This is a genomic window from Xenorhabdus vietnamensis, from assembly GCF_002127535.1.
Lineage (GTDB): Bacteria > Pseudomonadota > Gammaproteobacteria > Enterobacterales > Enterobacteriaceae > Xenorhabdus > Xenorhabdus vietnamensis.
This window is the reverse complement of sequence record NZ_MUBJ01000011.1, coordinates 56,879-99,023: the sequence shown is the minus strand read 5'-3', so window position 1 is coordinate 99,023 and position 42,145 is coordinate 56,879. Positions and strand designations below refer to the sequence as shown.

Here is a 42,145-nt window from a genome sequence, read left to right as displayed (position 1 = left end):
GGCAATAGCGCGGTGGTCCCACCTGACCCCATGCCGAACTCAGCAGTGAAACGCCGTAGCGCCGATGGTAGTGTGGGGTCTCCCCATGTGAGAGTAGGGCACTGCCAGACATTCAATGCGTCAGGAAAGCCTCCCGTCCCCGGGGGGCTTTTTTGCGTTGGAGAAATTGAAGCTAGGGATATAGAAAATATGAGGGCAAAAACAATATAAATTAATGTGCTTTCCCTTGCTCAATTCCAATCCCGGTCTGCGAACGAATAAATTGGCTGCGAAACATTACCCTCTCCTGAGCCCCTTGTTCCGATGTATCTGTAACCGAAAATAACCAAGCACCAATAAATGCGATAAACATAGAAAATAGTGCTGGATATTCATAAGGATAAATCGGCTTCTCATGACCAAGGATATTGACCCAAATTGTAGGACCTAAGATCATTAATACAACCGCCGTCAGTAATCCCAGCCATCCGCCAATCAACGCCCCACGTGTAGTCAGCCTGCTCCAGTACATTGACAATAAAATAATAGGGAAATTACAGCTTGCAGCAATGGAGAACGCCAACCCAACCATAAAAGCAATATTTTGCTTTTCGAACAATATCCCCAGACTAATCGCAACTAACCCCAGAATAACGACAGTAATTTTAGAGACTTTTAGTTCATCTCGTTCATTAGCATGTCCTTTTTTGATCACATTGGCATAGAGGTCGTGGGATACTGCTGAAGCGCCCGCTAAAGTTAATCCTGCTACTACAGCCAAAATAGTGGCAAAAGCAACTGCCGAGATAAAGCCAAGGAAAAAATCACCGCCAACAGCATTTGCTAGATGGACAGCTGCCATATTTGTACCACCAACTAACGCTCCAGTTGCATCTTTGAACGAAGGGTTAGCACTGACCAGTAAAATTGCACCAAATCCGATAATAAACGTCAGGATATAAAAATAGCCGATAAAACCAGTCGCATAGAAAACGCTTTTACGTGCTTCTTTAGCATCACTGACGGTAAAAAATCGCATAATAATATGTGGCAATCCCGCAGTACCAAACATTAACGCTAATCCTAAAGAGAGTGCAGAGATAGGGTCAGATACCAATCCTCCGGGACTCATGATGGCTGGCCCAAGAGAGTGAACTGCAATGGCTTCTTTAAACAGGATATGAAAGTTGAAATTAACGGCTTTCATGACCATCAGAGCCATGAACGTTGCTCCTGCCAACAACAGAATTGCTTTAATAATCTGAACCCATGTTGTTGCCAGCATTCCGCCAAATAATACATAAAGCACCATTAAAATACCGACCAAAACAACAGCGATGTAATAATTTAATCCGAATAGAAGCTCTATGAGTTTTCCTGCTCCAACCATCTGTGCTATTAAATATAACGCAACAACAACTAATGAACCCATTGCGGATAGAGTACGGATAGGGCGCTGTTTTAGTCGATAAGAAGCGACATCCGCAAAGGTGTAACGCCCTAAGTTTCTTAATCTCTCGGCAATGAGGAATAAAATAATTGGCCATCCTACGAGGAAGCCAATGGAATAAATCAATCCATCATAGCCAGAAGTATAAACTAATGCCGAAATTCCCAGAAAAGAGGCTGCGGACATATAGTCACCAGCTATCGCCATACCATTCTGAAATCCAGTGATACGTCCACCTGCAGTATAATAATCTGATCGTGAAATAGTCCGCTTTGAAGCCCAGTAAGTAATACCAAGAGTTAACCCGACGAATAACAGGAACATAACAATCGCCTGAATGTTCAAGGGCTGTTTTTCTACATTACCTGAAATGGCATCTGCTTGAGCTAGGATAGGAAAGAGGGAGGAAAATAGAGATATTGCTGACAATACGATTTTTTTCATTTTCTCACCTCGTTGAGAACAGTTGTTGTCAGACGATCAAATTCACCATTTGCCCTTACCACATAAATTCCTGTCAATATGAAAGAAATAAAGATGATCCCGACTCCTACGGGGATCCCACGCGTCATGCTGGTACTTTCATGAAGTTGTGTTCCAAGCCATTCAGGAGCAAAAGCAATAAGAAAAATAAAACCAACATAAAGCACCAACATAATGATAGATAACAACCAGGCAAAACGTCCTCGCTTTTTAACTAATTCCTTAAAGCGAGGATTATTTTCAATCTGTTGATAAATGTCGTCACTCATTAGAGTATCTCCTTGTTGATTTGAAACGGTACACCTTGAGCCACTTCGCGAGATACTGGATAGCTGTACCCGAGGGAATTCATGACTCTATTCGCCACGTCCCTGCATAGCTCTGCGCTTTTGGTGATGCGTTATGCAAGCCGCCTTGCGGCGGCCTATATGTTTTACGACATATTGATAGATTGTTTTTCTTCCAGCAGTTTCTCAACGACTCCAGGATCGGCCAAAGTAGAGGTATCTCCTAAATTACTGGTATCACCAGAAGCTATTTTGCGCAAAATACGCCGCATGATTTTTCCGGAACGTGTTTTGGGCAGAGAGTCTGTCCAGTGAAGGATATCGGGTGTTGCAATCGGCCCGATTTCTTTACGAACCCAATTTCTGACTTCGGTATACAGTTCAGGAGAAGGCTCTTCACCATGAATTAGCGTGACATAAGCGTAAATAGCTTGCCCTTTGATATGATGGGGAATTCCTACAACGGCAGCTTCAGCTATTTTGGGATACGCAACCAGAGCTGACTCAATTTCTGCTGTTCCTAAACGATGGCCTGAAATATTCAGAACATCATCAACACGGCCTGTTATCCAGTAATAACCATCTTCATCACGTCGAGCGCCATCACCACTAAAATACATTCCCTTGAATGTGGAGAAATAGGTTTGTTCAAAACGATCGTGATCGCCATACAGAGTTCGCGCCTGCGCTGGCCAGGAGTCCGTGATAACAAGATTGCCTTCACACTCTCCTTCTAAAATTTCTCCTGAATTATCAACTAATGCCGGGCTGATGCCAAAAAATGGCAGAGTAGCAGAGCCGGCTTTGAGATCGGTCGCTCCCGGTAGTGGCGTAATCATGAACCCACCAGTTTCGGTTTGCCACCATGTATCTACGATAGGGCATTTACTATTACCTATTTTTTGGTAATACCACTCCCATGCTTCTGGATTAATTGGTTCACCAACAGAACCCATAATGCGCAACGATGTACGTTTAGTACCTTCTATTGCTTTATCACCTTCGGCCATTAATGCCCTAATAGCGGTTGGTGCAGTATAAAGAATATTAACTTTATGCTTGTCGACTATCTGACAGAGGCGATTAACATCAGGGTAGTTGGGAACACCTTCAAACATCAAGGTCGTGGCACCACAGGATAAAGGCCCATATAACAGATAACTATGTCCGGTTACCCAACCTATATCGGCTGTACACCAATAAATTTCTCCGGGACGATAATCAAAAGTGTATTTGAAAGTTAAAGACGCGTAGACCAAATAACCACCCGTCGTATGCAGAACACCTTTAGGTTTGCCGGTAGAGCCTGAGGTATAAAGAATGAATAGTGGATCTTCGGCGTTCATCTCTTCAACGGGGCACTCAGCACTAACACTCTTTATCAGTTCATGCCACCACAAGTCACGGTCATTATTCCAGTTTTTGGTATTTCCGGTGCGTTTGAAAACAACCACATTCGTCACGCCAGAGACGCCCGGATTGCTCAGGGCTTCGTCGACATTTTTTTTCAATGGGATTGTTCGGCCTGCCCGTAAGCCTTCATCTGCGGTAATAACGAGCTTGGCATTGGAATCGATAACTCTGCCAGCGATGGCATCCGGGGAGAAGCCACCAAAGATCACGGAATGGATTGCCCCAATGCGGGCACAGGCCAGCATTGCAACAGCAGCTTCTGGCACCATTGGCATATAAATGGCAACAACATCACCTTTTTTGATCCCAAGTTTTTTCAACACATTGGCAAATTGGCTGATGTCATGATGTAATTCTCGATACGTAACATGTCGGGATTCTGCGGGATTATCCCCCTCCCATATAATGGCTGTTTGATCGCCCCGCTCTTGCAAATGGCGATCAAGACAGTTGGCACTTAAGTTCAGGGTGCCATCTTCAAACCAACAGATACTGATATGCCCAGGATCGAAAGAGGTATTTTTGACCTTGGTATAGGGCCTAATCCAATCAACTATTTTACCTTTCTCCCCCCAGAATCCTTCAGGGTCTTGTAATGACCACTGGTAGTCTTGTAAGTATTGTTGTTTGTTTATCAGGGCCGTATCTGCAATATCAACAGGAATAAGATGCTTGATTATTTGAGTCATATTTTTATCTCCTTGCAATTGTTAATACTATGTCAAAACAAGGTTAACTAAACTGTAAGAAGTATTTTTGTTTCTTTTTTGCGCGGAAGATCACGCAATTAAAGAAAATGAATTTCATGGCATGATCATTTAGCACAATGTGTTTGATTGAAATTAAATAATGCTATTGGTTTTTATCATGGATAAATATTTCATCAAATAGGCATTAATTGAATTTTAAGTTTAATGAGGTATGAAACGTAAGCGCATAAAGGAAACCATAGTGAATATATGGAATTGATAATCATTTTCATTATTGTTCAATTCACTATAATAATTGCGTCGTTCACAAGGTGTGATCCTTTATATATTCTAAACAACTGGAGATATGATATGAGCTATTCACTGCCTTCTCTACCTTACTCCTATGACGCGTTAGAGCCTCATTTTGACAAACAGACGATGGAAATTCATCATACTAAGCACCATCAGACGTATGTCACTAACTCGAATACTGCTCTGGAAGCTTTTCCCGAATTAAGCAAACTGGGTATTGATGATCTGGTTCAACAGCTTGATAAAATTCCAGCTGATAAACGCAATTTCATTCGCAATAATGCGGGTGGGCATTCAAACCACAGTATGTTTTGGAAAGGGCTAAAGCTGGATACAGTATTGGAAGGTACTTTGAAAGCGGCTATTGAGCGTGATTTTGGAAGTGTTGACAGTTTCAAGGAAAAATTTGAACAAGCCGCTGCAACTCGCTTTGGCTCTGGTTGGGCATGGTTGGTGCTGAAAGACGATGGCAAACTTGCTGTTGTTTCGACAGCCAATCAGGATAGCCCACTCATGGGTGAAGAAATAGCGGGTGCTTCTGGTTATCCTATTGTGGGTTTGGATGTGTGGGAACATGCCTATTATTTGAAATATCAGAATCGTCGTCCTGACTACATCAAAGCATTTTGGAGCGTCGTAAACTGGGACGAAGCGACAAGACGCTACGAAGAAAAAATTAAGTAATCCATTCTATTATTTTTCACAATAATGCTGGTCATGATCGTGATCGGCATTTTTATTGTGCATAATCTTGGCTATTATGCCTAGGTAATGCTTGTTCATTTTCACTATATCATTGGGAGGAAATAAAAATGTATTATCCACAAGTATATAGAGGAAAAATATTATCATCAGAAACACTTGGTTACAGTGCAATCAATAAACTGGTGGTGAATGGTCGGCTACAGCTAACCTCGCTTGGACTAGAAGGTGATGAACAAGCGGAAACTCGTTTTCATGGTGGACCTGATCGTGCTCTTTGTCATTATCCAAGAGAACATTACTTATTTTGGAAAAGACAATTCCCTGAATTGATGGAATTATTTGTATCCCCTTTGTTTGGTGAAAACATATCTACAGAAGGAATGACGGAAGATAATGTCTATATTGGTGATATTTTCCAATGGGGTACAGCTTTGATTCAGATAACTCAGCCACGTTCTCCATGTTATAAACTCAATTTTGTTACAAACATCGGTGATTTTGCTGCAATGATGCAAAATAATGGGCGTTGTGGCTGGTTATACCGTGTTATCTCTTCTGGTTTAGTAAGTGCTGGTGAGCCGATAAAACTGTTAAGCCGCAATAGTGATGTTTCTGTTAAGGAAGCCATTGCCATTGCTTTTCATTCTCCATTTGATGAAGAACAGTATCGTCGTTTAATGGGGGCTGCTGGGTTGTCTGCCAGTTGGAATCTGACGATGCAAAAACGTATATTGCATGGAAAAATTGAAGATTTTAATCGACGTTTATTGGGGAATTGATGTGATCATATTATTAATGTGATATCAGTGAGAAAGAAAAATTATTAAAAAATCAGGTTAGTTCACACTACGCACAAAATTCTGTTCATCCAACTAAGCAAATGAAGTTAATCTACTTGAGCCAGTAAATCAGATTAGTAGAAATAATCCTAACAACCAAATTGGTTGGCAAAATAGTCAAAAAAATACCCAGATGGCATAAAGGATATACGGGTTGATTCAAGAGACATTCCAGAGACTCGTTTTGATATAGCTTATCAAAATACCGGGCCTGAAATGTATGAGAAATATTTAAAGAACATTGATGAAGACAGACGACCTAACGCTGTGAGGCTTTTTGCGTCTAGTTTGAGTCTAACGCATCATGATAAGATGATGAAGTTTATTAAAAAATAATAATACAAAGTTACAACAAATTCATGATAAAAAATAATGCCAAAGGATGAATGAATACCCTTTGGCATTTATACCCTACTTATGGGTGAGCGATAAATCCGACCGCTTCATAGACTTTATCCAAGGTTGCCTGAGCACGAGCTTGTGCTTTAGCGGCTCCTTCTGCCATGATTTGGTTAAGTAACGCTTCATTATTACGGAAATGATGGTAACGTTCCTGTAATCCTGTCAGCATTTCACATACAGCATCTGCAACAGTCCCTTTCAAATGACCGTACATTTTGCCTTCAAACTCCGCTTCTAATTCAGGGATAGTTTTGCCTGTTACACCTGCAAGAATATCCAGCAAATTAGAAACACCCGGTTTGTTTTCCAAATCATAACGTACACGAGGTGGTTCTTCAGAATCGGTAACAGCACGTTTGATTTTCTTGGCGACAGACTTCGGATCTTCCAGCAGAGCAATCACGTTATTGCGATTATCATCGGACTTTGACATCTTCTTGTCCGGATCTTGCAATGACATCACGCGAGCGCCGCCTTTTGGAATAAATGGCTCAGGAACAGTGAATATATCGCCATATAAGGCGTTAAAACGCAATGCCAAATCACGGCTCAATTCAAGGTGCTGTTTTTGATCACTACCCACAGGGATCTGATTAGCTTGGTAAAGCAAAATATCAGCGGCCATCAGGACAGGGTAATCAAACAGCCCGGCATTGATATTTTCTGAGTGACGGGCTGATTTATCCTTAAACTGAGTCATGCGGCTGAGTTCGCCAAAATAGGCATAGCAGTTCAATACCCAGCTCAACTGAGAATGTTGTGGGACATGTGATTGGACAAAGATGGTACTTTTCTTTGGATCAATACCACAGGCAAGGTAAAGCGCCAGCGTATCCAGAGTGCGTTTTTTCAGTTCATTAGAATCTTGGCGCACAGTAATGGCATGCTGGTTAACGATACAGTAGATGCAATCATATTCATCCTGCATTTTAACCCACTGACGCAACGCCCCCATATAGTTACCGATGGTCAATTCACCGGAGGGTTGTGCGCCGCTGAATACAATAGGTTTTTGGGAGTTTGGTTTCATTACAGTGGGTTCATTCATTTTATTAAGCTTCCTGTCTTTTCAGAGTGGATAATAATGTCAAAGTGGGTAGTCCAATAATTGGGAGTAAATCCGGAAAATGGTCCAATATATAATTTGGGTGGCTTAATGCTATCGATTCTCCGTAGTTATACCCATAGGTTAAGCCAACACAAGGGCAACCAGCTGTTTGTGCAGCCAAAATATCATTACGGGAATCACCGACAAAAAGCAATTCTTCTTTATGCAGGCCAAGCATCCCCATTGTCAAATATAGAGGTGCGGGATGAGGCTTTTTCTCTTTAACATCATCACCACCCAGTACCAATGAAAAATATTCACTAATACCCAAGGATTCCAGCAATGGGGCGATAAAAGGAGTGGGTTTATTCGTGATAATCGCCATAGGCAAATTGTGTTTTGCAAGCTCTGCCAAAGTCTCTTTTACATGGGGAAACAATTGGCTGCCTGTGGTGACGCTAGCTTCATAAAACTTATCAAACAATTTGCGCATTTCGCTATGCAATGTGGGAGAAGGATCTGCCCCAGTCCACTTCAATGCGCGTTCAACCATGACATCGGCACCATTGCCAATCCAGATAGCGACTCGTTCTTTACCTGCGGCGGGTAGTCCTTTGGCAATCAAGGCTTGATCCAAAGCATCAGCCAGACCGCCTGCACTGTCCACCAGAGTGCCATCCAAATCAAATGCAATAGCGCGAATTCCTTTTACGACGTCATTTTTCATTATGCTACCTTCGATAATTCGCGGCGCATTTCATCAATAACCGCTTTATAATCTGGCTGACTAAAAATAGCAGAGCCAGCAACGAATATATCAGCGCCAGCCTGAGCCGCTTCTGCAATATTATTGGGCTTAATGCCGCCATCAATTTCGAGACGGATATCATATCCGCTTTCATCGATGATTCTGCGCACCTGACTCAGTTTTTTCAGTGTTTCTGGAATGAAAGACTGACCACCAAAACCTGGGTTGACGGACATCAACAGAATCACATCCAGTTTATCTAATACGTAATCAAGATAATTAAGGGGAGTTGCTGGATTGAAGACCAAGCCCGCTTTACAGCCATGTTCTTTGATAAGTTGCAGTGTGCGATCTATATGTTCACTCGCTTCAGGATGGAAAGTAATATAGGTTGCACCTGCCTTGGCAAAATCAGGGATAATGCGATCAACCGGTTTTACCATTAGGTGAACATCAATTGGTGCTGTAATGCCATAATCACGCAGTGCCTGACAGACCATTGGACCAATAGTCAGATTTGGCACATAATGATTATCCATGACATCAAAGTGTACAATATCAGCACCTGCTTCCAAAACTTTAGCGGTATCTTCACCTAATCGGGCAAAATCTGCGGATAGAATGGATGGGGCAATCAGAAAGTCTTTCTTCATTATTATCTTCTCCAATTCATTGTTTTATCCCCGTAATTTCAGGGACTGGAAACCTCAATCACTTCTGGCAGTATAACGCCAAAAGCTCATCAACTTTACTGCGGGCAAGAATATTTCTACTTATTGTCCGGCGGGCTTTAACAATGTAAAGAGAAGCTTGATGATACCATTCCCGTGTCATTGGTGTGTCATGATTGGATATGAGTACCGGAATGCCTTTTTGAGACGAGAGATGATATGCGATCTCCGCCAGATTTTCCTGATCAAGGAGGTTGAAACTATTTGTATGGTAGGCTGTAAAATTAGCCGTGGCAGAAAGTGGGGCATACGGGGGATCACAGTAAACCACCGAGCCTTTTGGAGCATTGTTCAATGCAATTTCATAATGTTGGCAGATGAAAGTTGCCTTCTGTGACTTTTCTGCAAACCAGTAAAGCTCATCTTCAGGAAAATAGGGCTTTTTATAGCGCCCGAAAGGAACGTTAAATTCACCTCGAGAATTATAGCGACAAAGGCCGTTATAGCAGTGGCGGTTCAGGTAAAGAAACAACATACTGCGACGAAAGGGATCTTTGCTTTTGTTGAACTCTTCTCTCAGGCGATAGAAGTATTCGGAAGTGTTGAACTCCGATGAAAATAATGGACGGGCATGATTAATAAATTCATCTGCACGAGATTTTACGGTGTCGTACAGGTTGATCAGATCGCTATTGATATCTGACAAAATGTATGAATCATAATCGGTATTCAGAAATACCGAGCCTGCGCCAACAAATGGCTCAATCAAGCAATCGCCCTCTGGCAGATGATGCTTAATATCATCCACCAAGGGGTATTTTCCACCGGCCCATTTTAAGAAAGCGCGTTTTTTTTTCATGCCGTCAAATTAGCTATTCAATAATTTCAGAGCCGCAGATTGTACTCTGTTTAGGACAGCATATCAGCGCCTAATCAAAATAGTTTTATTTTTTCAGATCTTGCTGAACCTGTTGTAATTTTCTGACCCAAGGTTTTTTGGCCTGAACTTCCGCAGGAAGTGAGGAAATGGCTTTCTTAGCATCAGAAACAGAACTGTAACTACCGTGGATCAAAATAAACCATGTCTTGCCATCGCGTTTGGTTTCATAAACCTTGTAATTTGAAAGGTTATTATGTTTTGCGAAAGCGGTTAAGGTATCAGAACGGCTAGCACTACTCAATTGGAGTGTGAATCGGCTTGCAGGTGCTTTCAGCAGATTACCGCCATTGGCCTGATGATTTATTGTCACATGTTTATTAGTCGCTTTGGCGTAATGATCTTCTCTGACCTTATGTTCTTTTTGGGGTTTTTCTTGATTCAGTGGTGTAATTTTCTCTGGTTTTTTCTGTTCAACAGATGGTGTTACCGTTGGTTTAGTTGGTTTAACCTGTGGTTGTGCCAGGTTGTTTTGCACTGAATTATTAATGTTACTTTGTTGTTGATTCAAAGCATCAGAAATATCACCGGGTAACTCTATGCGCTGGTTGTAGCCACCAGTTCCCGTTGCGGGAGTTGGAGTGTTATTACTTGAAGTACTATTAATTGAAGTGCTATTAATTGGTGGCGGGCTGATTTCACGTATCCCATTGGTTACTGGCTCTAATGGATTTTCTTGCTCGTTGCCAGAAGAATTAGAAGAAATTGAAGAAGAACCCGAAAGGTCAATACTCTTTTCTGTTGCATTTGAAGATTGCTGTTTTTCATGCTCAGTGGGGGATTTTAATGCAGAACTGATGGCAATAATCAGAAGTAAAAGTACCAGAATGCCAATACCGAGCATCATTTGTTGACGGGATATTGCGAGTTTAGGTTGATTAAATTGCTTTTTGGATCGCTGAGGGCTGCGATCAGAAGTATCTGGCTTTAATTCATTTTCTGTTTTTTGTTTGTTTTCTGATTTTAATTCGTCCATATACCCTCCCAACAGAGATAATACTGCCAATTGTTATTTAAAAGGTTTAGCAGCCTGACCTAACTAAAACCGATGATGTTTTATTTGATAATGTAGCTATTTTATAGCATAACAGCTAGAGAATAATTCATTATTCAGCTTTTATTCTCAGCACAAATTCTGCCATATTCAGACATTCTCTTCATCTTGGAATTGATTGGGGAGCATAATATATCTAGTGGGGAGGTGGCTGACATAGACGAATAGCGTCCAATATAACTTTTTTCTCAATATCAGAACGGAGTACAGCTTTCCCAATGGCTGTTGGTAGCACCAGATGCAGTTTCCCGGCAGAAACTTTTTTGTCACGCATCATATGGGGTAAATAAGCATCAGGGGACATTGCTTCAGGGCCATTGATAGGCAGTTTAGCTCGTTTTAACAAGCGGATGATACGTTGGGTATCTTGTTTCGAGAATGTGCCGACAAGTTCAGATGTTCTTGCTGCCATCACCATACCCGCAGCAACTGCTTGGCCATGCAGCCAGACCCCATAACCCATTTCAGCTTCAATAGCATGTCCAAAGGTATGACCGATGTTTAGCAATGCACGCATCCCACTGCGTTCTTGTTCATCAGCCGCAACAACCAATGCCTTGAGTTCGCAGCAGCGACGGATGCAGTAGGCCATTGCCTGGCTGTCGAGGGCCAGTAATTTCTCGATATTACCTTCAAGCCAGCTAAAAAATTCATTATCCAGAATGACACCGTATTTAATGACTTCAGCCAGACCCGAATACAACTCTTGAGCAGGCAATGTTTTTAGACAATTGAGATCGACAACAACGGAAATCGGTTGATAGAACGCGCCTATCATATTTTTGCCAAGGGGATGGTTGACCCCTGTTTTTCCACCAACAGAAGAGTCAACTTGAGAGAGTAGCGTGGTGGGTACTTGGATGAAACGAACGCCGCGTTGATAACTAGCTGCGGCAAACCCCGTCATATCACCAATTACACCACCACCAAGAGCGATAAGTATTGTGTCACGACCATGATTATTTTCCAGTAAGGCAGAAAAAATGTCATTGAGCACAAAAAGTGATTTGTACTGCTCACCGTCAGGCAAGATAACTTCATTTACCCGAAGATCCATTCTCTGCAATGTGGATTTCACCTGTTCAAGATACAGGGGTGCAAGCGTTTCATTGGTCACTATCATGACCTGTTGACCGGCTTGCAGGGGCTTGAATGCCTCATTGTCAGAAAATAGCCCTTCGGCTATGGTAATTGGGTAGCTTCTTTCACCTAACGTAACAGTCACTTGTTCCATATCAGCTTTCGTCTTATCGTTTGCCGCTGCGCGGACTCACTATAATCAGTTTTTTTCCAGTAACTCAATGATTTGATTAGCGACGACTTTGGCGCTTTGCTCATCTGTACGAATGGTCACATCAGCAATTTCCTCATAAAGAGGGTTGCGCTCATCAGCCAAATTTTCTAAAACTTCTCGTGCTGGTGCATCAACTTGAAGTAAAGGGCGTTTTTTATCGCGCTGAGTACGAGCTAACTGTTTTTCTATGGTTGTTTCTAAATAGACGACCACACCACGGGCAGACAGGCGATTACGGGTTTCTTTTGATTTAACTGAACCCCCTCCGGTAGCCAATACGATGCCTTGTTTTTCAGTCAGTTCGTTAATTATTTTTTCTTCGCGGTCGCGGAAGCCTTCTTCGCCTTCCACATCAAATACCCAGCCCACGTCAGCTCCGGTACGTCGCTCAATTTCTTGATCAGAGTCGTAAAACTCCATATTGAGTTGCTGAGCTAACTGACGACCAATAGTGCTTTTGCCGGCACCCATAGGCCCAACCAGAAAGATATTGCGTTTCTCTGCCATGTTTTTGGTATTACTAAGACTGTTTGTTAATGATAACCCGCCCCGCCAATCAGATTAGCCGCGGGACCTAAACTGAAACCTCATGAGTGAGAATGTGAGATCAGATAGGAAAATTATCTCAGCACATCAGCCTGTATTGCAACTATATAAATCTGGCACGGAACCTAAGTTAGGTCATTTGGTTCATGCTTTTGCTGGCTGATTGAGGGTTTCTACCTTCCATCTTCAAATTGCTGCTTTATTGGTTGCGTTAATTTATCCCTGTTACATAGTAATAAACGTAGAGTTATCTATCGCTTATGAGGATTTGCTCCCTGCTGCTATAATGCAATTCGAAATTTATTTGGTTAGACTCCTGCTTGTGATATTAAGCCTCTGCTCACTCAATTAGATAATCCTTGTATGCTAAATTAATCTCAACGTCAAATCCATAAACAGACCTAACCAAGAAAAATTGTGGGTTATTTGGTAGAAAAAACACAATAATCATCATTAATAGATTGATTTTTATGTGGTATTTTTGGTTTGTTTAAATATCGGTCAGTTGAGGTGTAATAAAAATTACGAGTTCCCTTCGGCTATGTTGTTCCCCTTTTTGGTTGAATAAAGATCCCAAGAGAGGAAGGTCTGAAAGGTAAGGAACTTTTTGCAAACTTGAGGTTTTTTTCTGTTGAAAGATCCCCCCAAGAATCAGCGTTTCCCCATTTCTAATCGTTACTTGGGTTATGATCTCTTGTTTATCGATGGCCAGATTTTCATTTCCACCCTGACTGATGGGAAAACCGGGTGCATTCTGACTGATTTTCAGTGCGAGCCGGATTTTCCCCTGCCTTAAAATATGGGGTGTCACTTCCATACCCAATACTGCCTCTTTAAACTGAACAGTCGTTTTGTCCTTGTCTTGAACAATATAAGGGATATCAGAACCTTGCTTGATACTGGCTGGCTGTTGATGTGAGGCTGTTAGGCGTGGGCTGGCAATGATCTCAAGTTGGTTTTCCTGCTCGAGTGCGCTGAGTTCCAGCTCTAGTAAGTTTGCATGAATGCGGGCTGTATTCAGTACCAGCCTGTGACGCTGGTTACCGGCAGGCTGATGTAGATTCAGGCGGTTCAGCCCCACTGATTGATTATGTGGATCGGCATTTACGCCCCAGTGGATGCCTAATTCATGCAGGGCTTCTTTGCTACTGGTAACAATATGAGCAGTAATTTGTACTTGTTGTTGTGGGGTATCGATTTCTTTTAGCCAATTTTTGATACGGGTAATAGCATCAAATTTATCTTCCAGAATCAGGCTGTTGGTTAAGGGGTCATGTTCAATTTTCCCCCATTTTGTCAGTAGTGCAGGCTGATTTCTCTGTAATTGCCCTGCTATTTGTTCAGCATCGGCATATTGCAGGGCAATCACCTGATATTCGATCTCTTGTTCTTGCCCATTTTGTTCTATTGAAGAAAAGCCCGTTTCGCTCTCTGCCGGATATATAGGGGGTTGGAATGGATCTCTTACTGGCATTTCGAAATCATGCTCTTCATCTGCACGGTTTTCTACCGCAATATTTTCTGTCGCAAAACCGAATATTGGTAGTAAGAGACAGGTTAGGAGGAGTAAAGGATGGCACTTCATGATTTCTCCCCATGAATAGGATCAGGGAATGTTGAATTGAGCAAAGCCATATCTGACAAAGCGAGATCTGAAAACACCATGCGAACTGTCAGGTTGCCGTCGGCTGGAGTAATCGAGAGGTGCTTAATCAGTAATGGTGGCTGCAATTTTTGAATTTCATTTAAGAAATGGAGAAATTGGTCATAATTTAGTGACAGCATGATATGCCAGAAAATTTGCTCGTTTTCTTTGTGGCTTTTCCACTCCATTAGCTGGCTGCCAGAGCGTATCAGCGGGATATGCAACCGTTTGAGTATGGTCGTATTTTGTTTCGGGGATATATGCCTTGGTGAAGGATAACTGTTTTGATCAAGATTTGCCGCCATTTGCTGAATTTGCTGTTGGGTTTCAGGCAGGGATGGTAGTTCAGCAAGCCGCCGTTGGGATAGTGTCGCATTGTGTTGCCGCTCCTTAATGTTGTCCTGTAGAGTGTGAATCTCATGCCGATTTTTCTGCCAGATCAAAAAGTAGAACCCCAACAGCAGTGAAATGATGAGTAATTGTTGCAAGGCAAGCTGTTGCCAGACAGGCCGATAAAGCCATTGTTGATAAAACCCTTCAAAGTGATTATTTCTCATTGGGTTCTCCCGCAGACCAATTTGCATCAATGGTGAAGTCTTTGAAATGATCTTCCGTTGTGATCATTTTTTTTAGCTGTACATTGATAAGCGAAGTGTCGTCAGTCAGGTTATCCAATAAATCGGAGATATCTGTATAGTTTTGGCTGTGGGCAGTAAAAATTAATTGCCCACTGTCATCACTAAATGCAGTCAGCCAACTGTTTTCTGGTAACAAATGGGGAAGTTGACGAAATAACTGTAAATATTGTTGATTCTGTTCCATGAATATTCGTTTTTTCCGTAATAGCTGTGACAATTGATGATGATGTTGCACTGCTTGGTCTGTTGTTTTGATTGATCGTTGTAATTCAGCCAATTGGTGGGTAATTTCCGTTAATTGCCCACGATATTGTCCTATTTGGTTTGTTTGCAGTGTAGAAATGATCACCAATCCGGTTGTCCAAAATACGAGTTGTAAACAAAGTAATGCTCCCCACATTTGGCCTTGTCGCTTCAGTTTTTTCTGCCGCCACGGTAAAAAATTGACTTGATGCATTACTGATCACCCGGCCTGAGCGCTAAACCTGCGGCAATGATGAACGCATCCATTTTTTCTGGGAATGGGGGATGGTAATGACGGAATGCCATCAAAAGTTGCCAAATATTAGTCGATTTTGTTGATATCGGTGTTGATATTGCTTCTTCTGACGTCATTTTTACTGATGCTGATTGCTCTTCATCACTGTAATAAACTGCATAACTTTCTGTTTCTTGCGTTATGGGGAGCTGATTGATGATCTGAATCAGATGGGAATTTGCTGGGGAAGCCACCAACCCATAGCCGAAAGGTTGGTTGGCAGGGGCAACCCATAGCCAGTCCGTCATGCGTTTGTGAATCAACCAACTGTCATCAGGCACTCCTGCAATTTTGGCTAGATAACGTAATGCGCAGGGCGCAATATCAATGGCATCAAGAGATAAATTGATTTCCGCGAACAGATTCAGCCAGAGACTGAGATCTTTTTGACGGGTTGCGCTGATGCAAATCTGCTGACCATGAACACGATAATCTAATACCAGATCACTGACAGGAAATTGTTTTTCGGCATTGGCATGCACAAACCAGCCGAGTTCCGGCTCCTGTAAGGCAGTATGGTTAGGCAAGGTTATCTGTCGCTGCAACGTTTGCTGAACAGGGAGGGCTAATCTTAGGCTAAGATTTTTAGGTAAAATTTTTCTCCATTGCATTAAAATGTGAAGTAATTTTTCAGGGTTTTGTAGCCGCCCTCCTGAAATGATTTCGCTGGATAGGTGATATTGCCAGCAATGTCGAAGTTGCCAGCCATCACGGCGTTTAATGGCGGCAAGGGCGCGGATGTAATGATCTTGGATATCCAGTCCGATATACCATTTAGGTGGATGCATGTAGAGATCTCCTTATCTACTATCAACGAACCTAAAGTTAACAAAAACCTAATGAAAAGCTGCTATTTATGAAAGTGGTATTGGTGAAAGGTCATATTCATAGCGTTGTATAGCCTTTATACTGATCCCTTTACACTAAGCCTTTTATACTACGTACTGATCGTTTATAAACTGCCCGATTAACATGGCGTGAGAAATCTCAGGTGAAGTTCATAAAGTATTTTTTGATCCTTATTGTTGTTTGCATTTTATTGGGAACCGCCTCGATTTTTGGTTTGTACAAATATATCGAGCCACAGCTTCCAGATGTTGCGACTTTAAAGGATGTCCGACTACAAACACCTATGCAGGTGTTCAGTGCCGATGGCGAATTAATAGCCCAATATGGTGAAAAGCGTCGTTTGCCCCTTGCCTTGGCAGAAATGCCCCCCTTAATGATGAAAGCTTTTATTGCCACAGAAGATAGCCGTTTTTATGAACACCATGGTGTTGATCCCATCGGGATTATCCGGGCTGCTTCGGTGGTGATGACTTCTGGTCATGCTTCTCAGGGGGCGAGTACCATTACTCAGCAGCTTGCGAGAAACTTTTTTCTCAGCCGAGAGAAAACGTTGATACGTAAAGCGAAAGAGGCATTTTTGGCGATTAAGATTGAGCAATTGCTCACTAAGGATGAAATCCTTGAGCTATATCTCAACAAGATCTATCTCGGTTATCGTGCTTATGGCGTTGGTGCTGCGGCGCATGTCTATTTTGGCAAGAGTGTCAATCAGTTGACATTGAGCGAAATGGCGATGATTGCCGGATTGCCGAAGGCCCCTTCAACTTTTAACCCGCTCTATTCCTATGATCGGGCGATTAGTCGCCGCAATGTGGTTCTGATGCGGATGCTGGAAGAGGGATATATCACTCGGCATCAGTATGATGAAGCCAGAGAAGAGAAATTGGTTGCTAGTTATCACGCTCCACAGATTGTTTTCTCTGCGCCTTATTTAACCGAAATGGCTCGTCAGGAGATGATTAACCGTTATGGTGAAAATGCCTATACAGATGGTTATAAGGTTTATACCACCATCACGCGCAAACCTCAGTTGGCGGCTGTTGATGCCGTTCGTGCCAATGTGATTGACTATGATGTTCGCCATGGTTATCGCGGTCCTCAGGAAGTGTTATGGAAAGCCAATCAGCCAACATGGAGCCAAACACAGATTATCGATAAGTTGAAAACCTTACCCAAATATGGTCCTCTGTTGCCGGCTGTTGTGATGAAAACCAATGCCAGTCAGGCGCAGGCTATGCTGGTGGATGGCAGTAAAGTTGATTTGACGATGGCGGGTGTTCGCTGGGCGCGTCCATTCAAAACTGACAGCCTGCAAGGGGCTGTGCCACGTAGTGTCAATGAAGTCATTCGGGCTGGTGAACAAATTTGGGTCAGAAAAGTCAATGACGCTTGGTGGTTGGCTCAACTCCCTGAAGTTAACGCGGCTCTGGTTTCCCTCAATCCGATGAACGGTGCGGTAGAAGCGTTGGTGGGGGGATTTGATTTTGAACTGAGTAAATTCAACCGTGTGACACAATCGTTGCGTCAGGTAGGCTCTAATATCAAGCCATTCCTGTATACCGCAGCAATGGACAAAGGGCTGACGTTGGCTTCATTGTTGAATGATGCGCCTATCAGCCGTTGGGATGCCGGAGCTGGGACGGATTGGCGTCCGAAAAACTCACCACCGACTTATGATGGACCAATTCGATTGCGTCAGGGATTGGGGCAATCCAAAAACGTGGTGATGGTTCGTGCCATGCGGGCTATGGGGGTTGATTACGCCGCAGATTACTTGAAGCGCTTTGGTTTTCCGGGGGAAAACGTTGTACGTACAGAGTCTTTGGCTCTGGGATCTCCTTCCTTTACGCCGATGCAATTAGTTCGTGGCTATGCAGTAATGGCGAACGGGGGTTATTTGGTTGACCCTTACTTCATCAGCAAAATTGAAAATGATGAAGGGAAAGTGCTGTTTGAAGCGAAACCTAAAATTGCTTGCCCGCAATGTGAAAATATTCCGGTAATTTATGGTGAAACAGCACGTTCCATTGAATTGTCTGAAGATTCCATTGAGAACGTGGCTCACTCTGACGTTCCGCAAAATTCAGCCTTGCCGCCTCAACCAGAGTTAGAAAGCGTATCGGGAATTGTTAAGGTGGATGATCAACAATATGCTCCACACGTTATCAGTACACCGTTGGCATTCCTTATCCATGATGCCTTGAATACCAATGTTTTTGGTGAGCCGGGTTGGATGGGGACAGGCTGGCGTGCAGCCCGTGATTTAAAACGCCGTGACATTGGTGGTAAAACAGGAACGACCAACAGTTCTAAAGATGCGTGGTTCTCTGGCTATGGCCCGAATATGGTGGCGACGGCCTGGATTGGTTTCGATGAACATAGCCGTAGTTTGGGACGGACTCCGGCCCTCAAAGGCGAAGGTGGCGCGAAGACGGCTCAGCCAATTTGGGATGATTTCATGAAAGCTGCGTTGGAAGGTGTACCGGAGAAGAAAATAGAACCTCCAGCTGGGATTGTCTCTGCCACGATTGATCGGGTCACGGGTAAGTTATCTGATGGTGGTGGCAATTCCCGCAAAGAGTATTTCATTGATGGCACACAGCCGATGGAATATGCCGTGCCTGATGTGGGGACGACAGTGACTGAGAATGGTGAAAGCCATGAGTTGTTCTGATTAATGTTTAAAAATCAAATGTAAAGTAACCAAAACTCAAAAGGCCCTGTCGTGAAATTGACGGAGCCTTTTTCTATAGTCTCAATAAATCAAGTTTCAATAAATCAATAGCAATAACTGTTTATTATCAGACTACTACTTATCCACTTTATCTTTTACAGCCTTGGCAAATTGTTTACCTCCATCCATAGCCGTATAGTGCACATGAATGTTGATGTCTTTTAACCGCCATAAGTACGGAGAATCTTTAAATATTTTATTGATCACCTGCTTATCAGGGAACTCCAGTGTCCATGTTGAAATGGTGCCAGTACCTTCAAATGGCAGGTAACGGTCATCATCAAACATCAGGGTGTACAGCCAGTTTTCTTTTGCTGCACTGCCATCATCTTCATTCAGGGAAGAAAGTGCGATTTGCTGTTGGGCACGCAGGTTGTTAACAATATTTTTACTGCTGCCTGCTTTCCTGTTGGGATCATAAAGCCAGTTCACCCCTTCAATATCTGCGCTGGTTAGTGTTGAACTGCCTGTTTGGGTCAGAACGGCACTGATTTCTGTTGATGGAATTAGAGTGACATTCCAGTTACTCAGCGTAATTGATACGGAAATCCGTTTGATTTGACGCAGGTAATGTCCGGGATAATTGGTATCAAACAGCTTGGAATTCAGTGTAAAGCTGACCATCTGTTTTTTCTCGATTTGATTCTTTAATTCATTCTCTGTCAGTAATTCACTGAGGGAAATAGTTTTCTTGATATTCATGCGGCGTTCATTGCGCTGTAGCCACGCATTTTCCATTTGCAGCAAATCCAATTGTAATGATTCCCCTGCCAGCAGGCCACGATAAGAATCATTCCACGCCGTGGTTTTGATAAAGCTTCTGCGCTGATAATCCCCTACTTCATAACGCCAGCTTGCTTCTGCCATCAGACACAGCGAAAGCACGGCGTCATAGGCAGGAGCATACAGAGCTGCAAGCCGTCCCATCAGCCATTGATAGGTCGGCACGATCAAAAACCCCGTTGTCATGAACTCATATAACTCACGGGCTGCGGCTTGTTGAGCCTGAGCTTCCCGTAGTGCTGTATTGGCACTTTTGATCAGTAATTCCTGCTCCTGCAATTGACGCTCAATAATATTGATTTCGCTTTGTGCCTGTTTGTACTCAATTTCCCACTCTTGGCGACGGCGGGCGTAATCGGCACTGTCCTGAAGTCTATCTGCGGTAAGGGCTAATCCATCAGAAATCAATTCAGAAATAATGGCGGCGTTTTTAATTGGTGCTGCATATTTCCCACCCCCCACAGCCAGACCAAAAATATTAGGGACGACTTCCAGTGCTGCGCCTGCCGCATAAAAAGGAGCTGCCGCAGCTTTGACAACTTCTGATGATGTTTTGAATGCGAGGGCTGAGATTTCCTGAGCGGAAAGATTCTCATCGTATAAGTTGTGATAATGCTCATACCGCTCTTGTGCCATCTTTTTACTTTCTTCCAGCGTAGCTTTACCCAACTGAGCAATTTGGATGGCTTCTTGCTGTAGTTCGATGGCGAAAGCAGACAATCTAAGAACCTGTGATTGTTCCAGCACTTCTTGTTTGGCATTGACCTCACTTTCTATGGCACCGAATAACCGATGTCCCATTTGAATGAGTTGTTTCACTGCATCGCTCGCGCGTTTCAACATGCTTGGGAAACGATAAGGCGGAACTTGCTGCTGCAAATGGTTCCAACTGGTGATGGAACTACCGGTATTGCGTCGCATCAGGCTGTCATCCCCTTCGGCACCTGTATACAGTGGCAATGGCAGTACTTTGCCATCCAGCGTCAGGCCGTGACGGAGATTGTACAGGCGGCTATTCAGCGTTTTTTGGTATTTAATGAGTTGTATATTAAAGGGTGACACAAAAGGACGACCATCAACGACTCGGACTTCGGGTTTAAAGTCCACCTTAATCTTTTCAAGCGTGGTGGGTGCCAGTGTGTAACATCTAAACCTTCCGGTAATGTACCAAGCAATTGTAGCGCCTGTTGGTAGCATAAATTAGCTTCATTCAGGCTGTCTCTGGTCAATTGGCGATAAAGATTATCTCCCTCTTGTATCCAGAGTTTGAGCTGGTAATGGAACAGGGCCTTCTGGTAATAAACGGGAAAACTGTAAGCCAGGAAAATTCTTCTGTTTTTGCCATGCCTGCCAGTGAGCATATTGGCTAAGGTTGCGGTTCCAATGCTCAATCCGCTCATCACTGATAGTTTGTACGCCATAGCCTATTTCCAGATGGGAAAACAGACGGAATAGATAGCGTTGCAAGCTGGCGATAGTGAAAGCCACCCTGCTGGTACTGACTTCTGAGGCAACCTGTAAGTCAGTCAGGAAGTAATTCGATAGAGCTTCAATGGTAGTGATATCTGACAACTTATCATCAGATGGCAGCCATTGACCCATCAGGTACTCAATGAGGGCATCCCGCCAGCGTTCATTAATTGTACCTTCCAGTTTAATTTGCTCTTCGGGCGTACAGGCGGCAAACAATGCGCTGCTGACTTGCTCCCAGTTATCATAGCTGGATGTGCTTGATAACCTGGCAACATCCAGTAATGGCTGAGCGGAGATATTACTTTTTTCTGCCAATACCTTAAGGCGCATAATTGTACTGACGCCGACAAGATTTTGTGCCACGTTAGGGTTGAAGCCATTCGTTACTTGCTGGATTTCCTTGCTCGACCAACCGATTAATTCTGCCAGATTGTTTGCGGCCTGCTCGGCAGTCCAGACATTTTTTGGTGGTGGAGTTTGGCCTATCTGATTGACTTGCCTCAGATAATAGAGAACATCATCTTCTGTTTTATTTTGGGGCTATCAAGCAGTAATTTATCAATATCTGGCCGGCGTTGGCTGAGAAATAGGGAGCCGTCTTTATCTGCAACGCTCTCAAATAACCGAACCTGTTGATATAAATCAACCAAATAGGCCAAAGGCCCATCGTTGGCCTCAGGTAAATTTGGGAAACAGTAGAGATCCTGATTATCGTTAAAGAGGGTTTTATAACTAATCCGTGATTCTATCTTATTTGCCATAATTGGTTACCTTTTAAATAGAAAGCGTGGTTAGAGAAAACAAAAACAACATTCCTATTTTCAGCTTATAATCATGAGTTATGTTTAGTTTTGCTTATAAGCATGGTTACACTATGGTCTGCCAGTGATGGTTATCCAGCCTAAAATATATTTAGGTTATGATCGTTTATTAAAAAATGATTTTATTTCAATATGTTCAACTGAAATATAGCATTAATTAATGAAAGGAATTTTTTAGTAGGAAATATATGATTATGATGCGAATTAATATTAAGGGTATAATTAAGATGTTTATTTATTATTTTTGATAAACTAAATTATTTTTTTATGAATATCATTCAGGTTATTGCACATATAAAATTAAACCTTACTTTATTCAAGTGTTTATTTTTCATCTTTGTGTTTTTGTTTAAAATGGGTATGGCAAATTGATATCCCAATACCAATTTGCCATACCCATTTTAAGAAAGTTAATGGGATAATATTTCTCATTATTTTTTTGCTTGCAGGTGTTTCTGAGCAAAAAAAAGGGCGCTGACATTTCTGGCTTCGTTGAAATCGGGATGTTCCAGCAATGACATCATGTCAGATATTGGCCATCGTACTTGTACCAGTGGCTCTGGCTCATCGCCTTTCAGGCATTCTGGATAAAGATCATGAGCAATTACAATATTCATCTTGCTGGAAAAATAGGAGGGTGCCATAGTTAATTTTGTCAACAGTTCTAGTTTTTCCGCTCCGAAACCAATTTCTTCCTTCAATTCACGATTAGCTGCTGCAAAAATGCTCTCTCCAGCATCAATAGCACCTTTGGGAAAACCCAGCTCGTATTGTTCAATGCCAACAGCATATTCGTGAATAAGAATTAATTCATCTCCGATAACTGGAATAATTAGAACGGCTTCACGATTTGTTGGTTTCATTCGTTCATAAACTCGTTTTACACCATTGCTGAATTCAAGATCAACAGATTGAATACTGAATAAGCGTGAATGGGCAATGTTATTTATATTCAGTATCTTAGGTTTTTTTAGTTCAATCATGCTTACCCCTGATGGTTTTTATATACCGGATAATTGAAAATAATAATGTACCCAACAACTTAAACATTACTGTTTGATTTAAGTTCCGTAATCAAATGGGACACCATCCAAATTTTGCTTTAATATGGCTGATTATGTTAGTAAATGATAGCGATTATCGCTTGAATGTATTTTTATTGCTATCTTGTCCTTGCAAAAAGCCTTTATTTTATGAAAAGGTATTAGAAAATTTATATATCCTTTTGTGAATAAAATTAAAAATAGAAAGCCAGAATAGGAATAGCCTGATTCTATGTGTTTCAAGAGATTGTTATTCTGCTGATCTCTGTATTGCGGTTATGAGCGTGGAGAAAATAATGAGCTCATTGGTCATTATATTGGCTATTTTTATCATTAGCCTGATTATAATGGCTTCCTTTCTGACTTTCAGATGGAGGCGGCTTGATAATGCGCGTTATCTACAGTCAATTGCCAAAACAACCAGTCGTAAGCTGAATACTGAAGAATATCAAGCTATAGAATCTTATGTGCGAAATACCAGCCTCTCGATGGCGACGAATAGTAGACGCAGAGCTGATTATCCGGTGTTACCCATTAAACATAATAATGTTTATATCATTACTCATCCTATCACCCGTTTTTCTGCTGCAACGAATGGCGTGCATCATTGGCGCTATTATCTTGATGAAATGGAAATACATTTGCCTGTATGGCTTGAACCATTTATCAAGCAACAGAATACGATTGAGGTTGTACGAACCACATCAACGCCACTTGTTATCACGGTTAATGGCCACTCTCTGAAAGATTATCAGCAAGATCTACCCATCATGCGAACGGCGGCAAAAACCGAGCATGCTTCCATTCAAAAAAATGGTAATTCGAGTGCTAATTTACTGTATACCCGCAAAGAGGCATTGGAAGAATATCGTTTGCGAAAATCAACAGGTATTCTGGAAGGCACTCTGGTGTGTGTGGGTTTGTCACTGTGGTTTATGGCCCTTTTCGTGCCCATTCCAATGCTTCCGTGGTTAATGTTGATGGCGCTCCTGTTCATTCTGGGAAGTTTTTGGCCGCATTTTCGTTTACCTTCTGGCCGAAAACTAGCAGATATCCATTGCTTCAGTGGCATTCCGAAGCGATGGGGAATATTCAGCGAATTTGAGCAGAGGCAAAGAAAAAATATCTCTTTGGGCGGCATTGATCTGATATATCCCGCACATTGGGAGCCTTATGTTTCCCATGATCTTGATCAGAATACAGATATTGACATGTACGCCAACTGTCATGTTGTGCGGCAGGGGCGTTATCTCTCTTTGCATGAAGAAGAGAAACACTACCCTTATCAGCGTTACAATAAGAACTTTATTCTAGTGGCTTTCTCTATAATTGCCATGCTTGTGCTTTATTTTTACCAGCCGGTAAGCTTATCCATGCGGTTTAGTTTGGCTTGGCTATATGGCAGCAATACCAAGGTGATTACCAGCGTCGATGAGCTACAAAATATGCCGTTGAATAAAGGGGATGTGTTGAAGGTCAAAGGGGCTGGGATGTGTTATTCTCCACCCTATTCCTTACGGCAATACAATCAGACAATATTCGTACCATTTGACTGTAGCGGGGTCTACTGGAATAGGGAAACTCCATTACCTTTAGTGGAATCTGAAGTTATCGAAAATATCGCAGAACTGCTTAGTATGCTCCGTGAGCAATTGTATTCAAGTGAACGTAACCGGAAAATCAATCCTGACCAGAAACAAACTATTGCTAAACCGGACATGATCTTGCTCGACAATTTTTCACAAATCACTTTGATGACGCATAAAATATGTCGGCAAGATGTTGTTTGTGACCGTTTGAAAGTTGCGTTGGTCAATTTGAGTGATGCCAACAATTGGGATGAATTGTCAAAAGATGCTGAAACAGGAAAACTGGATGGAACTAACGTGTTGTTACGTTCTATCAGTGCTGATGCGTTGGAAAAACTGGTTTATGACACGACTAAGGTAGTTGTCCTGAACGAAATGGAGGATCTGTTTAAGATTATAAATAGTCCATCTCCGGGGGGCGTTTTGCTGCGTAGTGATGAGAATAAGGCATTAACCGAATATCCGTTGCGGACAAACTATATATTCGACTTCACGGCTTTAGATCGGTGGAACGAATTGAGTGATACCTTAGAATTGTATATGAGGACGCCATTTGAAACAGAGGGAATTGTGACAGGATTGTCAGTAGATTCCAATGGGACTCGTCATATCATGTTGCACCGTGAGCTGGATTCCATTTCTTTCATTCGTTATTTGGGAAGTTGTTTGCTGTTAGTGATATTGTTGGCGACGCTAACCATCAATACTATCTTGCTTATCAATAAAAAACAGAAGAACAAGCGACGTCTCCAGCATATCACTCAATACTATGATAACCGTTTCAATTTGCCTTCGCCGTCGATGGATTGGCGATAACTTGATGGGCTGTGTTACCCTCAGCCCGTTTTTGCTTGTGCAGATTAGGCTTGTGGATTAGATCATTGGGAGAAACATCCATGCAGAATTCAGACACCGATCAGGCTGTTCGCCTTGATAAATGGCTGTGGGCTGCCCGTTTTTATAAAACCCGTTCTATCGCGCGTGAAATGATTGAAGGGGGGAAAGTCCATTATAATGGGCAGCGGAGTAAGCCGAGTAAACTGGTTGAGTTGAATGCAGAGATCAAGCTGCGTCAGGGAAATGATGAAAAAACGGTGCTCGTCTTGGCATTGCACAGTCACAGACGTAGTGCCACCGAAGCCCAGCAACTTTATCAGGAAACGGCAGCAAGTATTATCAATCGGGAAAAAATGGCATTGGCCCGTAAAATGAATGCGCTCACGATGCCGCATCCTGATCGCCGTCCAGATAAAAAAGAACGGCGCACACTAATAAAATTCAAGAACACAAAATTAAATGGGCCGGAAGATACTCAATAAAGACAAAGAGTATAACCGTCTCAGTGGAATGAGAGAGATTTATGACCAAACATGACCAATTACACCGCTTTTTATTTGAAAGCCATTCTGTCAGGGGAGAGCTTGTTTCTGTTAGTGAAACTTACCAGCGAATGCTGGAAAACCATCATTTTCCTCAACCCGTACAGCAGCTATTGGGTGAATTGTTGGTCGCAACCAGCTTGTTGACAGCTACATTAAAATTCAATGGAGACATCACCGTACAAATTCAGGGTGATGGCCCGGTTAAACTGGCGGTGATCAATGGCAACAACCTGCAACAGATGCGTGGCACCGCTCGCATTGATGGTGAAGTGAATGCGGCAGGCAGCCTGCGTGACATGATCGGCAATGGTTATATGGTCATCACAGTGACACCAACAGAAGGTGAGCGTTATCAGGGGGTTGTGGAGCTGGACGGTGATACGTTGGCAGAATGCCTGGATGCGTATTTCAAACAGTCAGAACAGTTGCCAACCCGCCTGTTTATCCGTACCGGAATGCTGGATGGAAAAATAGCAGCGGGTGGCATGTTATTGCAGATCCTGCCGGGGGTGCAGGAAAACAGTGAAGACATGTTTGACCACTTGGTACAACTGACGGCAACCATTAAGGGAGAAGAGCTGTTTACGCTGGACGCGAAAGAGGTCTTGTATCGCCTTTATCATGAAGAGGGTGTCACTCTATATAAGCCTCAGCAGGTAGAATTCCGTTGCACCTGCTCCCGGCAACGTTGTGCTGATTCTTTAGTGACGTTACCAGAAGCCGATCTCCAGGAAATTTTGCATAAAGATGGCAAAATCGACATGGAATGTGAATTCTGTGGTATGCACTATATTTTTGGAAAGAAAGATATTTTTGGAGAGAAAGATATTTTCGGAGAGAAAGATATCAGTGAAATAAAGGTTGTGAAGAAAGAGTAATTATATTGCAGTATTGGCACTGATTATATAATTAATGGATTTCCATGGGGCGTTAAATACGCCCTTTTAATTATAAAGTATTCTTCCATTCCGTGTTCTGTGTCTCATATAAACTCAAAAAAAGTAATGTGATTTCAATTTTTTGATAACAATCGCTGTTAATTAGTCATAATTATTTATTATCCCCCACAGAGATAAAGTATAACTGACCAGGAGCAACAAATGAGCGTTACAGGCATTACTGAGCAGGAACTTGCGGTTTATGGTATTGGTGGTGTTAGTGAAATTGTTTATAACCCAAGTTATGAACTGTTATTCTCTGAAGAAACTCAATCCTCACTACAAGGGTATGAGCGTGGCACATTGACTGATCTCGGTGCTGTTGCTGTGGATACAGGTATTTTTACCGGGCGCTCCCCGAAAGATAAATACATTGTCCGCGATGATGTTACCCGCGATACCGTTTGGTGGGCTGATCAAGGCAAAGGAAAGAACGATAATAAACCGCTCAGTCAGGAAACCTGGTCTCATCTTAAAGATTTGGTTACTCAGCAGCTTTCAGGCAAACGTTTGTTTGTGGTTGATGCTTTCTGTGGAGCCAATGCGGATACGCGTCTGAAAGTGCGCTTTATCACTGAAGTGGCGTGGCAGGCACATTTTGTAAAAAATATGTTTATTCGTCCGTCAGACGAAGAATTGGTTGGTTTCACACCTGATTTTATTGTGATGAACGGGGCTAAGTGCACGAATCCACAATGGAAAGAGCAGGGGTTGAACTCTGAAAACTTTGTTGCTTTTAACCTGACAGAACGTATGCAGTTGATCGGTGGTACTTGGTACGGTGGTGAAATGAAAAAAGGGATGTTCTCAATGATGAACTACCTGTTGCCACTGAAAGGTATTGCTTCCATGCACTGTTCCGCCAATGTGGGTGAGAAAGGTGATGTTGCTATTTTCTTCGGCCTGTCCGGGACGGGGAAAACCACTCTTTCCACTGATCCGAAACGTAAGTTGATCGGTGATGATGAACATGGTTGGGATGATGACGGCGTGTTTAACTTTGAAGGTGGCTGTTACGCGAAAACCATCAATTTGTCCAAAGAGGCTGAGCCGGATATCTATCACGCCATTCGCCGTGATGCTCTGCTGGAGAATGTCACTGTACTGGCAGATGGTACGGTTGATTTCAATGATGGTTCCAAAACAGAAAATACCCGTGTTTCTTATCCGATTTATCATATTGAAAATATTGTTAAACCTGTATCAAAAGCAGGGCACGCGACTAAAGTCATTTTCCTGACCGCAGATGCATTCGGAGTATTGCCTCCGGTTTCCCGTTTGACACCAGAACAGACCCAATATCATTTCCTGTCTGGTTTCACGGCAAAATTGGCGGGGACTGAACGCGGAGTAACGGAACCCACACCAACTTTTTCTGCTTGCTTTGGTGCGGCATTCCTGTCACTGCATCCGACACAATATGCGGAAGTTCTGGTTAAGCGAATGCAGTCATCGGGGGCGAAAGCTTATCTGGTCAATACTGGCTGGAATGGCACTGGCAAACGTATCTCTATCAAAGATACCCGTGCGATTATTGATGCGATTCTCAATGGTGACATTGAAGATACGGATACCATCCAATTGCCGATTTTTGATCTGGCCGTACCGACTACATTGCCGGGTGTAGATACGAGCATTTTAGATCCACGCAATACCTATGCTGATGAATCTGAATGGGATGTGAAAGCAAAAGATCTGGCACAGCGCTTTATCGATAGCTTTGATAAATATACCGATACCACTGCGGGTGCTGCATTGGTGAAAGTAGGCCCTAAACTGTAGTGTATATCTAATGTGCTTATCTGATTAAATTTAATCCTTCCATAAAAGAACTCTATTCAGTGAGATAGAGTTCTTTTTCAATCTATATTTCGCAATATCGTGAAATTCAGTCCAGTATCAGTTGGATGGTAAGTCGAACAGCAGAATTTCACTTTCTTGGTTTGCAGTTAATTGAAGAGAAGACTCATCCCAAATAGCAATACCATCGCTGGTGGTAGCCCACACTCCATTGATCATGACCTCACCACGAACGACCTGAATCCATACCTTGCGTGCTTTTTCCACGTGATATTCATCATTTTCGCCATTTTTTAATGTCCAACGCCATAATGTCATATCCTGAAAAATTTTCAGGGAACCCGCACGGGCATCAGGAGAGAGAATTAATTGGCGGCCTTCGGTTGTATCAAAGCGGTGTTGCTCATAGCGGGGAACCAGTCCCGTTTCTTCCGGCATGATCCAAATCTGGTAAAGGTGTAGTGGGCTATCATGATGTGGGTTATATTCTGAATGACGGATACCCGTTCCGGCACTCATAATCTGGAATTCTCCCGCAGATATTTGCCTTTTGTTTCCCATACTGTCTTGATGTTCTACGGTTCCGGAAAGAACATAAGTCAATATTTCCATATCGTTGTGTGGATGCATGCCGAATCCCTGACCAGCATCAATCACATCTTCATTAATGACCCTGAGAGCAGAAAATCCCATGAAATTTGCATCATAGTAGTTGGCGAATGAAAAAGTATGCCAACTGTCCAGCCAGCCGTGATTGGCATGACCTCGTTCTGAAGCTTGGCGTAAATAGATCATTTTCAAAATCCCTCAATGTTTTTTCGTAGTCTAGTTGAAGGACTGAAATATGAAAGATTGTAAATTTAATCTTAAAATTCAATTTTTTTGAACAAAAAGGAGGAAATATCAGGCAAAAAAAAGCCAACATAAAGTTGGCCTATAAAGTAAACACTGGAAGCAATGTGAGCAATGTCGTACTTTCACATGAACCCTGAAGGTGGTGCACTGAAAGTGTTAGGAATGATAATCGTTCTCAATATCATTTGTAAAGTGTTTTTTTAATCAAATTTAAAAGTACGGTTTAAAAGTGCGATTTAGTCACGTTAGCTGTATTGTTCGCTATCCCCCAATTCCATTTGATAGAGGTGCTGAGTACCTGTGTCGTGAAATTGATAGGGTATCAATTGGTAGCCTCGTAACCACAGTAAAAACCATCCACCATGTGTGTCTGGGCAAAGTCCAGCGAACCGAAAACCGCCTTTTTTGAGTAATGGACACAATCCCAAAACTTCTTCACACGCAGGTAGCTTCAAATAGATTAACTGTCCGGCGGGAAAATCGATGACCTCCGATAAAAAATCAGAATGAATCTCATATAGTGTGATCTCCAAACGCCGGCCGGATTTTTTAATGGTAAACGGCTCAGAAATGATGGAACTCCGATACGCTGATAGTGTATTTTGCGATGATTCTCCAACATATTGGCCGATCTGGGAGACCCAGTTTTGCCAGAGCTGTGGCCAGTTCAGCTTAGGTAATGGTAATGACTTAAGCGGCAAAATGCCCTGAATAATACTTTCAGGTTCTGGCAAACCAAATGGCGAATCGACATAATCCAGCATCAGAGCCGTCGAATAGAAACCTAAATTTCGGGCGATGTACTGGCTTTTAGGATGTGAACATACCTGTTTTATCGTCAGTAAATTATAACCTTGCTCTTTCGCATAGCCGCATAAATAACTGCCCAGAGACTTTGCCACACCATAACCTTGAAAATCGGGATATACAGCAATGAGCGCCAGTTCTGCCTGATTTTGCTGCACGGTATCCTTAACCAGAGAAGCATGACCAATGAGCCGTCCTTGATGGAACGCTAAGGCTGAGTGCCATTGCCCTGTGGTTTGGTTGTCATTGATGAGTCTTGGCAGATAGATGTCAGGATAAACATACGAATCACCATACACTTCACGGAATAACTGGCTGATTTTTTTATCATCGCCTGACTGATAGCTGCGAATCTGAATAGCGGAGTGGAAGATAGTCATCAATTTTAACCTTCAGTTATAACTGCGCAGATCCACAACTCGCTGCAATTTACCTGAACGTGGGTGTGTATACATACCATCAATATTGGTTTGCACGATCTCCAGCATATTTTGATGTATGCAAATTTTGTCCAGATTTGGAAAGGCAGTCATTACCCTATGACGTATTTTGTCAATATCGACCGCTTGCAGGCTTGCCACCAATAATCGGATTTGATCTTGTCCCGACTTCTGGCTCAGCTCTAATTGCCAGGCTAAAAGTTCTGTTTGTTGTGATAGTTCTGTCGCTAAATCGTCAGGGAATAATGACAGCGTGCCAAACCGTATACGGTAGCCCTGATTTGCACGTCCTTGCAGGACGAACTTCTCGCCCGCCTGTTCTGACTCGCACCAGCAAGCCATATCACCAGTAGGATAGCGAATGACGGGCATGAGTCGTCGTTGCAGATTAGTGACAACTAATAGCCCACGTTTACCCGGCTCAGTAATTGGCTGATGATTTATTTCATCTACTATCTCAATGATCGTGTCGTTACCAAATACCCGGTGTTCCCCCTGCTTGCATTCTGGATCGGCATAGCCGATCAAGCCAGCATCGACACTGGCACAACCAATTGAACCTAAACGAGCATGAGGAAAAACTTGTTGTATGATAGCGATCTGTGAATCAAACAAACTTTCCCCACCGTAAAGGATGGTTTCTACCATCGGCAATGTTTGCCCTGCATCTTTCAGGTAGTGGGCCAGACGGATTAACTGAACTGGTACTCCTGCCAGCACATTGATGTTGTGAAGGCGGATATTGTTAACCAGCAATTCATCCTCGACCTTACAGGTGAAAGGAAATTCCAATATGGGGAGTGGCGCATTTGATAATGCGCCATGGATAAAGATAAAGCTGGTATAAAGGTCACCAGCAAAAAACAGGTTAGCCACCCGATCCCCAGTTTTTAATTGGCGGGCAATACCTTGACCAAAGGCATCAATAAACGCTGTCCATTCTTGTTGACTGAAAACCGACAAGCGTCCATCGCTGGTTGAGCCACCCGTTTTAAACACATGCCCGCCTTCCAGCGGCGCAGTCAATACAGGCCATTTTTGTAAGTCGTTTGAATGTGCCCAGTAATCACTGGGCTGCACGAGTGGCAAATCTTCCAGAGTCCAATTTTCGGGAACGGACTTATATAGCTCTCGGTAATAAGCAGAATGCTCGCGCGCATGATGGAGCAAATCAATCAATGTCGTTCTGGTCATCATCTTAATTTTACTCAATTAATATTTACGCAAGTCGATGAACAATGGTGTTTTCCCACTATGTTCATTGCGGTGAAATTCAGCACTTGAAGTGGAAATAACGTCTAAACTCAGGAGTTTTCCGTCAACAACTTCGATAATTTTTGGATCTTCCAATAAACTCTGGCGCACTTTGGCTGGTTCAGCATGATCAACTAATAGCTGAATGCCATCAGTACCATCACTGTTATGATCGATGATCCATTGAACAGGCAATGCCAGTTGTTCAGATAAATCAGCAAGATTGAAAAAAATACTTCCTATCCGCAAAAGGGAGCCACTGCGCCCTTTAAGCCGGAAGCGTGGGGCAGTCAGGCCACAAGAACAAGGTTGGTTAATCCAGCAGCCAAGATCGCCTAAATCGTAACGTTGGACGGGCTGTGCTTCTCGGTGGAGGGAAGTAAATACCAGACGCCCGGTTTCGCCATCTGCCACGGGTTTATCATTCTCTATATTGAGAATTTCCAGCCATTGGGTATCAGCCATTAAATGGAATACTCCATCCTCGCTGGCTGCGCACGCATGACCGACCGGCCCGGCATCGACTGAACCGTAAATTGTTGAACAGATCAGGGTAACACCAAAACTGGTCAGGAAGTTTCGTTGGCTCATATTAAGGTGTTCACCACCCAAGAAGAGCTTACGAATGCCGCCATACTGACGCAATTTGGTGGTTTCATTCAGAAATAACCGATGCAACGTGCTTGGCATTCCTACCAGCGTATTAATGCGCTGACTCACGATAAAATCAGCGATTTCACTAAAGTCATTATCGGCAGGGCCACCCATTGGATATTGCGCCACGCCCAATTTATCCAGAATGGTGAAGAAGCTCATCATGCCACCGTACAATTTTCCGCCATAAAGCAGGTTCATGACGCGATCGGTTGCGGGTTCAAGCCCTGATGCAAATACACCGTCAGCCGCTGCCTGCATTTGCCTGTGGTAATCATGGTAGCTATAAGCGGCCAGTTTGGGCACACCACTGCTGCCGCCACTGCGGAAAAACAGACGGGCTTTATCATTGGGAACCAGAGCTTGAAAATCGGTCTTATTCATGACAGGAAGATTTTCTAACCCGCGTGGACGAGACGGAGGAACATCAAGATGAGCACAACCCGCCATTAATTCAGGCGCAAGGCTGACTGATACTCGTTTGGTAAGGCGTGACAGTGCATAGACCCCATCGTGTGGCTCACCACTATAGCCGCCATGCATCTGACCTGCCGGTGTGATGCGACTGATGCCCGCAGCAAATAAGGTATGGCTCATTTCGGTGATATATTCTTGGCGAGTAATCAAAGCACAGCTTTGCAGATGGTTACGCCAAGGCAGCAAAATAGAAGACAAACGCTGACGCGGAGCAGGGCGTATCTGCAATGTACGGAACAGAGGAGAAGCTGCCAATTCTTCTTCGTGTCGCCATATCACCCGCCATCCACCGGTTCGCCAGATTTCACCGCGTACTTGTGTAAACGCAAAATCGAGTTGTTGAAAAGCTGTTTGGGTAGAAATTTCTGCTGCTTCCTGAATATCCAGCTTCATGGCTGGATGCAATCCAGCACGGCGTTGCAGAGCGGCAGCCATGCGTTGTCCGATATGTTGTAAAACTTCAGGAGCATCGCTATCGATCAGCAAACATTGCGGGCTGGAGCAGGCTTGTTGGTCATAACAGCAAATATCATCGGCCAATGCATCCAGTTGCGCATCATCGGCAGCATCAGGGCTTAGCCAAGCAATACTGATGCGGTGTCCCCAATCTATCCAGCGGCAACCTGCGGGCAGTTGAGCACGAATGGATGCCAGAGATGAGTCGCTTCCCCAAGCAGAAACGGCATCGGCCTGACTGAACAATTCTGCCAGTTGTGTCACTGGTAACGGCAATACTACTACCCGATCAGCCAAATCACCTGAAATATCGTGGGCTAAAAATTCTGCCAGAAGTTGTGTACTAAACCCGTTATCGCTGCTGCTTGGGCGTAACCAGTTAATATTACCCACCAGTAAACTTTCTATTATGGCCATAAAGGGCAGAAGCTCAGCATTGGAAGGCGTAATATGGACAACCAACCCTAATGGTTTCCACGCTTCATACCGATTCTGGTTATAATCGAATCTACGCAACGAAAAAGCATTTTGCCCAAGTTCCCGCTCCAGCTTGGCTTCCAGGGCTTCGCGTTGGCAAAAAGCGATAAGCGCTTCCCGAGCCTGAGTATCAAACAGAGGATGTTCACTCAAATTGGAAAGATATTCAGCAAAGCGTTGCGCGCAATCAAGTACCTGCTCAGAAGTATGGGGGCGTGCCAGCAGTTCAGGTAAACGCTCACGTAATTTCTCTATTTTTTGTCCTGCTAACGGCTCAGTAGAAATAGGGCTATTCATTATTTTTGTAGAAACGGCATTGGTAGAAACTGTATTTACGGAGGACATATCAAGATCTCTTAATCAATTCTGAAGCGGCAATGGCACAACTACGGCTTTTGCTGGTACCCGCTCGGCCAAGCAGCTCAAACCAATCTGTTTCAAGTTCACATTCACAGCTTTTACCGGAATGCAGCACAGCCAAGTCATTTGTGACTATGCTGTGGGCTGGACAGGAAGTGATAAAAGGAGATGTAAAATGCAGAAAGCCCGGCTCTCCATAAGGCTGGCACGTCAAATTAGCGGTATGGCGTACATATGCGCGGGCATAGACTGGGACATGAAAATTATGGTGAGAACATTCAACATAAGGCACTGGATGTTCAACTGAACCATAACCATCACGGCAGCGAATATCAGGGATACCTAATTGTTCGGTCAATCGTTGATACAGTTCTCTTTTAGGAATGGATTTATCAGCATGTGTTTTCCAACCTCCGCCGAGGAAAACCAGTGATTCAGGATGTAATTTCAGTGCGGGCAGTCCCATTTGCTCCATTCTTTGCAGGGTAAACCACAAAAAGGCAGGGAAACCGAAGATACGCACAGGTAATCCTTCCTGAGCAAATTGCTGGAGTGCGGTAATTGTGCCGAATGGGTCGAATTCATTCCCTTGCCCGTTATGGCGCAAAGCATAGTAAGCCCTATTTACAGGAGCATACTTGGACAGGAACTGATCGGTGTAGGCCGTACCCAGAGTAATGGCACCAGCGGGTTCGTAGCTAAGCAGTAGGTAGTTACATGGTTGATCAGGGGTGTTCCAGCCATAATAGTCAAAAATACAGTCCACCATATGCTGAGCGGCAGTAATACTTTCAGAATCATAGCGCATGCGGCTTTTCTGTCCGGTGGTTCCGGAAGAAGTCAGTTCCAGCGCATCTCGTGCACTATCACTGAGTATCAGATTACGCTTGAAATAATTGGCAAATAGCAAAGGCAGATTTGACCAATCATCCAGCGTCATCAGAGCTTGTTTATCCAGACCATGGTCTGCCAGCCACTGCTCATAACCAGGGGTATGTTCGCAGTGGTATAGCGTCAATTCACGCATAGCGTCATTAAATAATGCGTCATATTCGGCACAAGCACGGTAAGGATGTGTGATAGCACACAGTGCTTTGACGTGAGATAAGTTTTGCATATTGGCACTCATTCTTCATTAACAGCTACAAAGGATTTGTTAATTAAAAAAATTAATTAATTATTCTTCTATTGAACGTAATAATTTTTGATAGGCTTTAGTGATTAACTAACGTAATGAATAAAATCGCCTATTTTAATTAAATCTTTGGGCGTTGTTGGAGGATGATGCGTTGGTTTCTGACAGTATATAAGTCTGTTTTGTGGTAAAACAGCAATTTTATGGTTAATAATGGGTGTTTTTTGCCATTTTTATAGTTAATGTCAGTCCTATGTTTGCGGGGCGCATTATTCCAAACCAAACGGTAACAATCAATCTGTTTTTCTAATGTTTTGTGTTGTTTTGGCGTTTAATGCAATCATTATTTAATATACTTGTTTTATTAATTATTATTACGTGATTGTTGGTTGAATTTTCTTTTGACGCATTAGTGGCATTTTACGCGTATTAAAGGTGTGGTTATGTCCGGGGATGGTATCTAAATTTGAGATTTTTTGGATAAGGTTCTGATCAGTAAGTTATTTAAGCCTGCTATTTACTGAATTTTGATATGTGAGAGGAGAGAAGAGGGAAGAAAAGCAGAATAGCTTAAGGAATGGTGACACTAAAGCAACTAGATACAGTGATGGTTTATACTGTCATCATATAGAGCCAGTATATGATCCATGATAAGTTCCACACCTTAAGCAATCAGAAATTTTATCGCCTACTCTTTATCTTTATATAAGTATAATATCAGGAAAAACCGGGAATTATTTTTGATAAGGGTATGGACGAACCAATGATAATACTGGCTGCTATCAATGCTCATCTTTATTATTGAATTTAGTGACCGCTTAAACGGCCACCTTAAAATAACAACCGAGCAGCAAATCCAATTAGCACGACTCCCATTACCCGTTCAAACCAATACCCTTTCTGCATGAATTTATTACGAATCAATATATTTGAAAAAATAATACTGACTAACACAAACCATACCGCATTGACCATACACATCCACATGCCATAAAAGACTTGTATCAGTGTAGGTGTACTGCTACTTACTACGGTTGTGAAAACTGCCAAAAAGAACAATGTCGCCTTAGGGTTAAGGGCATTTGTCATAAATCCTATCAGAAATGCTTTCCATCGACTTTGTGAGGTCTGAATAATTTCTTCATTCTCTAAGGCATCCAGATTGGCAGGCTTACTCCTGATAAATTTGATCCCAAGCCATATGATATAAATTGCACCAACTAGTTTTGCAGCTTCCATCAACCACGGGGTGGCATGCATTAATGCACTAATTCCCACCAGTGTATAAATGACATGTATTGATATTCCTGCTCCAATACCTACTGCCGTACATATTCCAGCCCAACGGCCAAATTTTACACTCTGCCGTATAGTTACCGCAAAATCAGGACCTGGAGCTACCACAGCCAGAAAATGAATCACCGCCAGTCCTAAAAATTCTCCCCAATAGTCAGACAACATATTAACTCCAGAAGGATGGTGGGTTTGCTGCTCCACGATAAATGTTCAGAAACAATGTGGTAAGCCATCAGATCACATCGTAATGCACTGTTAGATTACCCTTATTTGCACCGCTTGCACTTTGATATTTCCCAGTTGCCCTAGCGATACTTCACTCTATCAGTGTTGATAAAGCAAAGTATAAGCTAATGTATAAACTTTATTATCTCGGAACAACAACCAATGCCTGCGCACAAGCCCACGCCGAGCTCCACGCCCACTGGAAGTTATACCCGCCAAGCCAGCCGGTCACATCGACTACTTCTCCAATAAAGTACAACCCTTTCACTTTATGAGATTCCATCGTTTTTGATGACAACTCATTAGTATCCACTCCGCCAAGAGTGACTTCCGCCGTGCGATAGCCTTCCGTACCATTCGGTTGTACCTGCCAGTATTGCAGGGTGGTGAGCAGCTCTTTTTTCTGTGCGGAATTAAGTTGTTTCAGAGACAGTTCCGGCAGTTGTCCAAGAGACTGCAAACACTCGACCAAACGTTTGGGCAGTAATTTAGACAGGGTATTTTTCAAACTCTGATTGGGATGAGATTCCTGCTCTTTAACCAGAAAACTTTCCAAATCCGTATCAGGAAGTAAGTTAATACTCACATACTCACCAGGCTGCCAATAGCTGGAAATCTGCAAAATAGCGGGGCCGGAAAGACCACGATGGGTGAACAAAATATTTTCCCTGAATACTGTGCCATCTTTTGCAGTTACAACGGAAGGAACTGCGACACCGGAGAGAGTTTGAAGTTGATCCAATAGCGGTTTATGTAGGGTAAAGGGAACTAATGCTGCACGCGTAGGCAGGATATTGAGTCCAAATTGCTCTGCGATACGGTAACCCAAAGGAGAGGCTCCCAATCCGGGCATGGACAATCCACCGGATGCCACAACAAGTGAGTGCGCACTTACTTCTTTTCCTGCTGCTGCAATAACAAAACCCTGCTCTTTCTTTTCGATATGAGTGACTTCATTGCGCAATCGAATAGTGATTTGCCCTTTTTCGCACTCTTTCAAAAGTAGGTCTATAATTTGTTGGGCTGAGTCATCACAGAAAAGTTGCCCCAATGTTTTTTCGTGATAAGGAATGCCATGGCGTTGTATAAGATCAATAAAATCCCACTGGGTATAGCGAGCAAGTGCTGACTTACAAAAATGGGGATTGGCAGAAAGGAATGCCGCTGGCTCGGTATACATATTGGTAAAATTACAGCGCCCTCCGCCGGACATCAAAATTTTACGGCCTGCTTTTTTGCCGTTATCCAGTACCAGAACGTTTAATCCGGCTTGTCCTGCCTGTGCAGCACAGAATAAGCCAGCAGCGCCAGCACCAATAACAACTACATCAAATTTTTCCATTCATCTGTCTCTTTTGACCGAGTTATTTGTAGGAAATTACTGCATTGTGAGGGCTATGTTCACGAACCATAGAGAAAAATATGCATTTGGTTTAACTTTTTACGGCAAAAAGTCATTTTTTATCAAAAAAACATTAAAATATTAAAATTAAGTAACTATTTGATATATATGATAAATTAAAGGGTTTCCATGCCGATTGATCGTTATTAAATCAAAAAAAGGTCATATTTCTCTTTTCCCGCTAACGTTTGTCACTGATAATGCGCGCGTTCATGTCCTACTAACTGGCTTAACGTTTATGCTACATCTGTTTACTGGCTTGGATTTTTATACCAGCCTTATGTTAGTGCTTGCTCTGTTGTTTGTGCTTTTCTATGAAGCCATCAATGGGTTTCATGATACCGCAAACGCAGTAGCAACTGTTATTTATACCCGTGCGATGCGTTCGCAGCTTGCCGTTGTTATGGCAGGGGTTTTTAACTTTTTGGGTGTTCTCCTTGGTGGATTAAGTGTCGCTTATGCGATTGTGCATCTACTGCCTACGGATCTTCTGCTAAATGTCAGCTCGGCTCACGGTTTAGCTATGGTTTTTTCCATGCTACTGGCGGCGATTATCTGGAATTTGGGTACATGGTATTTCGGTATTCCTGCATCTAGTTCCCATACGTTGATTGGCTCTATTATCGGTATCGGTTTAACCAATGCGATAGTAACCAGTTCGTCGGTAGTGGATGCGTTGAATATTCCGAAGATGATACAGATTTTCATGTCCTTGATCCTGTCTCCTCTGGTTGGTTTGCTGATTGCTGGAGCGATGGTATTTTTGCTACGCCGTTATTGGAGTGGTACGAAAAAACGTCGCCGTATCCATATGACGCCTGCCGAACGTGAAAAACAGGATGGTAAACGTAAACCTCCATTCTGGACACGTACTGCCCTGATTCTCTCTGCTGTCGGTGTGAGTTTCTCCCACGGAGCGAACGATGGTCAGAAAGGTATTGGCTTGATCATGCTGGTGCTGATTGGCGTTGCACCTGCGGGCTTTGTCCTCAATATGAATTCCGCCTCTTATGACATCACTCGCACGCGTGATGCTGTTGTCAACTTGCGGACGCATTACGAGCAGCATGCTCCAGAGTTGGCTCATGCGATTGAACTGAACTCGGTTGCTTCTTCTGTTGGAGATCAACTGGATATGACACTCCATTGCGATAATTCACGTGCATTAGTGATGCTGAACACCGCTGAAAACATGCTGACGAATGTCCAGAATTTCAACGAATTGACCCCAGATCAACGTAGCAAAATGCGCCGTATGCTAATGTGTATTGCTGATACAGCAAGCGATGTGGCCAGGCTGCCAGAAACTAAACCTAAAGACGCACGTTTCCTGAACGATTACCGCAAAGATATATTGAAGACTGTGGAATATGCGCCGATGTGGATCATTATTGCAGTGGCTCTTGCTCTGTCTTTGGGCACAATGGTTGGTTGGAAACGGGTTGCTGTGACTATCGGTGAGAAGATTGGCAAAAAAGGCATGACTTATGCCCAAGGTGTTTCTGCTCAGGTTACAGCTGCGGTTTCTATTGGTGTTGCCAGTTATACTGGTATGCCAGTATCCACAACGCAAGTGCTCTCTTCTGCGGTTGCGGGGACGATGTTGGTTGATGGTGGTGGAGTGCAAAGCAAGACTATCAAAAATATCATGCTGGCGTGGGTTCTGACGCTGCCGATTTCCATTGGATTGTCAGGCTTACTGTATTGGATCGCCTTGAAACTGATCTAACCATGTTTTAGAAAAAGGGTTGGCTGCTTGTTGTTGCAAGCCAACCCTTTGTCATTATCACTTGTTTTTTGTTCACATTCATATCTCAAATTTACGTTAAATCATAATTGCTATCAGGCATAGCAGAACAACGCCACACAGTATTTCCGTCAATATAAATTGTTTCCTCATTCTTTCGCACAATAAGACGACATCAGGGTCGTGATGGTTGATATAACTTTGTGAATTGATATAGCGCACCAGCCGAATCTGTTTATTGAACTGACCATTAGCTTTAAAAAAACCATTCCCATCAACGGATTGGTACAGCATTGGATCTGATTCGCGCAAAATTGACAACAGTACACGGAGCGAAGAAAAATAGCGAAGTATGTTAATAATGCAGATAAGGCAAGCAGCCCAAAATAGTGCGATGGCACTGAACATATTTCCCCCTTCTGATTGAGTCAGCAAAAGCGGCTAATTTCTAATAAAGAAAAAACCAATAGTAAAAAATTGTAATTTGAATAATAACTATATTAAATTTTAGTGAAAAATATAGCGTTTTAGGTGTTTATAGTAGGGCTGCAACTGGAAATCGGTTAGGTCTATAATCAGTTATTGTGGGTAAGTTGCCAGTGATGTTGTTTTTCTTGGAACTATTCTATGTTTTCAGGTAGTAAAGAAAGTAAAACAATAAGTTGTGATCAAAACGACACTCAAAATATACATTGAACAGTTATAGTATAAACATCGAATCATGGCGTTTAATGTTGCCAATCCATTTAATCGACGTTATGGAAGGAGTTCTTATGGCTTATAAGCATATTCTTGTTGCTGTTGATTTATCTCCAGAAAGTCAGATCTTGGTGGAGAAAGCTGTATCAATGGCGAAACCGTACAATGCCAAAGTTTCCCTGATCCATGTTGATGTTAACTACTCTGATCTTTATACCGGCCTTATTGATGTAAATCTTGGCGATATGCAGGAGCGTATCGCGGATGAAACTCGTAATTCTTTGAAAGAATTATCTGCCAGCGCAGGCTACCCCGTTCAAGAAACTTTGAGTGGTAGTGGTGATTTAGGGCAGGTTCTTGTTGATGCTATCAAACAATACGATATGGATTTGGTTGTATGTGGCCACCATCAGGATTTTTGGAGCAAGTTGATGTCTTCGGCTCGCCAGCTTATTAATACCGTTCATGTTGATATGTTAATTGTACCTTTGCGTGACGAAGAATAATCTTCGGCTGATATTTTATTCTGTAAAATCGCCTGCTTATGCAGGCGATTTTTTTGTCTCCAGAAAAGATGATGAAACTGCTTTAGAAATTGTCAAAGATATTTTTAGGAAATATTACAAAAAATAGTTGTTGAAATTTAAGCATAAAACAGTGCTATATTCAGAAAGCAAACCGTACTTACCTCGCATTTTCGACAAAAAAATAATATGGAAAATGGCTGGGAGTCATCACTTCTGCATGACAATAAAGGAAGCTCTACAT

36 protein-coding genes, 1 rRNA gene and 1 pseudogene (1 of these 38 only partly in view) are annotated in these 42,145 nt (G+C 42.8%); 11 read left to right on the top strand and 27 right to left on the bottom strand.

Annotation, left to right across the window (positions count from 1 at the left end):
- Window positions 1-110, top strand: a 5S ribosomal RNA gene (gene rrf, locus Xvie_RS11535).
- 101 nt (window positions 111-211) lie between these two features.
- Here rrf and actP read toward each other — a convergent pair.
- The 3 genes from actP to acs form a co-directional block, all read right to left on the bottom strand.
- The gene (actP, locus tag Xvie_RS11530; RefSeq protein WP_086109467.1) at window positions 212-1,873 is read right to left on the bottom strand and encodes a cation/acetate symporter ActP; all 1,662 of its coding nucleotides are present in this window, start codon (window positions 1,871-1,873) and stop codon (window positions 212-214) included.
- Entirely contained in the window at window positions 1,870-2,181 is a 312-nt protein-coding gene (locus Xvie_RS11525) for a DUF485 domain-containing protein (protein WP_086109466.1), read from the bottom strand. The genes actP and Xvie_RS11525 overlap by 4 nt, the downstream gene beginning before the upstream one ends.
- Window positions 2,182-2,345: 164 nt before the next feature.
- Window positions 2,346-4,301 carry an acetate--CoA ligase gene (acs, locus tag Xvie_RS11520; protein WP_086109465.1) on the bottom strand — a complete coding sequence of 652 codons (1,956 nt, stop codon included), beginning with the start codon at window positions 4,299-4,301 and terminating at the stop codon, window positions 2,346-2,348.
- 372 nt (window positions 4,302-4,673) lie between these two features.
- Between acs and sodA the strand changes: the two genes are divergently transcribed.
- Window positions 4,674-5,300, top strand: coding sequence for a superoxide dismutase [Mn] (sodA, locus tag Xvie_RS11515; protein ID WP_086109464.1), 627 nt, complete (start codon window positions 4,674-4,676; stop codon window positions 5,298-5,300).
- Between the two features lie 128 nt (window positions 5,301-5,428).
- Window positions 5,429-6,100, top strand: coding sequence for a 6-hydroxyaminopurine reductase (yiiM, locus tag Xvie_RS11510; protein WP_086109463.1), 672 nt, complete (start codon window positions 5,429-5,431; stop codon window positions 6,098-6,100).
- Between the two features lie 475 nt (window positions 6,101-6,575).
- Here yiiM and trpS read toward each other — a convergent pair whose 3' ends face one another.
- From trpS to pilM, 11 genes are all read right to left on the bottom strand, one after another.
- Complete coding sequence (gene trpS, locus Xvie_RS11505) at window positions 6,576-7,610, bottom strand: tryptophan--tRNA ligase (protein ID WP_086109462.1); 1,035 nt, start codon at window positions 7,608-7,610, stop codon at window positions 6,576-6,578.
- A 4-nt stretch (window positions 7,611-7,614) separates the two neighbouring features.
- The gene (locus Xvie_RS11500; RefSeq protein WP_086109461.1) at window positions 7,615-8,337 is read right to left on the bottom strand and encodes a phosphoglycolate phosphatase; all 723 of its coding nucleotides are present in this window, start codon (window positions 8,335-8,337) and stop codon (window positions 7,615-7,617) included.
- On the bottom strand, window positions 8,337-9,011 hold the full coding sequence (gene rpe / locus Xvie_RS11495; RefSeq protein ID WP_086109460.1) for a ribulose-phosphate 3-epimerase: 675 nt from the start codon (window positions 9,009-9,011) through the stop codon (window positions 8,337-8,339). Before rpe ends, Xvie_RS11500 begins: the two co-directional genes overlap by 1 nt.
- Before the next feature lie 58 nt (window positions 9,012-9,069).
- The gene (gene dam, locus Xvie_RS11490) at window positions 9,070-9,888 is read right to left on the bottom strand and encodes an adenine-specific DNA-methyltransferase (protein WP_086109459.1); all 819 of its coding nucleotides are present in this window, start codon (window positions 9,886-9,888) and stop codon (window positions 9,070-9,072) included.
- Between the two features lie 85 nt (window positions 9,889-9,973).
- The gene (locus Xvie_RS11485; RefSeq protein WP_086109458.1) at window positions 9,974-10,942 is read right to left on the bottom strand and encodes an SPOR domain-containing protein; all 969 of its coding nucleotides are present in this window, start codon (window positions 10,940-10,942) and stop codon (window positions 9,974-9,976) included.
- A 214-nt stretch (window positions 10,943-11,156) separates the two neighbouring features.
- Window positions 11,157-12,254 carry a 3-dehydroquinate synthase gene (gene aroB / locus Xvie_RS11480; RefSeq protein ID WP_086109457.1) on the bottom strand — a complete coding sequence of 366 codons (1,098 nt, stop codon included), beginning with the start codon at window positions 12,252-12,254 and terminating at the stop codon, window positions 11,157-11,159.
- Between the two features lie 45 nt (window positions 12,255-12,299).
- On the bottom strand, window positions 12,300-12,821 hold the full coding sequence (gene aroK, locus Xvie_RS11475) for a shikimate kinase AroK (RefSeq protein ID WP_038237472.1): 522 nt from the start codon (window positions 12,819-12,821) through the stop codon (window positions 12,300-12,302).
- A gap of 529 nt (window positions 12,822-13,350) precedes the next feature.
- Window positions 13,351-14,445 carry a type IV pilus secretin PilQ gene (gene pilQ / locus Xvie_RS11470; RefSeq protein ID WP_208612563.1) on the bottom strand — a complete coding sequence of 365 codons (1,095 nt, stop codon included), beginning with the start codon at window positions 14,443-14,445 and terminating at the stop codon, window positions 13,351-13,353.
- Entirely contained in the window at window positions 14,442-15,062 is a 621-nt protein-coding gene (locus Xvie_RS11465; protein ID WP_208612561.1) for a hypothetical protein, read from the bottom strand. Before Xvie_RS11465 ends, pilQ begins: the two co-directional genes overlap by 4 nt.
- A complete protein-coding gene (locus Xvie_RS11460; RefSeq protein WP_086109456.1) occupies window positions 15,052-15,600 on the bottom strand; it encodes a PilN domain-containing protein in 549 nt (182 codons plus the stop codon). Before Xvie_RS11460 ends, Xvie_RS11465 begins: the two co-directional genes overlap by 11 nt.
- Window positions 15,600-16,469, bottom strand: a complete 870-nt coding sequence (gene pilM, locus Xvie_RS11455; protein WP_086109455.1) for a type IV pilus biogenesis protein PilM — start codon at window positions 16,467-16,469, stop codon at window positions 15,600-15,602. Before pilM ends, Xvie_RS11460 begins: the two co-directional genes overlap by 1 nt.
- 203 nt (window positions 16,470-16,672) lie before the next feature.
- Between pilM and mrcA the strand changes: the two genes are divergently transcribed.
- A complete protein-coding gene (gene mrcA, locus Xvie_RS11450; RefSeq protein WP_086109454.1) occupies window positions 16,673-19,204 on the top strand; it encodes a peptidoglycan glycosyltransferase/peptidoglycan DD-transpeptidase MrcA in 2,532 nt (843 codons plus the stop codon).
- A 135-nt stretch (window positions 19,205-19,339) separates the two neighbouring features.
- Here the strand turns inward: mrcA and Xvie_RS11445 are convergent, their stop codons facing one another.
- From Xvie_RS11445 to nudE, 4 genes are all read right to left on the bottom strand, one after another.
- Window positions 19,340-21,244: a Tc toxin subunit A-related protein gene (locus tag Xvie_RS11445; protein WP_086109453.1), complete on the bottom strand. Its 1,905-nt coding sequence runs from the start codon at window positions 21,242-21,244 to the stop codon at window positions 19,340-19,342.
- Between the two features lie 45 nt (window positions 21,245-21,289).
- A complete protein-coding gene (locus Xvie_RS11440) occupies window positions 21,290-21,883 on the bottom strand; it encodes a neuraminidase-like domain-containing protein (RefSeq protein WP_086109452.1) in 594 nt (197 codons plus the stop codon).
- Between the two features lie 137 nt (window positions 21,884-22,020).
- Window positions 22,021-22,281 carry a Tc toxin subunit A gene (locus Xvie_RS11435; RefSeq protein ID WP_086109451.1) on the bottom strand — a complete coding sequence of 87 codons (261 nt, stop codon included), beginning with the start codon at window positions 22,279-22,281 and terminating at the stop codon, window positions 22,021-22,023.
- Window positions 22,282-22,772: 491 nt separating this feature from the next.
- Window positions 22,773-23,324, bottom strand: a complete 552-nt coding sequence (gene nudE / locus Xvie_RS11430) for an ADP compounds hydrolase NudE (RefSeq protein ID WP_086109450.1) — start codon at window positions 23,322-23,324, stop codon at window positions 22,773-22,775.
- 356 nt (window positions 23,325-23,680) lie between these two features.
- Here nudE and Xvie_RS11425 point away from each other — a divergent pair, with 356 nt between their 5' ends.
- The 4 genes from Xvie_RS11425 to pckA all read left to right on the top strand — a co-directional run bounded on the left by Xvie_RS11425 (window position 23,681) and on the right by pckA (window position 29,075).
- The gene (locus Xvie_RS11425; protein ID WP_086109449.1) at window positions 23,681-25,789 is read left to right on the top strand and encodes an IgaA/UmoB family intracellular growth attenuator; all 2,109 of its coding nucleotides are present in this window, start codon (window positions 23,681-23,683) and stop codon (window positions 25,787-25,789) included.
- An 80-nt stretch (window positions 25,790-25,869) separates the two neighbouring features.
- A complete protein-coding gene (gene hslR / locus Xvie_RS11420; protein ID WP_086109448.1) occupies window positions 25,870-26,292 on the top strand; it encodes a ribosome-associated heat shock protein Hsp15 in 423 nt (140 codons plus the stop codon).
- Between the two features lie 41 nt (window positions 26,293-26,333).
- Window positions 26,334-27,233: an Hsp33 family molecular chaperone HslO gene (hslO, locus tag Xvie_RS11415; protein ID WP_086109447.1), complete on the top strand. Its 900-nt coding sequence runs from the start codon at window positions 26,334-26,336 to the stop codon at window positions 27,231-27,233.
- Window positions 27,234-27,455: 222 nt separating this feature from the next.
- Window positions 27,456-29,075, top strand: coding sequence for a phosphoenolpyruvate carboxykinase (ATP) (gene pckA / locus Xvie_RS11410; RefSeq protein WP_086109446.1), 1,620 nt, complete (start codon window positions 27,456-27,458; stop codon window positions 29,073-29,075).
- 117 nt (window positions 29,076-29,192) lie between these two features.
- Here pckA and Xvie_RS11405 read toward each other — a convergent pair whose 3' ends face one another.
- The 8 genes and pseudogenes from Xvie_RS11405 to Xvie_RS11375 form a co-directional block, all read right to left on the bottom strand.
- Window positions 29,193-29,888, bottom strand: a complete 696-nt coding sequence (locus Xvie_RS11405) for a pirin family protein (protein ID WP_086109445.1) — start codon at window positions 29,886-29,888, stop codon at window positions 29,193-29,195.
- A gap of 305 nt (window positions 29,889-30,193) precedes the next feature.
- Window positions 30,194-31,135 carry a GNAT family N-acetyltransferase gene (locus Xvie_RS11400; RefSeq protein WP_086109444.1) on the bottom strand — a complete coding sequence of 314 codons (942 nt, stop codon included), beginning with the start codon at window positions 31,133-31,135 and terminating at the stop codon, window positions 30,194-30,196.
- Between the two features lie 12 nt (window positions 31,136-31,147).
- A complete protein-coding gene (locus Xvie_RS11395; RefSeq protein WP_086109443.1) occupies window positions 31,148-32,392 on the bottom strand; it encodes a phenylacetate--CoA ligase family protein in 1,245 nt (414 codons plus the stop codon).
- Between the two features lie 15 nt (window positions 32,393-32,407).
- Window positions 32,408-34,858: an acyl-CoA reductase gene (locus tag Xvie_RS11390; RefSeq protein ID WP_086109442.1), complete on the bottom strand. Its 2,451-nt coding sequence runs from the start codon at window positions 34,856-34,858 to the stop codon at window positions 32,408-32,410.
- Window position 34,859: 1 nt separating this feature from the next.
- The gene (locus tag Xvie_RS11385; RefSeq protein ID WP_086109441.1) at window positions 34,860-35,990 is read right to left on the bottom strand and encodes a LuxE/PaaK family acyltransferase; all 1,131 of its coding nucleotides are present in this window, start codon (window positions 35,988-35,990) and stop codon (window positions 34,860-34,862) included.
- A gap of 139 nt (window positions 35,991-36,129) precedes the next feature.
- Window positions 36,130-36,333: pseudogene (locus Xvie_RS25750) on the bottom strand (hypothetical protein); the annotation flags it as partial.
- Window positions 36,334-36,839: 506 nt separating this feature from the next.
- Complete coding sequence (locus Xvie_RS11380; RefSeq protein WP_086109440.1) at window positions 36,840-37,469, bottom strand: LysE family translocator; 630 nt, start codon at window positions 37,467-37,469, stop codon at window positions 36,840-36,842.
- A gap of 202 nt (window positions 37,470-37,671) precedes the next feature.
- On the bottom strand, window positions 37,672-38,871 hold the full coding sequence (locus Xvie_RS11375; protein ID WP_086109439.1) for a BaiN/RdsA family NAD(P)/FAD-dependent oxidoreductase: 1,200 nt from the start codon (window positions 38,869-38,871) through the stop codon (window positions 37,672-37,674).
- A 298-nt stretch (window positions 38,872-39,169) separates the two neighbouring features.
- On the opposite strand from Xvie_RS11375, the gene pitA reads away from it, so the two are divergent.
- A complete protein-coding gene (gene pitA / locus Xvie_RS11370) occupies window positions 39,170-40,660 on the top strand; it encodes an inorganic phosphate transporter PitA (protein ID WP_086109438.1) in 1,491 nt (496 codons plus the stop codon).
- A 96-nt stretch (window positions 40,661-40,756) separates the two neighbouring features.
- On the opposite strand, the gene uspB is transcribed toward pitA, so the two are convergent.
- Window positions 40,757-41,086 carry a universal stress protein UspB gene (gene uspB / locus Xvie_RS11365; RefSeq protein ID WP_086109437.1) on the bottom strand — a complete coding sequence of 110 codons (330 nt, stop codon included), beginning with the start codon at window positions 41,084-41,086 and terminating at the stop codon, window positions 40,757-40,759.
- Window positions 41,087-41,451: 365 nt separating this feature from the next.
- Here uspB and uspA point away from each other — a divergent pair, with 365 nt between their 5' ends.
- Together uspA and gdhA are read left to right on the top strand one after the other, a co-directional pair.
- On the top strand, window positions 41,452-41,883 hold the full coding sequence (gene uspA / locus Xvie_RS11360; protein WP_086109436.1) for a universal stress protein UspA: 432 nt from the start codon (window positions 41,452-41,454) through the stop codon (window positions 41,881-41,883).
- Between the two features lie 260 nt (window positions 41,884-42,143).
- A protein-coding gene (gdhA, locus tag Xvie_RS11355) for an NADP-specific glutamate dehydrogenase (protein WP_086109435.1) crosses the window boundary here: on the top strand, window positions 42,144-42,145 show a 2-nt sliver of it. It continues 1,342 nt past the right edge of the window; a 2-nt sliver of its 1,344-nt coding sequence is all that appears in the window; only part of the start codon is in view: it crosses the right edge, with 2 bases visible at window positions 42,144-42,145; the stop codon falls past the right edge of the window.

Excerpts from the sequence above, each read along its gene's own strand:
- aroK (WP_038237472.1), bottom strand. The coding sequence starts at position 12,821 with ATGGCAGAGAAACGCAATATCTTTCTGGTTGGGCCTATGGGTGCCGGC.
- actP (WP_086109467.1), bottom strand. The coding sequence starts at position 1,873 with ATGAAAAAAATCGTATTGTCAGCAATATCTCTATTTTCCTCCCTCTTT.
- Xvie_RS11445 (WP_086109453.1), bottom strand. The coding sequence starts at position 21,244 with ATGCTACCAACAGGCGCTACAATTGCTTGGTACATTACCGGAAGGTTT.
- uspA (WP_086109436.1), top strand. The coding sequence starts at position 41,452 with ATGGCTTATAAGCATATTCTTGTTGCTGTTGATTTATCTCCAGAAAGT.
- Xvie_RS11465 (WP_208612561.1), bottom strand. The coding sequence starts at position 15,062 with ATGAGAAATAATCACTTTGAAGGGTTTTATCAACAATGGCTTTATCGG.
- pilM (WP_086109455.1), bottom strand. The coding sequence starts at position 16,469 with ATGCATCCACCTAAATGGTATATCGGACTGGATATCCAAGATCATTAC.
- Xvie_RS11485 (WP_086109458.1), bottom strand. The coding sequence starts at position 10,942 with ATGGACGAATTAAAATCAGAAAACAAACAAAAAACAGAAAATGAATTA.
- Xvie_RS11385 (WP_086109441.1), bottom strand. The coding sequence starts at position 35,990 with ATGCAAAACTTATCTCACGTCAAAGCACTGTGTGCTATCACACATCCT.
- sodA (WP_086109464.1), top strand. The coding sequence starts at position 4,674 with ATGAGCTATTCACTGCCTTCTCTACCTTACTCCTATGACGCGTTAGAG.
- pitA (WP_086109438.1), top strand. The coding sequence starts at position 39,170 with ATGCTACATCTGTTTACTGGCTTGGATTTTTATACCAGCCTTATGTTA.
- yiiM (WP_086109463.1), top strand. The coding sequence starts at position 5,429 with ATGTATTATCCACAAGTATATAGAGGAAAAATATTATCATCAGAAACA.
- rpe (WP_086109460.1), bottom strand. The coding sequence starts at position 9,011 with ATGAAGAAAGACTTTCTGATTGCCCCATCCATTCTATCCGCAGATTTT.
- uspB (WP_086109437.1), bottom strand. The coding sequence starts at position 41,086 with ATGTTCAGTGCCATCGCACTATTTTGGGCTGCTTGCCTTATCTGCATT.
- nudE (WP_086109450.1), bottom strand. The coding sequence starts at position 23,324 with ATGATTGAACTAAAAAAACCTAAGATACTGAATATAAATAACATTGCC.
- pilQ (WP_208612563.1), bottom strand. The coding sequence starts at position 14,445 with ATGAAGTGCCATCCTTTACTCCTCCTAACCTGTCTCTTACTACCAATA.
- aroB (WP_086109457.1), bottom strand. The coding sequence starts at position 12,254 with ATGGAACAAGTGACTGTTACGTTAGGTGAAAGAAGCTACCCAATTACC.
- Xvie_RS11405 (WP_086109445.1), bottom strand. The coding sequence starts at position 29,888 with ATGATCTATTTACGCCAAGCTTCAGAACGAGGTCATGCCAATCACGGC.
- Xvie_RS11375 (WP_086109439.1), bottom strand. The coding sequence starts at position 38,871 with ATGGAAAAATTTGATGTAGTTGTTATTGGTGCTGGCGCTGCTGGCTTA.
- Xvie_RS11400 (WP_086109444.1), bottom strand. The coding sequence starts at position 31,135 with ATGACTATCTTCCACTCCGCTATTCAGATTCGCAGCTATCAGTCAGGC.
- Xvie_RS11425 (WP_086109449.1), top strand. The coding sequence starts at position 23,681 with ATGAGCTCATTGGTCATTATATTGGCTATTTTTATCATTAGCCTGATT.
- Xvie_RS11380 (WP_086109440.1), bottom strand. The coding sequence starts at position 37,469 with ATGTTGTCTGACTATTGGGGAGAATTTTTAGGACTGGCGGTGATTCAT.
- hslO (WP_086109447.1), top strand. The coding sequence starts at position 26,334 with ATGACCAAACATGACCAATTACACCGCTTTTTATTTGAAAGCCATTCT.
- Xvie_RS11435 (WP_086109451.1), bottom strand. The coding sequence starts at position 22,281 with ATGGCAAATAAGATAGAATCACGGATTAGTTATAAAACCCTCTTTAAC.
- Xvie_RS11500 (WP_086109461.1), bottom strand. The coding sequence starts at position 8,337 with ATGAAAAATGACGTCGTAAAAGGAATTCGCGCTATTGCATTTGATTTG.
- trpS (WP_086109462.1), bottom strand. The coding sequence starts at position 7,610 with ATGAATGAACCCACTGTAATGAAACCAAACTCCCAAAAACCTATTGTA.
- pckA (WP_086109446.1), top strand. The coding sequence starts at position 27,456 with ATGAGCGTTACAGGCATTACTGAGCAGGAACTTGCGGTTTATGGTATT.
- acs (WP_086109465.1), bottom strand. The coding sequence starts at position 4,301 with ATGACTCAAATAATCAAGCATCTTATTCCTGTTGATATTGCAGATACG.
- Xvie_RS11395 (WP_086109443.1), bottom strand. The coding sequence starts at position 32,392 with ATGATGACCAGAACGACATTGATTGATTTGCTCCATCATGCGCGCGAG.
- dam (WP_086109459.1), bottom strand. The coding sequence starts at position 9,888 with ATGAAAAAAAAACGCGCTTTCTTAAAATGGGCCGGTGGAAAATACCCC.
- Xvie_RS11460 (WP_086109456.1), bottom strand. The coding sequence starts at position 15,600 with ATGCATCAAGTCAATTTTTTACCGTGGCGGCAGAAAAAACTGAAGCGA.
- Xvie_RS11525 (WP_086109466.1), bottom strand. The coding sequence starts at position 2,181 with ATGAGTGACGACATTTATCAACAGATTGAAAATAATCCTCGCTTTAAG.
- Xvie_RS11390 (WP_086109442.1), bottom strand. The coding sequence starts at position 34,858 with ATGTCCTCCGTAAATACAGTTTCTACCAATGCCGTTTCTACAAAAATA.
- hslR (WP_086109448.1), top strand. The coding sequence starts at position 25,870 with ATGCAGAATTCAGACACCGATCAGGCTGTTCGCCTTGATAAATGGCTG.